The sequence below is a fragment of the Capnocytophaga canis genome, from assembly GCF_043187445.1.
In the GTDB taxonomy this organism is placed as follows: Bacteria; Bacteroidota; Bacteroidia; order Flavobacteriales; family Flavobacteriaceae; genus Capnocytophaga; species Capnocytophaga canis.
On the sequence record NZ_CP171121.1, the window covers coordinates 286,476 to 344,146 of the forward strand.

The following is a 57,671-nucleotide window of genomic DNA, read 5'->3' on the forward strand; positions in this document are numbered from 1 at the left end:
AGGAAATGTGTCTTACCGTATTTTTTTGATTCTATCCAGATTACGCTTATTGTCACGCTCTTTAATTGTTTCGCGTTTATCATATAGCTTTTTACCGCGAACCAAAGCAATCTCCACCTTTGCTAATCCTTTGTCATTGATAAACATACGCAAAGGAACAATGGTAAGACCTGTATTTCGAACTTCTTTGTTTAGTTTTTTTAATTCACGTTTTCGAAGAAGTAATTTGCGTTCACTCTTTGGTTTGTGGTTGTAATGTGTTCCGTAGGCATATTCTTCAATATTCATGTTGATGACAAAAAGTTCATTTTTGTCGTTAAATTCACAAAAACTTTCAGCAATGGACGCCTTGCCCAAACGAATGGATTTAATTTCGGTACCTACAAGCACTATTCCTGCTAGATATTTATCCAATATCTCGTATTCAAATTTGGCTCTTTTGTTAAGTATGTTGATGACTTTCTGCACAATTTCTATTTCTTTTGTTTTTTTCTTCGGTCGTATTCACGCTTAAGGAGCGTCAATTCGCGTCCTGTTTGTCCTGCGACTGAAGTATTTTCTTGAGCACGACGAATCAGATAAGGCATTACCTCACGTACAGGGCCAAATGGTAGGTATTTTGCTACGTTATATCCCATTTTAGCTGCATTGAAACTGATATGGTCGCTCATTCCGTAAAGTTGAGCCAACCAAATGCGTTTGTCATTATGTTTTAAGCCTTTTTCCTCTACCAAATCCATTACTAATCCCGTACTTTTCTCATTATGAGTTCCTGCAAACAGAGAAATTCGGTCAATATGCTCTAAAATGTAGACAATTGCAGAGTTGTAATTGTCGTCTGTTGCTTGTTTTGAAATACAGATGGGTGAAATATATCCTTTTTCTTGAGCTCTTGCATTTTCCTTTTCCATATAAGCACCACGAACCACTTTCACTCCGATGTAAAAACCATTTTCAATTGCACGTTGGTGTAGCCCTTTCAGGTAATCCAATCGGTCATGTCTGTACATTTGCAGAGTGTTGTAAACGATAGCCTCATCCTTATTGTATTTTTGCATCATTTGTTCAATGAGCTGATCGGCAGCATCTTGCATCCAACTTTCTTCAGCATCAATCATTATTGGTAGTTTGTAGCTGGCTGCTTTTCCACAGGCTTGGTCAAAACGCTCTACGATACGCTCCCATGCTTGTTGCTCTTCATCTGTAAGTTGTTGTTTTTCGGATATTTTTTGATATATATCAATTTTTCCAAATCCTGTTGGTTTGAATACAGCGAATGGAGTTCCTTGTTTTCTGTTTTCGTGTACAAAATCAATGATTTCCATTGTTTTCTTAAATGTAGCTTCGAACGAAGCCTCGTCTTCTTTACCTTCAACAGAATAGTCTAAGATGGAACTAACTCCCTTTTCATACATTTTTTGAATAACGGGTTTGCAATTTTCTTCAGAAACACCTCCACAGAATTGGTTAAAGACTGTTTTTCGGATGAGCCACTCCACTGGAAGACGTAATTTTAAAGACAAATTAGTCATAGTTGTACCGATACCAATAAGGCTATTATTCCCAATAAAACGAAAAAGCCAATAAGCTCTTCCTAATTCAAAATTATCTTTCAGTGCGAATGCAGTTTGAGTGTCGCTAAAACGTGTAGCCATTTTTTCTTTAAAGTATTTTAAATAGTTGATTTTTAATAAATAGATGAAAGGTTTAATGATTTTAGATCATTTTTTCCACTGAGGGCAAAGGTATGATTTTTTTTTTGTCTTTTACTCATTTTTAGTCGTGTTTTTTTTATTTATAGTAAAGTTTGTTTTACTTAAATTTTAAGAGTATATTTGTCCTCTTCATACAAAGTTAATGTATCAAAAACGAGAAATGAATATACAATCACAAGGTTATTCTGTTTATTTTAGCGAAAGTAGTTTTTATTTTCTGAATAAACTTTTGCAAGAGAAAAAATATTCTAAAATTTTTATTTTAGTAGATAGTAATACCAACACTTATTGTTTGCCGTTGTTTTTAGCGGATATGGCAACAGAAACACCGATTGAAATCATTGAGATTGAGGCGGGTGAGGAGTTTAAAAACATAGATACTTGTTCTCAAGTGTGGTTTGCACTGTCGGAATTGGAAGCTGATCGCAAAAGTTTACTCATCAATTTAGGCGGAGGTGTTGTTACGGATTTAGGCGGTTTTGTAGCATCGACCTATATGAGGGGAATTGATTTTGTGAATGTTCCAACGAGTTTATTAGCGATGGTAGATGCTTCCGTAGGCGGAAAAACAGGAGTGGATTTAGGAGCTTTAAAAAATCAAATAGGAGTGATTAACAATCCGAAGGGAGTGATGATTGATACCCGATTTTTGGCAACGCTTCCCGCTGATCAGTTGCGTAGTGGCATGGCTGAAATGTTTAAACATGGCCTTATTCAGTCCGAAACGTATTGGAAAAAAATGCTTAAACTGGATGAATTAACGATAGAGGATTTAGAGCAACTCATCTACGAATCAGTCGAAATTAAAAATAATATTGTCAAGCAAGATCCAACTGAAAAAGGTTTGCGAAAAACTCTCAATTTTGGACATACATTAGGACATGCTATCGAATCGTATTGTTTGCAAAATTCGTCTCGACAAGCACTTTTGCATGGAGAAGCAATCGCTATTGGTATGATTTTAGCCACATATCTATCCTCCGAGTTGTTGTGTTTTCCAAAGGAAAAGGCTCTAGAAATCAAAAATGTATTCAATCAATATTTTGAAAAACATACGTTTAAAAAAGAAGAAATAGATCAAATAATAGATTTGTTAAAATTTGATAAAAAGAATTCATATGGCAATATTAATTTCGTGCTGTTAGAACAAATTTCACAACCAAAATTGGATTGTAAGGTAAGTAATGAATTGATTTACAAAGCATTTGAATACTATCGTTCATGAAAATTGCGGTGAGAAATATAATCTATATGTTCTTTATCTTGTTCTTTGGTAGTCTTAATGCACAAAGCTATTGGCAACCCAATAATACCACAGGAAAACAGGAACAAAAAGAAGGGAAATTTTATTATAGTCTTGATAAAGAGGCTTTTGCAAAAGCTCTTTTAAAAAATGTAAGACAAACCAGTAAATCAATAGCGGAGGTTTATATACCCAATGGAGAGGGAGATATTGAATCTTTTCGTTTGCAGGAAACACAGGTACTTTCGTCCGTTTTACAGGAAAAATATCCTCATATAAAAACTTTTGCGGGGGTTTCAATAACTAATCCTTTGAGGAGCATCCGAATTACTTGGTCGCCTCGTGGGTTAAATGCAATCATGGAAGAAAATTTTCATTACTCTTTCATCGAATCTACTGACGATGAAGGTTTTCTTTATGAAGTATATCACCGTGACATGACCGAGAAAAATCCCATAAAATGTACTACTCAAGCATTTGCCTCAGAAAAAAAACTTACAAAAAGAGCTACGTATAGCACTGAAAATAAGGTACGTACCTTTCGGATTGCCATAGCAGCGACACATGAGTACACACAATATTTTGGAGGAAAATCCAATGCTTTGATTCAAGTGGTAAACACCATCAATCGGGTTAATCAAGTTTATGGTTCGCAAATGTCAATTCAGTTTCAATTGGTTTCCGACCAAAATATTCTGTTTGATACAGAAGCTGCGGATCCTTTAAAAAATATCAATTATGACCAATGGTTGAATGAACAGGGCAATCTAAAAGAAGCTAAGATTCTACAAGAATTATTTGATAATCAGGTGGGTTCTGTGAATTATGACGTAGGACATCTGTTTCATCATGAAGATGTAGGTGGAAATGCAGGTTGTATAGGTTGTGTGTGTGAAAGTGGTAAAAAAGGAGCAGGCTTTTCGGCGATTAATTTTTCTAAAGTTTCTCCAGATTATTTCGAAATAGATCTTTTTTGTCATGAATTGGGACATCAAATGGGAGCATACCATACCTTTTCGTATGATAATGAAGGTACAGATTCACAAGTTGAGCCAGGGAGTGGTTCAACAATTATGGGATATGCAGGGGTGTTGATGAGCCAAAATTTACAACAACGGTCAGATGCCTATTTTCATCATCGGAGTATTTATGACATCATGCAAAACGTCAAAGAAAAACGATGTGCTATTATTACAGATTCTGGAAATACTGTTCCTGAAATTCACGATATTTTGAGTTATACAATCCCCAAAGGAACAGCTTATTTGTTAGAAGGAACAGCTTCTGATGCTGATGAAGATACTTTGCTTTACAGATGGGAACAAGCCGATAGTCGAACAAATTCGTATAGTTTTTCGCCTAATGCAAAGACCGGTGCAATAGCACGTTCGCTACCTCCTTCAATAAATTCAAAACGCTATATTCCGCGATTGAGTCGCATCGTTTCGGGAGAGCTAACTCAAACGCACCCTGCCCAAAATAGTGCTTGGGAAACTGTTACTAATGTGGGACGTACCTTGAACTGGTCATTTGTGGTTTCCGATAGGAATACTTCGGCAACCACTGTTGGGAATACAACTTATAAAACGATACAAGTAGTGGTGAATGACAAAGCTGGGCCTTTTTCGGTACTTTCTCATACTACTCCATCAAATTGGTACGTAGGGCAAACCGAAACTATCCGTTGGGACGTGGCCAATACTGATAGTGATAACATCAACGTAAAAACAATATCAGTTCTGTTTTCCGAAGATGGAGGAGCTACTTTTTCTCATACTTTAGCTACAGGTATTCCTAATAATGGAACTGCAAAAATTACAATTCCGAATATTCCGATAACAAATCAAGGGAAATTTATGATTAAAGCCGAAGGGAATATATTTTTGGCTGTTAATAAAAGTACGATTACCATCAAGGAAAACGATGATGTTGATGGAGATGGCATTATGTCAAATGCAGATAATTGCCCTGAATTGGCAAATCCGAATCAAGAAGACTTGGACAGAGATGGAATAGGAGATGCTTGTGATGATGATTGGGATGGAGATGGGGTTCATAACGATAATGATAACTGTCCACGACAATCCAACTCCAATCAATTGGATTTGGATAGAGACGGTATTGGTGATGTTTGTGATGATGATTTGGATGGAGATGGTGTACCGAACGACAGTGATAATTGTCCAGAAATCTACAATCCGAATCAAGCAGATCTGGATAACGATGGCATAGGGGATCTGTGCGACAATGACATAGATGGTGATGGCATAGCTAATGATATTGACACGTCTTTGGATTATGTTTTGATTTCCAATGCTTTTTCGCCTAATAATGATGGTATACACGACTATTTTTCGATTCTCAGGGCAGAGGAATATCCGAATAGTACCCTACGCATATACAATCAATTAGGACAATTGGTTTATGAAACTAAAGGTTATAAAAATCAATGGAGTGGCATGGGAAGCAACGGAAAGAAAGTACCTCAGGGGTCTTATTTTTACATTTTTACATTAGATAATACAGAAATGTATACCCGCAAAGGTTGGATATTTATAAATTACTAAATACGATGAAAAAACAAATATATTACATAATACTAATTGGATTTATATCGGTGATAAACATATATGCACAAAATCCTACACACATATTTTATAATCAACATAAAAACTTGGTAAATCCTGCGGCTACAGGCCAAGAGAAAGGACATACCATTTCAGTGGACATACGCAATCAGTGGCAAGGAGATACTGAAGCGCCTCAAAGTCAGACTCTTTTGACCACACACCGAATCAATGAGCGTGTAAGTGTCGGTTTTTCAATTCAAAATAATAAAGTTTTTATCCAAAAACAAGCAGGATTATATGCCGATTTTGCATATGCCATACCCATAAGTGAATACAGCAAATTGTACGGAGGATTAAAATTTGGAGGTGATTTTTTTAATATAGACGGAAGTCGGATCAGAACTTATACCTCTCCTCATAACACCTACTACGATCCTTATTTACAGACTATATCAGGGAAATTCCAAATAAATATAGGGACAGGAGTTTACTATGAGCATCGTGATTTTTATGTTGGATTATCTGTTCCCAATCTATTGGCATCGGAAGAAGTTAAAGTAAAAGAAGACGTAATGACTTCAGTAGCCCAACGTTTTCATATCTATGGTTTGGCAGGATATTTTTGGAAACTCTCTCCAGAATTTACTCTAAAACCAATGTTGCAGACTCGTTTTGTGAAAGATGTCAGTCCGTCATTTGATCTGACTTTAGCAGGAGTTTACCTGAAAAACAGTGAATTAGGATTGACCTACAGAACGGATAAAGCGTTTAATGCCTATATTATGTTCCACATACCAAAGTATTATGTAGTTGTGGGATATGGCTACGAAAACAATTCACAGCCACAGCTGAACATCTATGCACGAAGCTCTCATGAATTTTTGGTACAATTCAAATGGTAAATCAATAAAATTAGAAAAGTAGTCTGACTATCAGCATATAGCCTTGAAAAGCTATCTTCGATATGTCACACAAAAAAAGAGTTATGTTCGAAAAAGGGTCTCTAGACAGGAGCAAATAATGAAAAAACACACTAAAAACCTTTGTAAAACGAATAAAAAGATTTACATTTGCACGTTCAAATTTTTGAGATGATTCAAAGAGTACAAACAATTTATATGCTACTTGTCTTCATAATTGGAGGCATTCTGCCGTTTATATTTTCGTTATATGTGCAAAATCAGCAGTCTGTTTATGCATACTTAGACGATGTTTTGAGTGGTATCTTTTTTGGAATATCAGCTGTTTTAGCTGTATATACCATATTTAAATATAAAACAAGGCAACTTCAGTTTGTTTTGAATAGACTGAATATCCTTATAAGTCTTACTTTACTAGGAATATTTGTATATCGAGTGCTAAGTTCATCCGGAGAAAGTGGAATTTCTGAGAAGGGTGTTGGGATTTTCTTACCCGTCCTTTCTATCGTTTTTTTGTTTTTAGCTAATAAAGCTATCCGACGGGACGAAGATCTGGTAAAATCAGCAGATCGATTGCGATAAAGCCTATAATCTTAGTAGTGTTAGTGCGTTAAGAGAACCTAAGTTTTTACTTAGGTTTTTTTATTGATAAAGTTTTTTAGAGGCTATTTCTAATTTTTCGCCTTTTTCTGAACAGAAAAAAGATAGAACATGTTTCATAATACAAAAATTAGCCTCAATTAAGGGTGTTTGAAATTATGACTGAACAGGCAATGTCATTTTTTCAATTTCTTTAATTTCAATCATAAACTCATCTCCTAATTGTAAGTTTTTTTTACACCAATATTTTGTTATATCTCCATTATTGGAGTGATTAGTTGCTAAAAAATCTAAATCAATTTCTGTTTTTTCTTCTTTATTCAACACAGTTACAATTAAATGAATACTTCCTTTTTCAACTACTGCCGATAGTTTCTCTTCTTTTAAAGTTAGTTCAACACCAATGTTCTTAGGATGCTCAAAAAAATGACTTTCAATTTCTGGAGCTCGTTGTATTATTGGAGAATTTACAGTGATTTCTTCTACCTTTACAGTAAATTTAGCCCCTAAAAATAATTTTTGAAGAAGCCAAAGTGGATAAGTTTCCGTTTGCATATCATATCCACCAAAATTTACGCTGACACAATTTCGTGTATCTCGTATCATTCTACTGATAATCAATCCAATAGAACCTTCTTTGAGAGAGGCAAAGAAAGTTTTATTATCTGTTGTTAATTTTAATCCTATCATATTTTTGTATTATTAGTAATCCAAATATCTTTGGGCTCTACAAAAATGTAGAAAATCATCGTATTTTTTATATTTCAAAGTTATTTTTTCTTCAGGAATCTATACGTTCTTCGCATCTTCGTATGATTTTAAAAGAGTCATAATATCCAACAACAATTCTTCTATAATGTCCGAGACAGCTTTTTCTGAGTGGGTTAGCTCTGCAATAGCTATTGCCTAAATTGTTCCTAATCAAGTCTGGTTATTACATCAACTTCATCAGTTACTACCATTTTCCGAATTTTCATCTTTATCAATTTACCATAATAAATCTTTTTCTAAACGAGCAAGTGTAAGTCTATTTCCAACTCCTTTTGGTCTTCATATAATTAGCTCTTCTTTTACCTTCTCATTTATTTCTCTTAATGCCATTAGTATAAAACAGAAGTAATATACAATAAATCGTTTTGTTCGGACTTAATAAGGGTTAAAATTTCTTTATTGATTTCGGTTGTTTTACAACACGCCTTTTTGGCTTTTAATTTTTCTTTTTTGAGTACTCTTTTGAAGTAGTTTTTTTAACAACTTTCTTTTTTGTTATTTTTTTTCGTTTGGCAGGTTCACCCTTGTAATAATACATGCTCTTTTCAATATACAAATCACCTTGATTACGGAGCATTCCCGCTGTATTATCATCATACCAAATTTCAGCTAAACTTGCTTTCAGATATTTGGATATATCATCTCTATTTTTTTTGAAGTCAATAAATATTTTTCGTTTAGACAGAAATTTAGAGAATGCATTCAGCATTTCTTTGGAGATTTTGTAATCCTTAATAAAGCTGCTCTTCTCGGGTTTTACGTTAACTTTCGGATAAGTATCCAAATACTCAAATAAAAAGAAATTTGTCAATCCTGAATTAAGTAATTCATTGACCAAATAGGTTTCAGGCTTGATGTCAGAATGCAGATACACATCTGGATATATCCCTCCTCCTCCGTAAACTACCTTACCTTTAGGCGTAGTAAACTTCAGTGAATCAGGCATTTTAGAGCTATTTAGTTGGAAATTACGAATTTGTTTTTTGCTGTAAGGCTTTTGAATAGACCTTCCTGTTGGAGTGTAGTAACGAGCTGTGGTCAATCGTATGGCAGACCCGTCAGGTAGAGGCATTTCACTCTGTACTAACCCTTTACCAAAAGTGCGTCGTCCGATAATTACACCGCGATCGTTATCCTGCAAAGCTCCTGAAACAATCTCACTTGCCGAGGCTGTTTGCTCATTTACCAATACAAAAACAGGCTGTTCTTCAAACATACCTCCACCAGTTGCATAGGTTTCATCAATTTCCTGACGATTGTTTTTAGTGAAAACAATCATCTTATCTTCTTTTAAAAATTCATCACTAATATCGATTCCTACATTCAGTAGTCCTCCGGTATTATTTCTTAAATCTAAAATTAAGCTGTTAATTCCTTTATCTATAAGTGTTTGTAAAGCAGACCTAAACTCTTGATGAGTAGTTTCAGCAAAGCGATTCATACGAATATACCCCAAGGTATCGTTCACTTTATAAAAGCAATCTACACTTTTAATAGGAATATGTTTTCGAACTATTGGGAGCGTAAAAATACTATCATTGGATTTACGATAGATGGTTAAAAGTACTTCTGAATCCTTTTCTCCCTTGAACGTATTGCGAACCATCTCTGAAGTTAATTTTTTACCAAAAAGAGTGTCATTGTCAGCTTTTAAGATACGATCGCCTAATTGAATGTTTTTACTGAAAGCGTCACTCTCCTCGATAGGTTTCATTACCGCAATAGTGTCTTTATACATATAAAAACTAATGCCTACACCTACAAATTTACCACTGATGTTTTCTGAAATTTCTTGAATGTTTCTCTTTGAGATATAACTTGAATGTGGATCCAATTTTGATAAAATCCCATTAACAGTCAACTCAACAATACTGTCAGGATTTATTTTATCTACATAATCATTTTCTATGTAATCAATCAGTGTCCCAAGTTTTTTTTTACTTGGACTTTCAACAATAGAGTCAATATCTACCACAGGAGTTGGTGTGGGAAGAGGTTCTTGGATATAAAAATCGGACAGAACACGCCCAAGAAAAATGCCTATTCCCAAAATGACACTTATGATAATGGGCAATATGTATGTTTTTATTCTCATATACTAAAAGAGGTTGTCTGAAAAGTGGTTCTTACATCATTTTGGGATTCCATCGCACGAAAAAGGAACTCCTACACACGATTTCTCAGAATTTTAAATACGAAGGAAAACTAACAGGCAAAGTCATGATGCCAAACTCAACTTCTCGGACAACCCTTTATCTATATACAAATTTCATTGTTCCGAGTGGCTATTTGAAAGCCCCCACTCCTTTCGTTAACCATTGATGAAACTCATCAACATCAGGCGTGTAGCCAATCGGATCAATAAGGTTACTTTCATCGTGGTTCATCAGCACGTAAAAAGGTTGTGAATTAGCTTTATAACGAACTGTTTGAAACTCACTCCATTTTTGACCTATGTATTTAATTTGCTTACCTGGTTTTAACTTTGATTCAACTATTTGATTTTCAGGAAGTGGTCGTTTATCATCCACGTAAAGGGAGATTAACACCACATCGTTTTTCAATATGTCAAGTATATGCGGTTTAGCCCATACGTTTTGTTCCATTTTACGGCAATTTACGCATGTCCAACCTGTGAAGTCTAACAAAATAGGTTTATTCACTTTTTTTGCATATGCTATTCCTGTTTCATAATCGTCAAAAGCTAAAATATTGTGAGGTTCCAACAGATGAGCTCCTTCGGGTAGCCTGTCCTCTTGACTTGATACGATGCCTCCTGTTTTAGTATATCCTACTCCATAGGGCGACTCACTATAGTGTTGTGGTGGAGGAAATGCACTAATTAAGTTCAGTGGAGCTCCCCAAAGTCCAGGTATCATATAAATCGTGAAAGTTAAGGATAATAGACCCAAACTCAAACGTCCTACCGAAATTTTGTCTACGGGAGAATCGTGAGGTAATCTGATTTTTCCGAATAAATACAAGGCTAATGTTCCAAAAACAGCTATCCAAATCGCTATAAACACCTCTCTCTCAAGCCAATGATATTGATAAGCTAAATCTGCGTTCGACAAAAATTTGAAAGCTAAAGCTAATTCTAAAAATCCTAAAACGACTTTTACAGTATTCAACCATCCGCCTGATTTTGGCAATGAATTCAACCATCCTGGGAAAGCTGCGAAAATAGCAAATGGCAATGCAATGGCTAATGAGAAACCAAGCATACCAATAATAGGAGCTATACCACCCTTAGAAGCTGCTTCTACCAATAATGTACCTACGATAGGCCCTGTACAAGAGAATGAAACAATAGCCAATGCCAAAGCCATAAAGAAGATACCCACCAAACCACTACGGTCGGCTTGCGCATCCACTTTTGTACTCCACGAACTGGGTAAGGTTAATTCAAACGCTCCTAAAAAAGAAGCTGCAAAGAAGATCAATATCAAGAAAAATATAATATTAAACCAGAAATTACTCGCCAAAGCGTTCAAAGCATCTGCACCGAAAATTGCAGTTACTACTGACCCCAACACAACGTAAATTACGATAATTGATAGTCCGTAGAAAATAGCATTTCTGATACCTTTGATTTTCGATTTACTTTGCTTTGTAAAATAACTTACAGTCATTGGAATCATCGGAAATACACACGGAGTGAGCAAAGCAGCGAACCCAGAAAGGAACGAAATAAAGAAAATACTCCAAAGTCCCTTGTTTGCAACATTTTTATTGTCATTTTCTTCCACTTTTTGTGTTTCCTCCTTAACTGTTTTGTCGTTTGGAGTTTTATCATCTCCTTCTAAAGAAAAAATGCCTGCGTTGGAATTGTCCACAGATTGCGTTTGGTTAGCCTCGGTTGAACCTGTGTTTTCACTAAAGATAAACATCAAATCAACCGTATCAGGAGGCAAACAGTTAGCATCATCACATACCATAAACTCCACACCAGCTTTAATGGAAGATAAAGGTTTTAAGATTTTTATACGCTGTTTGAAAGTTGCATTTTTATAGAAAAAGCCGATTTCCATATCAAAAACAGCATCGTGCTTCACTACCGAACCCGTTTCAACTGTTTTACCAACCAATTCAAAAGTACCATCGTTGATGTATTCAAAAGTTGTAGGAACAGGACCATTTGGTGGAATTGTTTGTGAATAAAGTTTCCATCCTTGGTCGATTGTAGCAGTAGTTACCAAGTCATATTCTTGGTCATTAATTTTTTCTACTTTGGTATCCCATTTGACAGGATCAAAAATTTGAGCATTTACCAAAATAAAACTAACTGATAATAAGAAAGTTAATATTTTTTTCATCGTATCACAAAAGTTTTTTTAATAACAAACGACAAAATTAGTTTTTTTGTGGAAAAAAACAAAAATATTCTTTATTTTATTGAAGTGGCTACCACTTAACAAAATAAAGTTTTGATTTGTTTCGAAAAATTTTTACATTTGCTCCAATGAATAGTTTCTTTTTGAAAGAATTAATTAGATTCTATGGATAATCAAACTCACAAAAATTGCGTATTTAACGAATAGTCATATAATTACTGTCGTAAAACTTTTTTTACGGCAGTTTTGATTTTATATTATGAAAAAGAATATTTTTATACTTTTTTGTTTAGTTTTTTTCTCTTGCCAACAGAGTAAAAAAGGAACAGTTGTAGTCTGGAATAACGAAGGGGCAGAAACGTTTGTAATAGATGCTGTGAATAAAAAAAGTAATCAAACGACTAATTTGAATGATTACATTGAAAGTTGTAGAGTTGTTCCCTTAGAAACAAGGAGAGATGCTTTGGTAAATAAAATTGAGAAAGTAATTGTAGCCAACAATAAGGTTTATCTACATTGTGATAGAGATAAGATATTGATATTTGAAGCAAATACAGGGAAGTTTATAAACAAGATTCATGCCGTTGGTCAAGGTCCAGAAGAATATACAGAGATTACTGATTTTGCAATAGAAAAAAGAACAAACAATATTTGTACATACGATGAACGCAAGCACAAAGTGATTAAATATACAGCAGACGGACGGTTTATCAATGCAGTTAGGACAAAATTTCATGGGTTGAACATTTATAGCGTTAATGATTCCATCTATGCGGTATATGATGATATTAATATTTTGACATCTGAGAAGAGTGACTTGCTGTTGGTAAATAATGATTTTTCAAAACTTGAAGAACTATATTTTCCACATCAAGAAAGATTTTACAACAGAGCTCCTGAAAAATCTAATTATTCAAAACATCACTACTTTAACACGTATGATGATAGAACTTACATAACCCCTTCTATTTATCATTATACGTACGAAATCATTGGAACAAAATTGAAACCTAAATATAATTTTGATTTTGGAGATAAAAATATAGAGCCTACTGACGATATATTTTTCACAGAGGATTTGGTTGACTCAGGAAAGGTTTTTGGTGTTAACTATTACGAAAATAGTCGTACTCTTTTTGTTGAATATGGTCTAAATATGACCAGGCATTTTCTATATATTGATAAAGAAACAAAAAATCAAGTCTTTATGTTGGGTAAAGATTGGAAAAATATGCCTTTGCTGTACTACATTTTTACAGGCAAAATAGTAAGAGCTGTAAATGAAGATGAGGATACATTTATGACTTTAACTTGGTTTGGGGAAGATGATTTTATAAAAAATAACGAACATTTTCTAAATGCAACAGACAGTCTGTACCTACCCGAAATTGATAAATTGAGAAAAGTTAAAAGTGACGATAATCCTGTATTGATTTTTTTTAGAATGAAAAAGTTTTAACATTATGAAAAGTCACGAACACATGTTTTTATCGTTATATCAATCTATTTTCAGAAATCCAAAAAAAATGAAGAAAATAATACTATCTACCATCGGTTTAATTTTTTTATTATCTTGTAAAACAGATACTACGAACGCAAAAGAAGAAAACGTACAGCAGTTGCTTCCCGAATCGCCTACAGAAGTAACCGTTATGCCATTACAATCTAAGCCATTTACGCACGAACTTGTTAGCAACGGTAAAATACACGCCTCACAAATGGTAGGTCTCAAATTCAAAGCTAACGAAAAGATTGCTCGTATTTTGGTTAAGAATGGTGATAACGTAGCCCAAGGTCAGATAATCGCTACTTTGGATGGATTTTCTTTTGAAAACAAATTACAACAAGCCCAAGACGATGTAAGTCGTGCCCGTTTGGAGTTGCAAGATATGCTTATCGGTCAAGGGTTTAAGCTGAAAGATTCCGCAAATGTCCCTCCGCAAACAATGGAACTTCTAAAAGTAAAAAGCGGTTACAACAAAGCATTAAGCCACTACAAAATGGCTAAAAACGAACTTCAAGGTGTTACTTTGTACGCACCCATCAGCGGAACAATCGCCAACCTGAATAGTAAGCCCAACACATATCCTGATATGTCAAAAGACTTCTGTAATATCGTGAATCTACACAGTATGGAAGTCAGCTTTCCTATTATGGAAAGTGAATTAGGGTTTGTACAAAAAGGCGGCGAGGTGGAAGTGATACCTTTTTCAATCCCTGATGTAAAAATCAAAGGAAAAATCACCGAAATCAATCCGTGGATTGACCAAAACGGAATGGTACAACTGAAAGCCTCTGTGGCATATCATCCGAAAATGGTGGAAGGAATGAGCGTTCGTGTAAGTATTTTCCGAGCATTGGAAAAACAGTGGGTAGTTCCCAAATCAGCAGTCGTTCTGCGTACCAACCGAAAAGTTCTTTTCACATTGAAAGACGGAAAAGCCTTTTGGAACTACGTTCAAACAGGTTTGGAAAATGCTACCGAGTACACCATAACAGGCGAAACCCTCAAAGAAGGCGACCCGATTATCGTTTCTGGAAATATTAATTTGGCTCACGAATCGCCTGTGGTGGTGAAAGAGTAAGTTGAGATATTGACATTTTTAAAGGGAAGTGTTGTAAAAAGTATGATATCTTTAATAAAGTGGATATTTCTGTCAGGCTGAGCGTAGTCGAAGCCCTGTAATTACGAGGCTTCGACTACGCTCAGCCTGACAATCAGAACTACCATCATACTTTTTATGACACTACCTTTTAAAGTATAACTTTAAAAATGTCTGAAAATTAAATGCAAGAATCTTGTATACATTTGTGGAATATATTATTTTTGGACAAAATTAAAGTGGCACTTTAAAAATGTCGAATATTAATATACATATAAGGAGAGAATTATCAACTGAGCTCATAAGATTGAGTGATTTTTACTCAGTTTTGGTAGTTACAGGGCCCAGGCAGTCGGGAAAAACAACCCTTTGTAAGGTGAATTTTCCTTCCTATCACTATGTGAATATGGAAGATATTGCTTTACGAGAACAAATTATGCTCAATCCGAAAGCATTTTTGAAACAATTTCCAAAAGGGTTAATCATTGATGAGGTTCAAAATGTTCCTGAATTGCTTTCGTATATTCAAGTAGTTGTAGATGAGGATAATTCACGAAAATTTGTTCTCACGGGGAGCAACAATTTTTCATTGATGCAAGGTATCACACAATCTTTGGCAGGTAGAGTTTCCGTTTTTACGCTGTTGCCTCTTTCGCTACAAGAATTAGGAGATATTCCATATAGAACAGACACTAACACATTGATTATCAATGGTGGGTATCCAGCTGTTTGGGCGAAGAAAATCCCTGTCCAAGACGTTAGCCGAAATTATTACAACACTTACATAGAGCGAGATGTGAGGCAATTGATGAAAGTCAAAAACTTATCTAACTTTCAAACTTTTATGAAGTTATGCGCTGGACGCGTAGGGACAGAATTGAACATAAATGCTTTATCGAACGAAATAGGGATTTCATCGCCTACACTTAAAGAATGGTTTAGCATTTTGGAAGCATCGTACATTGTTTTCCGTTTGCCTCCATTCTTCAAAAATATAGGGAAAAGATTGGTAAAATCACCTAAAATATATTTTTACGATACAGGATTGGCGTGTTTTCTTTTGGGAATAGAAACACCACAACAATTGGCGGTGCATCCGTTACGGGGAGTATTGTTTGAAAATATGGTAGTTTTAGAGTTTTTTAAAAATAAGTTTAATAAAGGGGTTTTACCAAACTATTATTTCTATCGGGATAAAAACCAAAAAGAAGTGGATTTGATAGAAGAAAAAGCCAATGAAATCAAGGCTTATGAAATAAAATCAGCACAGCTTTTCAATAAGAATTTTATAAAGAATTTAGACTATATCAAGAATCTATTAGGAGAAGAAGTGATTTCTACCCAAGTGATTTACGATGGAGAATTAACAGTCCATTCATCTGAAAACGGAATGGTTAATTTTAGAAATATTCATTTTTGAAAATAGGATAAAAACCAATAAATTACAGAAACATGACAAAAAGAATTTTACCAATGTTGTTGTTTGCAATCGGATTGTTTTCTTGTAAAGACAAAGAGCAAGATCAAACAAATGGAATACGTATTTTAAAAATTCAAGATTCTGAAAAACAAGAAGTTATTGATAAAATAACGTATCTTCCTATTCAAGAAGATGAACAATTTTTGTTTTCTGAATTATCGAAGGTAATCATTAAAAACGATTGTATTTATATCTTGGATTTACATCAATCCAACTCGCTTCTATGTTTCTCAAAATCAGGGAATTTTATAAGAAAAATAGGCAATCAAGGACAAGCATCGGATGAGTATATTCGTTTACAAGATTTTGATGTAGATGATTCGCATGTATATTTATACGATAGAAGACAAAAGAAAATGTTGACTTATGATTTGGAGGGAAATTTTATCGAAAGTAAAAAAACTCCTTTTGTAGGTAAAAATTTTAAGGTATTGCCAAATCAACAATTTCTTTTTGCTTTGGCGAAAGGGGATGGAAAAGAGCCTTTACTTGTGCAGACATCCGCTGATTTTGCAGATCAGAAAAATATACTAAATTTCCAAAAAGAATACGTTGACGACAACGGAACGCCTACCGTTTTTCAGCCTTCACAAGAGCATATTTTATTTAACAGAGCGGTCAATGACTCTGTATTTGTGTTGAATAAAACTGGCGCGATAGCTTCTACTTATGTCTTTGATTTTGGAACTAAAAAAGTACCTAATGACTTAAAAAACAGCTATGAGACCTTGGTGGAAGTTAGAAAAGAAAATGATTTTGCTTATCTGATAGGTGCACCATTGCTGATTCATAATAGATATTTGGTAAGTGAAATTTTTTATGAGGGTAGTAAAGCTACTTTACTATATGATTTGAACGAAGATAAATGTGAAATAACTCAATGGTTGCCTGAAAAAATGTATTCAACAGACATCATTCTACCAACAGCTGCTTTTGATAATGGGGTTGTTGGCTGGATGGATATCGATGTTTACGATGTTTTGAAAGAAAAACCAACACTTTCTGGTGATTTGATGAAGCATTTAGAAGAAGGGGGCAAAATACTTACGTTTTACCATTTTAAAAAATAAATAGGAATAATCTGTCATAAAAAATAACATGATAAAATTCTTACTTACACGCCCGATAGCGGTACTGATGAGTTTTTTGGCACTTATCATCGTAGGTGCCATTACATTCGGTACATTGCCCGTTTCTTTGTTGCCTGACATTCCCATTCCCGAAATTACGGTACAAGTTACGGGCGAAAACACATCAGCACGTGAGTTAGAAAACACAGTCGTTACTCCCATTCGTCAGCAACTGCTACAAGTGGGTAAATTGCGTGATATTACAAGCGAAACCCGTGACGGAAACGCCATTATTCGTCTGAAATTTGATTATGGCACGAATACCGATTTGGCTTTTATTGAAGTCAACGAAAAAATTGACGGCTCTATGAGTCGTTTGCCACGCAATACCAAGCGTCCGCAAGTGGTGAAAGCGAGTGCTACCGATATTCCCGTTTTTTACCTAAACCTTTCTCTTAAAGACGATAAAAGCTATTCCGAACCCGATGAACAGCGTTTTTTGGAACTGTCGGAATTTTCTCAAAACATAGTAAAACGCCGTGTTGAGCAACTTCCTGAGGTGGCAATGGCGGACATCACGGGATATATGCAACAACATATCCGTATCACCCCCAATATGGATTTTTTGGAAACCATTGGATTGCAACTTTCGGATATTGAGAATACATTACAAGCCAACAACGTAGAACCTGGTAGTATGGTGGTTCGTGATGGCTATTACGAATATAATATCAAATTTTCATCGGTGCTTCGCACCATAGAAGATGTTAAAAACATTTATTTCAGAAAGGGTGACCGACTTTTGCAACTCAAAGATTTTGCCCAAGTAGAATTATCCAAAAAAGGGGAAACGGGTCTTTCGGTTACAGATGGTAAACGCAGTGTAACATTGGCAATCATCAAACAGTCCGATGAGACAATGCAAAATCTCAAAGAAAGCCTGTACCAAACCCTTGACAATCTTGAAAAATCATATCCCGATGTTCAGTTTTCCATCAATCGAAATCAAACAGAATTACTTGACTACACTATCAGTAATCTGAATCAAAACTTGTTTTTAGGCTTTGTTTTGGTGTTTTTGGTGGCCATCTTCTTTTTAGGAGATGCCAAATCGCCTATGATCATCGGGCTGAGTATGTTTTCGGCTTTGATTATTTCATTTGTCTTTTTCTATTTGTTTGACAAATCGCTAAATATCATATCTTTATCAGGAATGATATTAGCTTTGGGAATGATGATTGACAGTGCCATTATCGTTACGGATATCATCACCCAACATCGGGAAAAAGGCGAAACTTTGTTTGACGCTTGTGTAAAAGGTACTAATGAGGTGATTACGCCCATTTTGAGTTCTACTTTTACCACTATCGCCGTTTTTTTACCTCTGATTTTTTTAAGTGGGATTTCGGGAGCCATCTTTTTAGACCAAGCCTTTGCCGTAAGTGTAGGGCTGTTGGTTTCGTATTTTACGGGAATTATTCTGCTTCCGATTTTGTATCATACCTTTTATCACAAAAAATGGCTTTCCAAAACTACTATTTTTCGAAAAACACAACAAAAAATTGATAAAATATTATTTTCAAGCTATGATAAAGGCTTCTATTTTACATTTTTACACAAGAAACCATTGTTTTTAGCAATTATTTTGATGATTCCGCTATGTTTTTTATTGTTTAGGGTGGTTCCGAAGTCCAATATGCCTGATTTAGACCATATTGAACTCATTGCCAAAGTGGAATGGAATGAAAATATCCATATTGACGAAAACAAAAAACGAACCGATGCACTGTTTCAATCTGTGGATGAATGGACAGTAGAAAGTGCAGGATATGTGGGCAACAAACAATATCTATTGGAAAAAGAAAACAACCTATCCGTTACGGAAGCCGAAGTATATTTCAAAGGTAATTCTCCCAAAAGAATAGCAAAAATCAAAGAAAATCTAAACCGATGGATACACGAAAACTATCCGCAGGCAGTGCTGACGTTTGCTCCTCCAAAAAATATTTTTGAAAAGATTTTCGATACCAATGAAGCTGACATAATAGCTCAGTTGTACTCAAAAAATCGACAAAAAACTCCTTCCATTGCCGATATTAAGCAAGTACAGACACGCATCGAACAGAGTTCGGGTGTCTCTTCAGTAGATATAGCCTTTGAAGAGCAATTTGTCATTACCGTAGATAAAGAAAAACTGCTACGTTACAAAGTGGATTACAGCGAGGTACATCGTGAGCTTAAAACAGCCTTTAAGAACAACGAAATAGCCACCCTGCGTTCATACCAACAATATTTACCCATAACCCTTTCAGGAAACTTACAAACCATCAATCAGGTACTTCAAAACACAATGGTTCGCACCAACTTACGGGATGAAAAGGAACAATTTATAAAAATCCCGTTGCAGTCTTTGCTTGGCATTTCGAAAGGACAAGATTTAAAAACAATCGTTTCGGGTAAAAACGGGGAGTATATTCCGCTTGTATATCCAAGTCTGGAAAATGCCGAAGACTTTATACAAGCCACTGAAAACGAACTTAAAAGCGATTCACAGTGGGAAGTACAATTTGCAGGTGGGTTCTTTTCGAGCCAAAAAATGCTCGGTGAATTAGTCGTTGTGCTTATTATTTCCGTACTGCTGATGTACTTTATATTGGCAGCTCAATTTGAGAGTTTTACTCAACCTCTTATAGTGCTTATTGAATTGCCTATTGATATTGCTTTTGCGTTGTTACTTCTGTGGGGTACAGGACATACACTCAATCTGATGAGTGCCATTGGGATTGTAGTTTCTTGCGGAATAATCATCAACGATAGTATTTTAAAAATTGATATGATTAACGAGCTTCGCAAAGCCAATGCACCTTTGATGGAAGCCATACACACCGCCGGACAAAGGCGTTTACGTTCCATTATGATGACTTCTTTAACCACAATTTTGGCAATGACACCACTTTTATTTTCGTTTGATATGGGTTCAGAATTGCAAAAGCCTCTTGCTGTCGCAATGATAGGTACAATGATGATGGGAACATTGGTAAGTTTATTTATTATTCCGCTAATTTATTGGTTGATTTATAGAGATAAAAACAAATAGTTCACTCAGTCCGAAAATTAAAGACAATGTGGTAAAAAATGGTGCTTAAAAACCTTGTAAAGTATTGTTTTTTTTAAGAGTTATAATGAAATCACTTCGATTATAACTCCTGCAAATATATAAAAATAAGTAACTATGATTTTTAAAAGACTTTTTTACCACATTGCCAAAAATAAAAGAAGCTGTCTAAAAAACATAGAACAGCTTCTTTATTATAAATTAATTTCCCTATAAATTACAAACTAACGCGTTTGAATGTAGTGATTTCAACTCCTTTTGAAGCCACATACTGAGACACTTTCTTAGTTTCATCAGATATATATACTTGATCTAATAAAGCCTTCTCTTGGTCTAATGAAGTGTTATCACTAATGAAGCGTTGCAATTTTCCAGGAAGGATTTTGTCCCAAATTTGCTCTGGTTTTCCTTCTGCTTTCAATTCAGCTTTCGCATCTTCTTCCGCTTGTTTCAACACTTCGTCCGTAAGTTGAGCATACGATACATATTTAGGAACATTTTTCAAAGGTTTCCCTAAACGCACTAATTCCTCATTCTCTTTTTCAATAACAGCGATACGAGCCTCTGTTTCTTTCGCAATATAGTCAGCAGAAAAATCTTTGTAAGACAATGTTTCGGCACCCATAGCAGCGATTTGCATAGCCAAGTTTTTAGAAACATCATTAGCGTCAGCGACATTAGCTGACAAACCTACCAAAGCAGCAATCTTATTACCGTGGTGTATATACGCACCTACAAAAGGAGCCTCTATTTTTTCGAAAGCCCCTACTTCGATTTTCTCACCAATAACTCCTGTTTGTTCAGTCAATTTTTCAGCAACTGTTATTCCCTTATAGTCAGCTGCCAACAATTCCTCTTTTGAATTCACAGAAAGAGCCATCTCAGCCAAATCTTTTGCCAAAGCAACAAAGGATTCATTTTTAGCTACGAAATCCGTCTCACAATTCAATGAAACGATAGCTCCTTTAGTGTTATCTCCGTTTACTTTTGCAATAACAGCTCCCTCGCTTGAATCACGGTCAGCTCTTTTTGCAGCAACTTTTTGTCCCTTTTTACGTAGGATTTCAATAGCTTTGTCGAAATCTCCTTCTGCTTCAATCAAAGCACCTTTACAATCCATCATACCAGCTCCTGTGGCTTGTCTCAATTTGTTTACATCTGCGGCTGTAATATTTGCCATAATTTTGTGTTGTATTTTATATTAATAAATTCGTTAAAAAAGAAGAAGTAATTACGTTTTGAAAGGCATATTTCGCAAACATAATTACTTCGTTATCTGATTTTAGAGAGTATCTGAAATATTAAAACTTGAAAAACTCTGTCATTGTTTCCCTATTTGGTCAGGATGGCGTTGAACGAGAGAAAAGAATCTTTGACAAATAAAAAAATCAAATTCTCAATGACTCCGTTACACTACACTCTGAATGACATTCAAACAATCTCTCAAATAGTGTAATAATTATTCAGCAGTTTCTGCCTCTTTATTGTCTGACGTTTTTCCTGCAAGACCTTCGTTAATAGCCTCTGTCACGTACGAGAGAATTTTTTCGATAGATTTTGAAGCATCGTCATTTGCTGGGATAACATAGTCCACCTCACGAGGGTCTGAATTGGTATCCACCATAGCAAAAATAGGAATGTTTAATTTTTGAGCTTCTTTAACTGCAATATGCTCACGCATTGTGTCCACAACAAACAACGCTCCTGGAAGGCGAGACATGTCAGCGATAGAACCTAAGTTCTTCTCTAATTTTTCTCTTAAACGTTCGATTTGTAGTTTTTCTCTCTTTGAAAGGGTTTCAAAAGTGCCATCTTTTTTCATTTTATCAATTGAAGACATCTTTTTAACCGCTTTGCGAATAGTAACAAAGTTAGTTAACATACCTCCTGGCCATCTTTCAGTGATGTAAGGCATCTTAACTGATGCTGCTTTTTCTGCAACAACATCTTTTGCTTGCTTTTTAGTTGCAACAAAAAGAATTTTTTTACCTGATGCTGCAATTTTCTTCAAAGCCTCATTAGCTTCTTCAATTTTAGCTGCAGTTTTGTATAAATTAATTACGTGGATTCCGTTACGCTCCATATAGATATATGGTGCCATATTAGGGTTCCATTTTCTAGTCAAATGCCCAAAGTGAACACCTGCATCTAGTAAATCTTTAATTTCTATGTTATTTGCCATTTTTTTAATAGTTTACGTTCCGTTGAAATTTAGCAATACTGAAGTGGAAACCATAACGTTTGCCAACAATATTTGGATGCTAAACTAAATTCCTTCTGAAAAGGAACAACGACAACAATGTTTTTAAATTCTTTAATAAGTCTAACGTATTAACGTTTAGAGAATTGGAATCTCTTACGAGCTTTTTTCTGACCGAACTTCTTACGTTCCACCATACGAGGGTCTCTCGTTAATAGCCCTTCCGGTTTCAATGTAGCTCTATTTTCAACATCAACTTCGCATAAAGCTCTTGATATTGCCAAACGGATAGCCTCAGCTTGTCCTGTTACTCCACCTCCGTAAACATTCACTTTCACATCATAAGTATCCTCTGTTCCTGTTAAAGCGAAAGGTTGTCTTACTTTGTACTGAAGTGTTGAGGTTGTAAAGTAATCATTTAATTCTCTTTTATTTACACTAATTGCACCATTACCTGGTTTCAAATAAACACGTGCAACCGCTGTTTTTCTTCTTCCAATTTTGTGAATTACTTCCATTATTTCAAATCGTTTAAGTTAACGGCTGTAGGTTGTTGTGCTTCGTGTTTGTGCTCTGTACCTACATACACTTTTAAATTACGTAAAATCGCCACACCCAATTTATTTTTTGGCAACATACCTTTAACTGCTTTTTCAATTAAACGCTCAGGGTGTTTCGCTAAGACGTCCTTAGCTGTTTGCACTCTCTGCCCTCCTGGATAACCTGTGTAACGAAGATATTCTTTATCGTTCCATTTGTTACCAGTTAAGTTGATTTTTTCAGCATTGATAACAATCACGTTATCTCCGCAATCAACGTGTGGTGTAAACTCAGGCTTGTACTTACCTCGTAGCAATTTTGCCACTTTTGAAGCAAGACGACCCAATGTCTGTCCTTCAGCATCTACCAAAACCCACTTTTTGTTAGCAGTGTTTTTGTTTACTGAAATTGTTTTGTAGCTTAATGTGTCCACATTTCTAATTTTAAATTAAACATTCCTTTTCCTTATCAAAATACATACGTATCTGAAATTGGGGTGCAAAGTTACAATTATTTACGTAATATGCAAATTTATTGATGCTTTTTTATTTCAGGAAATCATTTCTACTAACACTTTGTAATAGCAAAACTAAATTTAAGGAAGAAAGACTTTCTAACGTAACACACTAAACACTTCCTTAACAAAGAAAGTTATCTATTTTGCTAAAAATCAACTCTCATAGGCAAACATTTTTTTTCGGTATTCACTCCTAAAAACTTAGGGAATAAGCAACGTCTTTGTGCAGTAGTAAGAAAAACTCAAAAGTAATTCAAAATACTATCGCTATGATGGGATATCATACTTTGATTAACATAGATTTTAGAATGTTTCTAAAAACAAAAAAAACTCTTCGAAAAAACTATATATTTTTGAGAGTAATTATGGTTGTCATATTCAAATTGACTCAAGATTTGCTTGCCACTAAACCTGATACATTTGAGTAATATTTTTGAGCACTAAAGTCTAGCTTTAATTGTTTTTTTACTGAAAAAGTGAAGTCCTAAACTTTTAACTATATACTACCAATTACCACGCAGCATTTGATCTGTTTTGATTACTTACACATTCTTTTTATTTGGTGTGGATTTTCACGACCTTTAAATTATTCAATGGTACCGCCTTAGAAGAAAAATCTTTTGGAATGCAATTTGTGTTTTATCTCCTCTAATATTGAAAAAAAAATAGAAGGTTGTTTAAAAAGAGTTTTTCTATATATTACTCTGAGTGTAGAAATGTTTTTTAATAACTCATTGTTAGATTTTGCTTCTTATCTACAAAAGATAAGGATTATAGATTAAATCTTTTTAAACAACCTTATTGTATTCTGCTTAAGAGTTATGACTCTTTTTCTTATCCGTTCCTGATTTTCCGTTGTTATCTCTTGGTGGACGAGGTAATAAAGCCTTACGAGACACACGTGTCTTTTTTGTTTTAGGATCAACGCCTAAGTATTTCACTTCGATGATATCACCCTCTTTCAATGCATCAGAAACTTTTTCAATGCGTTCCCAAGCGATTTCAGAAATGTGGATAAAAGAATCCTTACCTGGCATAAATTCAACAATCGCACCAATTTCCAACAATCGGATTACTTTCACTTTGTAAGTTTCTCCTTCTACGGGTTCGAACGAAACAGCATGAACAGCATTAATTACTTCTTCAATACCTTCAGAATCAGTCCCTAATATTTCAACTATGCCCAATTCCCCCACTTCCTCAATAACGATGGTGGTGTTAGTACGAGATTGTAGGTCTTGGATATTTTTTCCTCCCGAACCGATGAACGCACCGATATATTCTTTCGGCATTTCCATTTTAACAATTTTCGGAGCATGAGCTTTAACTTCCGACTTAGGTTCGGCAATCGTATCAGTAATTTTGTTTAAAATATGCATACGTCCCTCACGAGCTTGTTCCAAGGCTTTCTCTAAAATTTCATAGGTCAAACCTTTTATTTTGATATCCATTTGACAAGCAGTAATTCCATCTTTGGTTCCTGTAACTTTAAAGTCCATGTCTCCCAAGTGGTCTTCATCACCTAAAATATCCGAAAGTACAGCATATTTATCCCCTTCGGTAATCAATCCCATTGCAATACCCGAAACAGGTTTAATCATCTGAACTCCTGCGTCCATTAACGCCAAAGTACCAGCACAAACAGTCGCCATTGACGATGAACCATTCGATTCTAAAATTTCGGAAACTACCCGAACAGTGTAAGGACAATCAGCTGGAATCATACGCTTCAAAGCACGTTGAGCTAAGTTTCCATGTCCAATTTCTCTTCGTGAAGTCCCTCTAAGTGGACGAGCCTCACCAGTAGAGAACGGTGGGAAGTTATAATGTAGGTAAAAACGTTCTTCACCTTGTTCTGTTGGAAGGTCAATAACGTTTGCTTCACGTGATGTTCCCAAAGTAACCGTTGTCAATGACTGAGTTTCACCACGAGTAAAAATAGATGATCCGTGAGCAGATGGTAGATAATCAATTTCGCACCAGATTGGACGAATTTGAGTTGTATTTCTTCCATCCAAACGGATATTTTCATTTAAAATAAGGTTTCTAACAGCTTCTTTATGAGCCTTTCCAAAATATTTGCTGATTAAAACAGCATATTCTTCCTGCTCTTCTTCCGTAAACAGAGCCATACATTCCTCTTTTACAGCAGCAAATTTGTCGCTACGCTCATGCTTTCCTGTATCTTCTTTAGCAATGGCGTAGCATTTTGGGTAAGCATAGTTATATACTTTATCCTTAATTTCCTCATTTTCAGCTTCAGGTTCGTAACTACGTTTTTCAGTTTTTCCAACTTTTTCTGCCAAACGAATTTGAGCATCAATTTGTACTTTGATAGCTTCGTGAGCAAATTTGATGGCTTCGGTCATTTCTTTTTCAGAAACTTCGTCCATCTCTCCTTCCACCATAGCAACGAAATCTTTGGAAGCTCCTACCATAATGTCTATATCCGACTGAGCCAATTGCTCTTTGTTCGGATTTATGATGAATTTTCCATCAACACGACCTACCCGCACTTCGGAAATTGGCCCATCGAACGGAATGTCGGATACAGCAATACAAGCAGATGCTGCTAAACCCGCTAAAGCGTCAGGCATTACACTTTCATCGTGTGACATTAATTGAATCATTACCTGAGTTTCAGCATGATAGTCTTTTGGGAATAAAGGACGTAACACACGGTCAACCAATCGCATGGTTAATACCTCTTGGTCGCTTGGACGTGCCTCACGTTTGAAAAAACCACCGGGGAAACGTCCTGCAGCGGCAAATTTTTCACGATAATCCACCGTTAAAGGTAAAAAATCCGTATCTGGGTTAATTTCTTTGGCAGAAACTACTGTTGCAAGCAACATCGCATTGCCCATCCTAACAACAACAGAACCATCTGCTTGTTTAGCTAATTTTCCCGTTTCGATGGATATTTCTCTACCATCTTCAAGGGTAATAATTTCCTTTTTTACTTCTGGAATCATAAATTCTTTTTTTAATTAAACAATGGGTTGTGTTGTTGTTTATGTTATAATCCCAATGGCCAGTTATGCACCGACAGGCTTAAAAAGATTAATAGAATCTATAGTTGTATGTGTATTTTTCTGTTTTTCTTAGTTTTAAAAAATCTGTCCATGGAAAGACAAAAACACAAAAAGTAAAACACAAAAATATTTTGTCATTTTAAAGGAGAATATAAAAAACGTTTAAAAAAAAAGAGGCAAAAAGCCCCTTTTTGATTATTTTCTAATACCAAGTTCTTTGATTATATTACGATATCTTTCGATGTCGTTGTTTTTCAAGTAGTCAAGCAAACTTCTTCTTTTACCTACCAATTTAACCAACGCACGCTCTGTGTTATAATCTTTACGATTTGCTTTTAAGTGTTGCGTTAAGTGGTTGATTCTGTGTGTAAAAAGAGCTATTTGCCCTTCTGATGAACCTGTGTTCGTTTCTGAACCTGCGTACTTTTTGAAAATTTCCGCTTTAATTTCCTTTGTTAAATACATTCCAATATTGTTTTAAATGATTATTATGTACTGATTTTTAGGTGGCAAAGATACATAAAAATATGTAACCTCCAAATTTTTTATAATTTATTTTTCATCGTTCTGAATTGTAGGAGAAGCCATGCATAACAGTTCCACTACGTCTAAAATTTCGATAACATCCTCTTTTTTCTTACTTTTTATACCGTCTGTGAGCATTGTGTTACAAAAGGGACAAGCTGTAGCAATTACCTCTGGTTGTACTTCCAGAGCTTGTTCTGTGCGTAAAGCGTAGATCTCTTTATCGCCTCTTTCGGATTCTTTGAACATTTGGGCTCCACCCGCACCACAGCACATTGAGCGACTTTTACTTTTTTTCATTTCAACTAATTCGACACCCAATTTTTTTAACAAGTTGCGTGGAGCATCATAAACATTATTGCCTCTCCCTAAATAACAAGGATCGTGAAATGTCACACGTTTACCTTTAAAAAAATCTTTGTCAATATGTAGTTGATTCGATTTGATGAGCTTCTCAATATATTCTGTATGATGCCAAACCTCATAAACACCCCCCAATGCAGGATATTCATTTTTGAGAGTATTAAACACATGTGGACATGTAGTTACGATTTTTTTGACGTTATAAGCTTCCAAAAGCTGAATATTACTCATAGCTTGGATTTGGAAAAGAAACTCATTTCCAGCTCGTTTAGCAGGGTCTCCAGTATCACTTTCTTCAGCTCCGAGTACTGCAAAATCTACGTTAGCTTGATTTAATAGCTGAACAAACGCCCGAACGATTCGTTTAGCTCGGTCATCGTAACTGCCTGCACTTCCTACCCAAAATAAAATTTCAGGAGATTTACCTTGTGCCATAAGTTCGGCCATCGTAGGTACGTAAAGCGTATTTCTGGTCATAGTCATATGCCGTTAGTAATCTTCAAAGACTTCAATAGAACGTTGTTTCGTCTAATCAGAAAAATATGGTGTACTTTTATTTTTAATCGTTTTATTATTAGGTTTTTAACTGTTTTGTAAAAATGTTTTTTTTTGAGACTTGAAATTGTAATTTTTCTACCTTTATCTAGCTCACCCCCTTTAGCTTACGCAACTTAAAAATGATTCTTTTTCCTACAGCTTTTAAACCCAAGATGTTTTTATACTTTCTAGAATTAAGATTCATTCACCCAATTCAGGCGGTCAGCTTGGCTATATGCCCATGGAGCTCCGTTATTTTCGATGTTGGTCATCATTGTATTTAACTCGGCAGGAGCTGCCGATTCTTCCATTACTAGGTATTGACGCATATCCATAATTATTGACAAAGGGTTGATACTAACCGGACACGCTTCCACACATGCATTACAGGATGTACACGCCCAAAGTTCTTCGGGAGTGATGTAATCATTCAACAGTTGTTTGTTATCATTCTGAAATTTACCTTTATTGGTATCAATATTTTTACTAACCTCCTCCAGTCGATCGCGTGTTTTCATCATTATGTTTCGTGGCGATAGTTTTTTCCCCGTTAAATTTGCAGGACATTCATCGGTGCATCGTCCACATTCGGTACAGGTGTATGCATTCATGAGTTGTACCCATGTTAGGTCAAAAATGTCCGAAGCACCAAATTTTTCAGGAGGTGTAGCGCTTTCAACAGGTACAGCAAAAGGATCAGCCGTAGGGTCGAGCATTAGTTTTACTTCCTCCAAAACCCGTTGGTTAACTTTTAATGCTCCTTGCGGACGCGTTGAAGCAAAATACGTATTGGGGAATGCTAAAACTATATGTAAATGTTTCGAATAGTACAGATAATTCAAAAAGAATAGTACTCCAATAATGTGTAACCACCAGCAACAACGCTCAATGGCTATTAGTGTTACAGCTGAAAAATTGGTAAAAAGTTTTGATATCCAACTGCTTATAGGGAAACTCCCTGCCTGGATATAGCCTTCAACTCCTAAATCCTGTAGTCGTAGATCCGCAGCATTCATTGTTAGGAAAAGAAGCATTAAAATGGTTTCGATGTAAAGAATATTATTACCGTCTTTTTTAGCCCAATTTTGAAGCTCTTCTTTTTTGAATCGACTTATATTCAACAGATTACGACGAATCCAAAAAACACCTACCGAAATGAGAACTAACAACGCTAACACTTCAAATGAAGCAATTAAAACATCATAAAAACTGCCTAAAAAAGCAAACACACGGTGCGTACCAAAGATGCCATCTATCACAATTTCAAGCATTTCGATATTTATGATAATAAATCCAAGGTATACCAGAATATGCAGAATTCCCGATATGGGACGAACGGTCATTTTTTGCTGTCCAAGTGCAATCCAAAGCATGTTTTTCCACCGCTGTGCTTTGTTGTCAGTCGTATTTTCGTCCTTTCCTAAACGGATATTCCGAACGAGTTTACGAACATTTTTTACAAAAAAAACGATAGCAATCGCAAATAGTAAACAGAATAGTATGTTAGGTAATATACTCATAATCATTTCTTTACTCTATAATAGAGTTCTATTCATTCGTGTAGGACTGGAAAACGCTAATAGAACTCTATCAAAACCAATCTTATATGTAACTTAGTAGAGATACCAATTTCATTTCTGAAAATTAGTAAAATCTGCGAAGAGTAGATTGATAGAAGCTAATTTTTAGGATTAGCTTATTCTTTTTCAGAAGATTTATTTTCTTGGTAAGGTTGCTGTTTTTTCCCAAAAACTGAAAAATGCATGTAGCGTTTTGGATTTAGCCGTAAATCTTCTAATAATAATTCCAATTGCTTACTGCTGTTGCTCAAATTGTTATACAAAATTTCGTCTTTCATCAGTTTCCCTAAACTACCATTACCTTTTTCCATATTAGCAAGTACCGCATTGAGATTTGCTATAGCTGATTGTGTTTCTTTAATAGTTTTATCTATGTCAGCGTTTGCTAAATTATTTGAGACTTTAGCTAAATCAGCGGTAATTTTATTAGTATTTTGTAGACTTGCGTTCAAATGCTCTTGATTGGTTGCTAACATTTTATTCAACATTATGGTTGATTTGTTCAAATGTTGCATTGTACTACTTAAATCCGAAATAGCTTTTTTTAAATCAGCTACTGTTTTTTCGTCTAATAGCGTATTTATGGAATTGATTGTTGCGTTAGAATCCGTGAGTAAACGGTTGATTTTCTCTTGTGTAGGGTCAATTTTTGAAGATAAGGATGTCATCATGTCTTCTTTAATTGAGCTTGTAAGTATTTCGCCCGATTCGGCAAGTGGAGCATCGTCAAATACAGGTACAATCTGCATTGAAGTTCCCCCTAAAAGACTGCTATAAATTTCAGCTTTACTATTTTTTGAGAAAAGAAAATCCTTTGAACAAGATAGAGTTACTTTAATTTTGGCCGTTTTTTCTTCCAAAGTTACAGCATCAACATTACCGATTTTAACCCCATTGACTGTTACAGGTGTTCCTGATTTTAATCCATTGGAATGATCAAAATAAGCATAGTAAGTATTAGTTCTGCTGAACATTGTTTTGGATTTCAAAAAGTTAAATCCAATGAAAAAACAAGCAATACCTGCAATGACGATGACAGCAGCTTTAAATTCTTTTGATAATTTCATTATGTACTTTTTACGATTTTATGTTTAGTTTCTAAATGTGCAAAGGTACGGATAAAAAAATGAAACTATCTTAAAAAAATATCAAAATCATTCATTTTTTTCAGCTACACTTAATTGTACGGGTTTTCCGTCCAAATATGCAATTATGTAAGCATCCTTGTATCCAACTTTTTTTGCATTGGCTAACAGTACGTTAGCCTCTGAGCGTTTGGAGGCTGCTCCATAGAGATAACAGTATAAGTTTCCACATTTTACGGATGAAATTGGAGACAATTTTTTGAAGTTGTAAGGTTTAGCCTCTATTTTTTTGGCACTGGATGACAACTGTATTTTATAGACAACCTTTGATTTTTTGATATTTCCTTTTTTCTGAGTGGTACTATTATTCTTTTTGGTTGTATTACTGCTTTTGGAGGTCGTTTTGGCTGTTTTTTTTATGTTATTTGTCTTTTTAGGGCTTGATGCTTTCTTTTCTGATGACTTAGCAGGTGTTTCTTCTATAAAATTTTCTGGAACAATATGCGAACTACGTGATTGTACCCATGTTTTATAAGACAGAATAGCATCGGCGATGTTTTCTGCAAAATCTGTTTGTCCCTTTTTAGAGGCTAAAAATTTCAATTCATCATTATTTGACAAAAAACCAGTTTCAACCAGTATACTAGGCATATAGGTTTGGTGTAACACAATAAACGGTGCTTGTTTTACCCCTCGATTGTTACGTTGCATCACATTTGTGAAATTATCCTGTACATATTTTGCCAACTGAATACTCTGCTCTAAAAACTCCTCCTGCATGATCGATAAACCGATGAACGATTCAGGTGAGTTTATGTTGTAGGCAGCATATTTGGTTTTGTAGTTATCTTCCAAATAGATTACGGCGTTCTCGGTTTTTGCGACTTCCATGTTTCGGTCGTTAGCACTCAAACCTAACACAAAGGTTTCAGAACCAGCGGCTTGTGTGTGATGGGCATTGCAATGTACCGAAACGAACAAATCGGCCTTAGCTCTATTAGCGATGGCTCCACGCTCATACAAATCGACAAAAACGTCTTTTTTTCGTGTGTAAATAACCTGAATATCAGAGTGTTGTTCTAGTATTTTTCCTACTTCTAAAACAATATTTAGTGCCACATCTTTTTCGTATATCTTTCCTTTCCCTATTTTCCCCGGGTCTTTACCACCATGCCCAGCGTCTAAAACAACGTTGAAAGTAGGAGTTTTTTGTGAAAAAATTAAATTCGACACTAAAAGTGCTAAAAATAATAAGATGTTTTTCATTTCTGTTATGATGTTTTTTTAGTAAGAGATTGTGATTGAATTTTTTATTTATGCTGATTAGTGTATTTAGACATTTTCGAAAATCTCGGGTATATTTTTTTGATATGATGAAATTCTAAAGGTAAAGTTTATTACAATTAGAAATCAATGCTTTTGAACGTCATTAGGTTACTCCTCTTTTTCGATTTCTTTCACGACAACAAATTGAGCCTTTGATCCTGTTGCCAAATTCCACTGATTCTGAGCAATTATCTTTCCTTTGTCGTCTAATACTTTGAAATCGGCTGTATTGGGTCCAGATTCTCCTTGGTTGAGTGCTAAAAATTCGATTTTATTAAATCCTGGTTTAAGTTGAATTTGAAATCCTTTGTAATCTCCTACTAAAAGAATATCGTGAATTTCGACTTTGTCATTGACCAAAATACTTACTCTGTCTCCGTCAATTGCTTGAAAGTCACGGCAGTATACGTTTACATGTCCTCCATTACTCAAAAAATCACCAAAAAATTGATTACCTTTTGGAGCATCATACTCTTCTTTTTGTTGGTAATTATTCAAATAAGAACGATTTTCCGTGAATTTTTTGTGTACTAAGTTACTTTTTCGCGTGAAATCAATCTGTTTTTCAGGCGTTTTCATAAATGGATTTTCTTTTGTTTCCACTCCCATCGGTAGGGTGTAAGTATCACTCGGAAGTTCCAAAGTAGGAGCTTTCTCCAATGGAATCACCACAGGTAATTCCCTCTTTTTGTTTTCAAAAGGCTGTGCATTTGCAAAGAAAACAAATCCAAAAAGAGATATTATTAAATAGTGTACTTTCATAGTCGTAAAATTTTAAAGATAAGTCAAGAGCAATAAAAAGGCTATTTTTCGTTACACAAATAGTATGCCTTACATAAAAACTTACTCAAAAATTTTAGAGAATCTACTGAAATATATTTTTTTACAGATAAATTATCATCGTATGAATTCATAAATTTTTTCTTCAGGTCGCCCGATGATGGCTTTATTACCTTGCACTACAATAGGACGCTCAATGAGTTGAGGATGTGTAACTAATAAATCTATTATTTCGTTATCTGTCAATGCTTTATTTTGATAGTTTTCCTTCCATATGCCTTCGTTTTTACGAACCAACTCCATGGGAGGAATCCCTAATTTTTCAAGTAGAGTGATAATTTCTTTTTTCGTCAGCGGATTTTTCAAATATTCCACCACCTCAAATTGTTTTTCTGAATTTTTGAGTATGTCCAGACCACATCTTGATTTGGAACATCTTGGATTGTGATAAATCGTAATCATTTAATCATGTTTTTGATTTGTTATAACTATATAATAAGTCCAGAAAGATGCTGTTTTTCCTATAATGGATTCGTAGTCTTGATTTATGTCTATCAACTTATATTATTTGCGAATAACAAATCCATAAAAGAGATGACATCCTTTGTAAATCAATTCATTGTGTTTTTTGAACTATTCGTTTCATAAGTCTGAGTTTGTGGGTATAATTTCGTAGTTCGGAATTGAAAATACCGATATGGTCTAACCTATCAATACGTACTTTGCCGTATGAATGGATGATATGATTATCACCCAACAGAATTCCAACATGAATTATATTTCCCTCTTCATCGTCGAAAAAAGCCAAATCGCCTGGTATAGTTTCCTCAATGAAATCGACCAAAATCCCTTGAGAGGCTTGTTTTTCAGGAGTTCGTAAAAGCTTGATTCCATTAAGTTTATAAACAATTTGAGTGAATCCAGCAGCATCAATCCCAAACGGAGTGCGTCCACCAGCCAAAAAGGGAACGTTTAGATAGTCTAACGCAAGAGCAACAATACCTTTTTCAGTAGGTTTTTGTGTTGATTGAGAGGTGTTTATAAGGTGATTGTGTGAAAAAGTAGCTCCACGAGGAATTTGTAAAAACACGTTATTTGCATTTTTTACTCGCAGTTTTGTTATCCAACGGTGGGCGTATTTTTCCTTTTTTTTCAAGCATTTACGATATTCTTTGTCGGAAATCAGCTGAATTTGATTTGCTAAAATCCAACCTTCACTGCCGTCATATAGGACAAGTATTTGATACCAATCTTCTTGTTTATCAATTACTTGCAATAATTCACCAAATAGCAACTGTGTTACCATTCCTGCTTCTTCACACGGATGTAGACGAACAGGCACCACACTCAAATGGCATATCCCATAAGGCATATTTATAATTTTCATATATAACTACTTGCAGCGTACGTATTTAAGCTACAAAAATAGCAACTATTTTTTAGTAAATCACAAAAAAAGTTATGTTTATTTTGAAAATAATCGGATTAACAGGATAATTATTTTTTATTTCACTGATTATCAGTAGTTTATTTATTCATAAGTTTTGTTATATAGTTTCACAGAAATCTTTATTATATCAGTCTGTAACATAAAGATTTTACTCATGAATCATTATTTTAAGTCGTATTATTTCCTTTTTAGAGCCATTTTATTAGGTTGGGTGATATGCTTTAAAGCTCTCTAATACAGTTTTTTAGAATATGGAATACAAACAAAATCCGACTTAATAGAAATCAAGTCGGATTTATTTATGTTTCTAATATACAGAGTATTAAATTAGAATTTTACGTTTAAAACGGCTGAAAATCTGATAATAGGTTCATCAGAACTTATGTTTGAATTCCAAGATGTTGCAATGCCTGTTTCAATATTATTGAAGCAGTACAGGAAATCAACTGCGATTTCTGGCTGAACAATACCTAAGAAAATCCCACTCGTTTTTTTGTTATCGATAATATATACTACTTCCTCTCTTTTATTTTCTCTCTCATAGGCAGCTGTAATACTTTGATTTTTAATTTCATACAAAGGAATGTACATACCTGCTCTGATTTTAAAATATTCACGATCTAACAGAGAATAAAATATGCTACCTCTAAACAGTTTAACATCCGTGTGAGAAGAAAAATCTTTTCTGACTAATCCGATGCGTTGTAAAGATAAACTGTAAGGATTAATCTTATTAAACGCATTAAATCCATAGAAATCAACTCCTAATAAGAAACGAGAGCTTATTTTTCTTTGATAAGAAATATTATAATCCGAGTATGTTTCGTTAAATAGATGTGATGTTGGTTTTGATTGGTCAAAAATAGAGCTATCACCATCTTCGAGCAACAGGGTATTCAAAACACCTTTTTTAAAACTGATAAAATTTTTACTTTCCGTGTCTTGTGAGTAAAGCTGATGGGTCATTCCTATCACCAAAAGTAGCGATAAAACTTTGATTTTTTTCATGTTATTCTAATAAATTGATTAAACGGCGCTAATGTATTTTTTTTTTTTGAATATCAAAATAATTTGTTTTTTTATTGAATTCGTTTCTTAATAGTTACATTTTTAAAGGCTCTACTTCGGCATGAGGTTGAAAGACATAAACCTTTTTGGTATTTATTTCAATACATTCAAAACATTTAACACGTTTGCGTCCTTTTTGAAACACACGTCCGTCTGCGATACGAAAAATGCTGCCTAACGGTAGCTCAAAAATAAAACATATATCCTGATTTTCATCATATTTTTTAAGAGTAACCGCTAATAGAGAATCAATATCACTGCTGGATTTTGGGTTTCTGAAATGATTGGCAACCACTTTTAGCAAATCCGTAGGAAAGATAGAGGGAGAAATGAATGGAATCATCAGTTGTTGGAAAGTGTATTTCCATTCGTTCCCGTGAGGTTTTATGTTTCTACCAAATTTTTCAAACGCCACTAAATGAGCAATTTCGTGGATAAGTGTGATTAAAAAGCGGTATTTATTTTCACCAGCATTTACTGTGATAAGATGTTGTCCATCAAGCAGTTGCCTGTAATCCCCATGTCTTGTTTTTCGTTCATTGACAATTTTAAGATGAACATTATTCCGTTTGATAAGTTCAAAACAGGGCATGACAGCATTTTCAGGTATGTATTTTGCGAGTATGCGTTCCATTCGGCAAATATAAGAAATTTATTTTCTCCTAAAATAGTTTAATTGTCCATGTTTATTGTTGTGAATAACTTTAATTTTAATAAAAGTTTAACATTTTTAAAGGGATATTATTCTCTTTATTTTCCGTACTTTTGTCGAGAAATAACCAATACAGATTTTTGCATATGATTAAGGATTATCGAGACATCGAATTGACAGTTGAAAGACCCACTCCTATTGATAAAGAAGTGGTTTGGGATAAATCAAAAGTTATTATAAGTGAGACAGATGTGTACGGTCGTATTACCAACGTGAACGACATTTTCTGTACGGTTGCGGGATATACTCCAGCTGAGATGATTGGTCAGCCACACAGCATCATCCGTCACCCAGATATGCCAAAGGTAACATTCAAAATGCTTTGGGACAACTTGAAAATGGGGAATAATTTTGCAGGTGTCGTTAAAAACTTAGCAAAATCAGGCGAATATTATTGGGTTATTACCGATTTTGAGATGCGTCGTGACGCTTTGGGGAATATCACACACTACATCGCACGTAGAAAATCTGTACCAAAAGGAGTGATTGATAATTACGTAGCCCCCTTGTACGAAACAATGGTGAAACTTGAAAAAATTGGTGGTATGGATTTGAGTGCTCGTTTTTTCAAAAATTATTTGGACAAACAAGGAAAAGACTACATTGATTTTATCATTGATGTAATGGCTGAAAATAGAGAAAATGTAGCGTTCCAAGACATTCCAGTGACATCTATTGATACCAATAAAATGGTTTCCGATGACATCTATACTGTGAGTGATGAGATGAACGAAAAACGTAAAAGTTTCTTTGGTAGATTATTTTCTTAATTAATTTTTACAATATTAATGAAATAATTATTACCTTTGCATTTTAATAACCTAAAATAGAAAGAACTATGTCTGATTTTAAAAGAGTGGAGCCTACAATTCAAAGACCGACTCCGATTGATAGAGAAGTAGTTTGGGACAAATCAAAAGTCCTAATCAGTGAGACAGATAGTTTTGGAACTATCACTAACGTAAATACCGTGTTTTCAGAAGTTTCTGGATACTCGATGGCGGAGCTTATTGGGCAACCTCATAATTTGATTAGACACCCCGATATGCCAAAATTGATTTTCAAAATGCTATGGGAGAATTTGAAAAAAGGAAACAACTTCGTTGGAGTTGTTAAAAACTTAGCAAAATCAGGAGAATACTATTGGGTGGTTACAGATTTTGAAATGCGTCGTGATGCAATGGGTAATATTACACATTATATCGGTAGAAGAAAGGCTGTACCTCAAAAAGCTATAGATAATTACTTAGCTCCGTTTTACGAAACACTGCTGAAGTTAGAAAAAATTGGAGGAACTGAGTTAAGTAGTCGCTATTTCAAAAACTACTTAGCAATGCAAGGTAAAGATTATATCGACTTTGTTATTAGCGTTATGTCAGAAGGAGAAAACAAAACATTTTCAGGACAGGCTGCAGGTGCTATGGATAACAATACTGTGGTTTCTGATGACATTTATGACGTAAGTAATGCTATGAACGAAAAACGTAGAAACTTCTTCGAGAGATTGTTCTCATAGTACAAAAAAGCAAATACAATAAAAAAGACTATCCAAAAAAAGAGGATTTTGTGTATTTTAGACACCGTTACCATTTATTAATGACGAACCTCTCTATTCGGATAGTCTTTTTATTTTCTCTTTTCAGGACAATGTGGTAAAAAATGGTGCTTAGATGAAAAGAACCAAAAGTGCGAGCCGCACGGGCATTAAAAAATAAAGCAGTCGGCTTCCGACAAATTTTCCAAACTTGCTTCCTGCGGTCACTTCGAACAGTGGAAAAAATTCCACATACTAAGCTCCAAGTTTTCGCTTACTTTGCTTTATTCGTTGATTTTCTTAAAGCCAAACCTCCAATGCCGATGAAAAGCGGTCAAAATACTGAAAAATCTATGTTGAACCATTAAAAAGTATATTCAATTAAGTACTGAACTCAAAAAAAAATAAATATGAGACTCAAAAATTAAGGAATACCCTTAATAATTTTGGCATTAGTAAAATTTTTGTGATGACCTTTCAAAAAAATAGTCCTTATAATTTTAGTGATTTTAGTTTATTGAAAGCATATTTGTGAAAATTTGTGTGTATTTGTGGTTTGAATTTGACCACAAATGTACAGAATGAACACAAATTTTTAAAAATCAAAAAATACAGATTTAATAATCTTCACAAAAATTTTAGTATAGCCATAATTTTCTATGCTAACCAAAAGCCAAAAGTACTACCTGAAATAAAACTGTCTGAAGAGTTTTACTTAATCACTACCTCTTTAATAAAATAAGCACTTATTATCTTGCAGATATTATTTTACTAACCAAAACAGTGCGATCATGATTTTTATATTTAAACTCTTCAGACATTATTTGAGTTTTTACACTCCGAAAGCCTCTTTAATTTTATCGACAAAATCCAACTTTTCCCAAGTAAACAACTCAACCTCAACGGTTTTAGTAGCATTATAAGGAGAAGAAAACTCTTTTGTAACAATCTGTGGCATTCGTCCCATATGCCCGTAAGCAGCTGTTTCACTATAGATTGGATTTCTCAATTTCAATCGCTGCTCAATATCGTATGGACGAAGGCTAAAAATTTGCTGTATTTTTTTTGCAATCTCTCCATCAGTTAGGTTTACTTTTGACGTACCATAGGTGTTGACATACACCCCAGTTGGTTCTGCCACTCCAATAGCATAACTTACTTGAACCAAAATTTCATCTGCTATACCTGCAGCTACCATGTTTTTTGCAATATGTCGCATAGCATACGCTGCACTTCTGTCCACTTTACTTGGATCTTTACCTGAGAAAGCTCCTCCTCCATGAGCTCCTTTACCTCCATAAGTGTCAACAATGATTTTTCGTCCCGTCAGCCCTGTATCGCCATGAGGCCCTCCAATAACAAAAATTCCTGTTGGATTGATGTGATAAATAATATTATCATCAAAAAATGGGGCGTACTGCGGATATTTTTTTATTACCCTCGGAATTAGAATAGTAATAATATCGTGTTTAATTTTTTGTAGCATTTCAGTCTCTGAAGCAAAATCATCATGTTGAGTCGAAATCACGATAGTATTGATTCGTACAGGCTTGTTATCATCACTATACTCCAATGTAACTTGACTTTTTGCATCAGGTCGTAGATAGGTAATTTCCTTATTTTCACGTCTTAAATCAGCCAATTCTCTCAAAAGCGTATGTGATAAATCCAATGCTAACGGCATGTAATTTTCCGTTTCGTTTACCGCATATCCGAACATCATCCCTTGGTCACCTGCTCCTTGCTCTTCGGGTTTTGCTCGTTCTACACCTTGATTAATATCAGGTGATTGCTCGTGAATTGCTGAAAGAATACCACACGAATTCGCCTCAAACATATATTCACTTTTGGTGTAGCCTATTTTCTTGATAACATTGCGTGTAATTTGTTGAACATCAATATAAATATCCGACTTCACTTCCCCTGCCAATACCACTTGTCCAGTAGTTACTAAGGTTTCACACGCCACTTTTGAACTTGGATCAAAAGCTAAAAAATTGTCAATTAGAGCATCACTGATTTGATCAGCGACTTTGTCAGGATGTCCTTCTGACACGGACTCCGATGTAAATAAATACCCCATTTCTTAATAGAATTTAGAAAGGATAACTTTGGAAATTGCCTTGTTTTTGGATAGAATATCCTTATGTAAGATAGTACAAGTCACTGTTTTAGCATTTTTTCGGAAGTTCCAAAAAGAGGTTGCAATCAGTCCAAATTTTTCCTCTTGTTAATGATGGTGCAAAGGTAGAATTTATTTATATAATGACAAATTTTTAATGCAAAAAGTTTTTATATCCCGTTTGCTTAAAGTACAATTACCGGTACATGGGTACTTGACAATCAGGATCAGCTTTAATCATCAAGTTCATATTAGATGGAGATAAATAAGGGATCCCCAACCCCAATCCTCGTAAAATAAACAATGCTCCGATAAGGATAATAAAAAAAGGTATAATCTTTTGGATGTAGATTTTCGTTTTTGTTTTAAAAAAATTACCTAAATAAATGGTTGCCGTTAGTAAAGGAACTGTTCCCAATCCAAAAAAAAGCATATACATTGCAGAATTTGTTATGCCAGTTTCAGCTAAAGCACCAAACAATGCCATATACACCAATCCGCATGGAAGAAAACCATTAAAAAAACCAATGAGAAAAACGGAAAAAGCTGTTTTATAACGAAGTTGCTGTCCTAAAGCTCGTTTGACAAATCCTATTAAAAAATAAATAGGCTTCGTAAATACGTTTAAGCGAATTTTTACCAAAGAAAGCACAACCACAACTATCATCAGTACTCCTATAATAATAGATAATTGTTGTTGATACTCTCTAACGAATAAACCTTTACCTAAAACTCCGAAAAGCACTCCCAATAGCACGTAAGTCAATGTTTTACCTATGTGATAGGTAGCTACTTGAAAAGCCTTTTTGAAAGGATTATCATGTCTCAAAGGCAGTAGTAAGGTCAAAGGCCCACACATTCCTACACAGTGAAAACTTCCTAAAAGTCCTAAAATAAGTGCTGTATAAAGCATTTCTATTTGATGTCTATTTTTTCTGTAGATATATAATCCTGACTATCAAACTGATAGTTAACTTCTACTACCCAACGCCCCTTTGAAAGCACATTCATAGGTACAAGCATTTGATTATCTTTAATTTGCAATGGTATTCTGAAATCTCTTTTTTGATCCGAAGGTCTGTAAAAATATACAGTTCCAACAATAGCATCAGTAGTTTTTTGTGGAAATGTCAATGTAACACCTGCCTCTGAACTCTGAATACCTACTCCCATTTGCTCTGAAGCAGTTTTTTTTGCTTTTTCCATCATATTCTGGAAAGCTAATTCTTTTTTGTAGTAATCCTCAGTAACAAAATCGTGATCATATTTTTTGTTTATAGACATATTGAGAACAAAGTACATGATAAACGTAATAAAAAATGCAAACGCAATAACAATACCTGTCCCCCACCCTATTTTAAATTTCTTCTTTTCTGTAATCATTTTAGTGATAATTTATATTCTGCAAAGATACGTAAATCGAAGCAAAGCACAAAAAAAGAGTCCGAAAATCGGACTCTTACTTAAATTTCTTTTATTGATTCGCCAATTTGAAGTTGATAGGATATTGGTACACTACCGCTGCTGGTCTTCCACGTTGTTTACCTGGAATTAACTTAGGTAGTTTTTCAATGATTCTACGAGCTTCAGCTTCCAACGATTTATCAGGACCTCGGGTTCCCACAACAGATACAGTACCATCTTTGTTGATACGGAACGTTACCGTTACTTTCCCTTGAATGTTCATCTCCTGTGCTGATTGAGGGTATTGGAAGTTTCGTTTTACGTGTTTATCCAACGATGACTTGAAGCAATCTTCTTGTTCCTTTTTAGTTTTCAACTTCTCACACCCTTCAAACATAGGCTTGTCTTCAATGATGGTAAACGGTACATCAACCTCCTCCTCAGGTTCCTCAACTACTTCAATTTCTTCTACTTTCGCAACCACTTCTTCCTTGGTTGTTTCAGTTGAACTAATAATAGTTTCTTCAATCTGTTCTTCATTCTCAACCACTTTTACGTCTTCCACAACTGGTGGTGGCGGTGGTGGTGGTGGCGGAGGCGTAAACTCCTCCATTGCGAATTCTTCCTGATCTTCATCAAGATTTGAATTGTCTAAGTCAGACAAACGACTTTCGTGTTCTTTTCTGTCATACGATTTCATTTCAAATCCTGCATAGGACAACGCAGAAATTAAAGCAAAACCAATAGCAAAAAACAATCCACTACTTTTAGTCAAGTCTGCTTTTGGATTCTTTTTTGGTTGCATAACTTAAATCTTTTTAAAAGGTAATTAAACATTTATTTAACATTAATTAAAAGCTTTTTATTAATGTACTTCATACCGATTAGAGCAACAACTGTGCCAAAAGTATTGAATAAAACATCAAATAAATCTCCACTTCTGTCTTGTGTTATAGTATTTTGCAACCATTCGATACAAATTCCTAACGAAAAAGCAACAACAAATGATAAAATGTAAATATTAGCTACTTTTTTAACATTTTCTTTATTATTTTGAAATGTCAAAAAAAACAGTATTGTAAATATAAAATAAAATACGAAATGAGCAACTTTATCCAAATGAGGAATTTTCGGTAATTCATCTACATTCTTTGGAGGCATTAGACTCAAAACCAGAATAACAATCACCCAAATTAGCAACAAAATGCCAAACGTCTTTTTATTAAGCACCTATCAACTCTTTATAATCGTCAGCAGACATAAGTTCATCTAATTCAGAAGCATCGCTGAACTTCACCTTAATCATCCAACCTTCTCCGTAAGGGTCTGTGTTTACTTTCTCTGGTGATTGTTCCAAAACTTCGTTAAAAGAAACGATTTCACCACTGACTGGTAAAAACAAATCAGATACTGTTTTTACAGCTTCAACAGTTCCAAAAACTTCCTCTTTATCAAGAGTTTCGCCTTCTGTTTCAACTTCTACGTAAACGATGTCGCCCAACTCTTTTTGAGCAAAATCTGTAATACCTACAACGGCTAAATCACCTTCAACACGAACCCACTCATGGTCTTTAGTGTACTTTAATTCTGATGGAATATTCATAATGTTTTAATATTTTATTAACAGACTTCAAAGGTACTATATTTTTTTTGAAATAACAAACGTTTTTAAGATAGAAATTTTAATATTTCTTTTAGATTTTTATCTACATCCCCTATTTTATTTTGTAAACACCTTTTTTACAAGATATTAACTTCCCAACTTCGCTCTGGATCATACCCTAAAAATCCGCTCGAAACAAAGAGAGGAGATGATATATTATTGGTATATAACGCTCCTGTACCCAACCCCTGTGGCATTTCAGTATTTAAAGTATATGTCCATTGAGCAATAGCATTAAGCCCAATATTACTTTCCAAAGCACTGGTAATCCACCAGCCTACTTTACATTCATTGGAAAGACGAATCCATTCCTCAGATGATTTATAACCTCCAACTAATGAAGGTTTTAAGATAATATATTGTGGATTAATCTGCTCCAAAAGCTGCTTTCTTGATTCATATCCAAAAACTCCAATAAGTTCTTCATCCAAAGCAATGGGCAGAGGAGTTTGTTCACATAATTTCGCCATTATCTCGCTCTGTTTTGCTTTGATAGGCTGTTCAATGGAATGCAATTCTAAATCCGCTAATTGCTTTAATTTTTCGAGAGCATCTTGAGGAGAAAAAGCTCCATTAGCATCAACTCGAATTTCAATATCTTCAACTGGAAATTCAGTACGCAATCTCTTCAATATCTGATATTCTTGCTCAAAATCAATTGCACCAATTTTCATTTTTATACACCTAAACCCTTGTTGAATCTTTTCTCTGATTTGGGATTTCATAAAATCAGCAGTTCCCATCCATATCAAACCATTAATCGGTATAAGATCCCTCCCTATCGTAAACTCAGAGGGATATAATTGATACCAATTCTTTGATTCTACAGATAGAAACGCCTGTTCCACTCCAAATTGAATAGAGGGGAATTCTATTAATTGCGTGAGTAGTTGCTCCTTTCCTAAATGAATGTTTTCACATACCCACTGTAATTTCTGTTCATAGTCAGGACGATCGTCAACGCTAAGACCTTTGAGTAAGCCACATTCTCCTACTCCTTTTTTTTCTCCATTAGAGATAAAGAGAAAATAGGTTTCTTTTTGGGTAAGAATTCCTCTTGAAGTTCCTGAAGGACGTTTAAACTGTAAAGTATATTTTTTATAAGATGCTTTTAACATTTATGGTAAATTTTCTTGATTTTTTTTCAGAAACGCAAATCGAATGCGAAGCTCTGTTTATTGCATATAAAAGGAAAAACCGCCCTCATCGGACGGTTTTTTTACAATTGTGCCTACGACTGGATTCGAACCAGCACGCCTTGCAGCACCACCCCCTCAAGATGGCGAGTCTACCAATTTCTCCACGTAGGCAAGGTAACATACAAAAAAAGTTAAGCCTAAACTTAACTTTTTTCTGTGACCTGGCTGGGGCTCGAACCCAGGACCCCAACATTAAAAGTGTTGTGCTCTACCAACTGAGCTACCAAGTCCTCAAAATCAAAAAAAATAAATTGTATAACCCTTGTGACCTGGCTGGGGCTCGAACCCAGGACCCCAACATTAAAAGTGTTGTGCTCTACCAACTGAGCTACCAAGTCTCCTTTAACTATTTCTTCAATGCGGGTGCAAATATATAACATTTTTTTTAGATTGCAAGAAAAAATAAAGTAAATTTGCAGACAAAAATAAACTTTTTTCACAACTATCTGAAAATAAAAGATTTAAAAATGAAAATAATTTTACTTGGATACATGGGTAGTGGTAAATCTACACTTGGAAAAATTCTGGCTGAAAGAAGAAATCTTCCATTCATTGATTTAGACTCTTATATCGAATCAAAAGAAAATAAAGAAATCAAAGAAATATTTAAAGAAAAAGGTGAGATTTACTTCCGAAAATTAGAACATGACTACCTAAAAAATTTACTACAATCAGAAAATGACTTCGTATTGGCTTTGGGAGGAGGAACGCCTTGCTTTGGAAATAATATGAATTTAATTTTGGAACATTCGCCTTATGTGTTTTACCTTCGATATAGTCCTAAAAAGTTAGCAGAACGTTTAAAATACGAAAAAAGAAATCGTCCTTTGATAGCTGATATCGATGATGAGAATTTGGAAGATTTTATACGAAAACATATTTTTGAGCGAAATATGTTTTACAATCAAGCTCATTTCATTATCGCTTCGGATAACTTTTCAATAGATGAAAGTTTAGCTCAGATTGAAATGAATATCATTGGAAAGAGTCAATAAGTCGTATTTAATAAGCTTAACGTATAAAATAATACTTTGAACTATTATAATTTGAACTACATAGAAACAACGGGTAACTTTATGTTTTTTTACCAACTTTCAAGATGAAAAAGTGATTCAAATAAACGGATTAAAAGTTTATAATTTTCATGGCTTGACCTAACTTCATAAAGAATTGATACTTTTATGAAATATTTTTATTGAGTTCATTATTTATTTTCATACACAGTCCTTTTCCTTAGGTGACGGAGAACCAAAAGTGCGAGCCGCACGGGCATTAAAAAATAAGCAGTCGGCTTCCGACAAATTTTCCAAACTTACTTCCTGTGGTCGATTCGAACAATGGAAAATTTTCACGCTTTATTCGTTGATTTTCTTAACTCCAAATCTCCAATACCGATGAAAAGAGGTCAAAATGCTGAAAATCAGTGTTGAACCATTGAAAAATATATGCAATTAAGTACTCAACTCAATTCATTTTTTCAATTTATAAACGACTATCACAGGATTCTCATCATCGTCTAACGAATTGACAAGTTGCTCTAATTTTTTTTGTTTTTCAGGATATTTTACCTCGATACGTTCTTTATTTTCTAAAAACCGAGCTTTTAATTCATCGGGTGGAACAATTCTAATAAAATAACCATCAGAATTAGATTTCAAATACGTAACCGAATAACCTCCGTCAACATCATTTACCCAGCCACCACCTTTTAAAAATCCGTATTTATTGATGCTGTCAGGCTTCACGCTCCATACCGAAGTTTCCCCCGATTGTTTGCTGTGGACTCCGTACCAATTTTTTTTGTCGTATATGAATGTTATCAGTATCTTGTCAAACATTTCTGAAAAGGAAAGATGTCGAATAAATTTTCTTCCTTTCTCGCTTTTTTCTGATGGACTCGAGTGCATATCAGAAAAAAATTCTTGACTTACTTTGTATTTTCCAAAATTAACAACATAAGTGGGTAAAATTTCGTCCTTTGAAACGGAATATACAGTGTCATTTATACAACTCAATACACGAACCATATCATTATACTTCCATATACTTTGTTGTAAGGTTTGTCCTTTTGAATAATACGGTTTTGATTTTTTCAATTGAATGGTATCTCCTTTGCTGTCAATGATTCCTACGATACAAAGATTAGGATCATCTATTGGAGTTGTGTGTGGAAAGTGATGTATTACAATTCTATCATTATTTAAAACATCAATATTTAAAATTCCATCTGCAACGGGGGTCTCTTTTAGGTATTCACCATCAGTGTTATACCACAAAATCTTTCGTGTCCAATTGCTATGAATGGCAACAAGGCTGTCGTGTAGTGAAGAAGCCCGAATTCCTAAGTATTCTTTGGGTCCTTGTCCATTTTTACCTATTTCTCGTAGAAATTTTCCATCTCGGGAATAACATAAAAGTCGTTCTCGAACTTGTAGTAAGAGATAATTTTCATTCAGTGCTACATCAAAAATCATATCTACCAGCGAAGCGGGATATTCCGGACGAATATATTCTATATCCTCTACAAAATCACTTAAATTCAGTGGCTCTATAGGGTTTTCAATGGCTTTTTCTAAGTCAATTATTTTTTCTAAGGAAGAAGCACTTTTTGTACCTTGATTGGATTGTGTTTTACTTTCGGAACACGCTATCAACAACATAACCATTCCGATTAAAATTTGTGTTGTTTTCATATGATTCGTTTTTAAAATCCTATTTTCCCCTATAAATCAACCAATAAATTAACAGAATAATAAACAAACTTACCAATGTTCCCATCATCATTGTACCTATCATTGCAACCACAAGAGACCCTTGCAATTCTGAACCCAAGTTTCTTCTGAGAACAAAATAATGGTCGTGTTATAAAAATTATGATGATATAAAAAATTGACAATCAAGGAAATGTAGTAATTTTATTGAACACAAATAAGAATTATACTGTATTGTCCCGATTGTTAAAGTACAAAGATAGTAAAAAACGGAAAAATTTCTTAAGGAAAGCAAAATTATCTTTGCAAGGGTTGTCATCGCCAATTCATCGCCGACCATAATTTGACCTATAAAGATTGTTTATCAATAATTTACTAAAAGATTTTGGGTCGTGTTTTAAAAAGTATGATGATGTAAAAATTTGACAATCAGGGAATAAAGTTGTATTTTTGTTGAATGCTAATAACAATTACACTCCATTGCCCCAATTGTCAATGCACAAAGATAGTCAAAAATGGGAATAAAAAGAACAAAAAACAAAACTATCTTTGCAAAACCTGTAAACGCCAATTTATCGGCGATCATAATCTGACCTACAAAGGTTGGGCTTCGCATATTGCTGCGAAAATTCTCTTGCTTTTGGCAAGAAATGTAGGTATTCGTGATATTGCTGAAATTGAAAAAGTTAGCATCAAAAAAGTACTTTCGGTTTTGGTAAATTTCAATCGAGAAATCAAACCCAAACAAAACAAATACAAATCATTACAAGTTGATGAACTTTGGACTTTTGTGGGAAAAAAGAAGAATAAAAAGTGGTTGATTTATGCTTATTCTGCTGAAACAAAGGAAATTGTAGCGTGGGTATGGGGCAAACGAAACATAAAAACAGCCCAAAAACTTCGTGAGAAATTGAAGAAATTGGGTGTTAGTTTTGATGAGATTTGTACAGATAATTGGGAAGCTTTTGCATCTGTTTTTCAAGAATATACACATAAAGTAGGTAAAAAATACACTACTGATATTGAAGGAAACAACACACTTTTGAGACATCGGATACGCCGAGCGGTGAGGAAAACTTGTTGTTTTTCAAAAAAGTTTGAAAACCATATAAAAGCCTTTGAAATTGTGTTTTTCTACATCAATTTTGGGTGGATTTGAGTATCATACTTTGGGAAACACTACCAGATTTTGATTCCTTTGGTAAGAAAAGCAGGTATACGAGATATTGCTGAAATCGAATAAGTTAGCATTAAAAAGGAAATTGTAGTATGTCAATAGGTAATCGAAACAAGAAAACAGTTCGAAAACTTCGTAAAAAATTGAAAAGATTAGGCATAAGTTTTGGACAAATTTGCACCGATAATTGGGAGGCTTTTATTTCTGTTTTTGAAGAAGATAATCATAAAATTGGTAAAAACACACTACTCATATTGGAGAAAATAACAGGAATTTAAAGTACAGAATTTGTAGAACTGTCAGAAAAACTTGTTTTTCAAAGAGACTTGAAAATCATTTAAAGCCTTTGAAATTACCCTTTTTTTACATCAATTTTGGGTATAGCTAATCAATACTTTGGAAAATACGACCGAAAAATGATAGCTAAAAGTACAAATCTGCTGTATTTTACTTTAAAAATTTAAGAAATGGGCTATCAGTAACTATATTTCACTCCTATATAAAATGTTCGTCCTGGACTGATAGATGAATAAAATCCAACGGTGTTAGCTTTGTAATTTAAAAGATTATTAACACCTGCATTTAGCACAAAACCCAAAGGCAGTTTCATTGAAGTTTGCAATCGCCAAATCCAATAAGGCTCATAAACCGAATAATACTCTTCAAAAGTATTTCTTTCTTCACTAGAAAAAAGAGTAGTTGAACTCACATATTTTCCGCTGATTATCAGGCTAGGAATGTATTTCAGACTGTCAGAGGGCGAATATTCTCCTTTGAGGGTAAATGTATGTGGTCGATGGTCGGAAAGACGTTTTTCGATATCATAAAAAGCATAGGAACTCTTCAATCGAAAGAATTTGTTCAATCGATACGCTACCGAAAACTCTGAACTTATAATTCGTGTAGCACCTTTGAAATTGGTATAGTCAATTGAGTTATGTGAATCTGACCATACGAAATTGATTTTATCTGTCACTACGGAATATTGAGTTATAGCTGTGATATTCAGTTTTTTAGTACTGTAATCTACTGAAAAATTGAAATTATCGCTTAATTCTGGTTTAAGGGTTTCGTTCCCTTTAATTTGAAATCCTCCACCCCAAGGATGGAACCAATTGGTATAGAGCTCTTTAATCGTAGGAGAGCGAAATCCACTGGAATATCCACCTCGTAAAGTAAATTCATCTATAGTGTACATTCCCGACAAACGGAACGTGAAATGTTCCTGAAATAGAGAATGATAGTCCATCCGAACTCCTGCCACGAGAGTGAAGCGATCAGACAAAATCCAATCTTGTTGAGCAAAAAGTGTATAGTTTTTGCTGTCTTTACTAGCTTCCGTACCTTTCTCGTTAAAACGCAGACTAATCAATTCATCCACAAGAACTTCAGCTCCTGCAACAAGCGTATGTTTTCCAGAAATTAGATTGTTATATTGCGTAGAGACACGTTTTAGAGTGTTTTCATAGTTTTTTTCCTGCTCATTTAAAAGGCGATAGTAGTTGAATTTACTATAACGATCAAAACTTCCTGTAAGTTTAATCGATTCATTTTGAGATAGTTCATAGGTGGATTTGAGTGATAAAGCATAGTTGTAATAACGTTCAAGTACTTTTTTAGCATTTTCAGTCCCATCATTTCGTTCACTAAAATAATAGGCAGGTTTGAGTTCTAAGTCCCACTTTGGAGAAATTTGAAAGTTTAACTTTGGATTTATTCCATAGTTTGTAAATCCAGCAATATGCAAGTAGTCATGAGGCAACTCTTTAACTCTCCCGTCAGTATAAAAAATTTTTCGTTGTTCGGTATCTTTCAGCAAGTACGGTTCTCGCATTTTGTAGAATGACCCTATTTGAAGACTTCCCCATTTTTGTTTACTTCCTATGGAAAGATTGGCTCTGTGGTCAATATTGGTATCATATAGATAACTTGAACTAACATCGAATGATTTCCGAGCATTTTTTGTAATAATGTTGATAACTCCACCAATAGCGTTGGAGCCATAAAGCGAAGATGAAGCACCTTTGATAATTTCAATTCGCTCAATGTTGTCTAAGTCAATTCGTTCGTAATCAATGTTTTCAAAAGTTTCTCCTGCAACACGTTCGCCGTCAATCAAAAAGAGGACATACTTTCCACTAAAACCCATCATATTGATGTTCGGGCGACCGCCATCATACGTGAAATTGATTCCTGAAAATTCGTTTTCTAAAAAACTTTGAAAGTCAGTAGATTGTGATTTATAAATATCTTCCTTCGTCAGTAGTTGAACTACAATAGGAACGTTTTTTAGCTTTTTTTCACTTCGTGTTGCTATAACCGTAACTTCCTCAAGTTCAATAGCTTTTTCTTCTTTCTTAGAACTATCATTCTGGCCGAAGGCATTAGCCACCAGCATTAAGAAAATCAAAGAGAAAAAAACTCGAAACATGGTTTTATGGTATATAAATAATACAGAATTGCTACACTGTTATTGGTGTAGCAATTCATGCGCATCGTCTTTAATTGTTAAAATTTCCCTTCTTTATTACTTACTTGGTATTTAAAAGAAATATAATAAGGGGCATTTTTATCGTTTGTATAGCTTGTAATTTGAATTTTCGCATATTTTCCTGTAGCAGTTTTCACTACATAAACCCAATTATTGGGAGTAAAAACAGGCACTCCTGCACCATATCCAAAGGTAAAAGGTCCATTATCATGGATTAACTTTGTTTTCACTGTTTCACGAATAGCCTCTGGAATCTTAGCTACAATACCTTTACTTTCGATAAATCTCCAAAATCCATCTGAATACCCTAAAGATAAAACTGGTGAACTAACATTTTGATCAACAGATCTTTCAACAAAGGTAGTACGTTGAATGTCAGGTATATACCCTGTAGCAGGAGCCTCTTTAACTTCTTCAAAAACCTTTTGTTCTGTTTTTAAAGTTCCTCGTGTTTTAACATCATATTGATTAAAAGCAATGTCCCATTCGTTATTAGTCTCAGGGTCCTTTACTATCACCTCTTTATTTTTGTCAAACGAAAAATACACAAAAGAAGTAGCATTTGTTTCTGTTACATTTAGATTAGTAACTGTTTTAACTTCTCCTACAGGCTCTGTTTTTTCAATCTCAGGTTCTGTTTTTTCGTTGTCTTTTTTACAAGCCGTAAATAGAACTGTTCCTGCTAAAATAATTGATAAAAAATTTCTTTTCATTATAGTATAATTAATATGTTATTTTAGGTGCAAATATACAATTTTATTTAGAATAAAGATAAATTATTTCTTTTTTTTTATGTATTCTTGCAGAGTAAAAAGGTAAATCACGCTACTCTAACTTTTCTTGTATTTTCATCAATCCATTCAAAGGATAAAACAGCGTGTTTATCGGGAATATAGGAACTTACACGCTCCGCCCACTCAATAAAACACCAATTCCCCGAGTACAGATACTCCTCAAAACCAATGTCAAAAGCCTCTTCTTGATGTTCAATTCGGTAAAAATCGAAGTGAAAAACCACATTTTCTGAGCCTTCGTAATGGTTTACCAAACCAAATGTAGGACTTGCTGTGATGTTATCAATTCCTAAGTTTTTTACCAAGGCTTTGATAAAAGTTGTCTTTCCCATTCCCATACTCCCTTGAAAAACAACTATTTTAGAAGTTAATAGAGGTAGTATTTTTTTCGCTGTTTCGTCTATTTCTGATAATGAATACGTAAATTCCATTTTCTAAGTATTATTTATTCCAAATTTCCCAAGCTTTTTCAGCTTGTAACTCCAACATTCTCAACCCATTAATTATGGTAGCGTTTTTATTTTCTCCTTCCTGTAGAAAGGCTGTTTTTGATGGATTATATATTAAATCGTACAACAAATGTTCCGATGTGATAAAGTGATAAGGAATAGGAGGGCTGTCGTTCACATTCGGAAAAGTTCCTAAAGGTGTACAATTGACGATGATTTTGTATTCTGATAAAATATCTGCTCCAAGATCGGCATATGTATACTGTCCCATTTTTGGACTTCTTGACACAAACTTGAATGAAATTCCCAACATCTTGAATGCATGTGCTATTGCACTTGATGCTCCACCTGTGCCTAAAATTAAGGCTTTTTGGTGGTGTTCTTTCAATAAGGGGCGTATGGATTCCATAAAACCCACATAATCTGTATTATATCCGATGATGTCACTATCTGTGAATTTGATTGTATTTACCGCACCAATAGTTTCGGCAGTTTCGTCCAATTTGGTGAGTAGCGATATTATTTCTTTTTTGTAAGGAATGGTAACATTTAATCCCTTAATATTCGGATTTTCAGCCAACTTTTGCGGTAATTCTGCAATGGTTTGTATGTCAAAGTTTACATACTGAGCATCTGAGATATGTTCTTTATGGAATTTTTCATTGAAATATTTTCGTGAAAATGAGTAGGATATGTTTCTTCCTACCAAACCGAATAGCCTTTTTTGCATTTTGAAAGTTTTGATTTTTGTGGTACGTCTGCCTCTGTCAAAAGAAAACCATCCCAAAAGTTGAACTAATTTTTTCCCTGAATCTGCAAAAGATACTCTAAATTATAGACTTTAAAAAGTCAGAATTACCATTGTGGGTTGCCGGTTAGTAAAAACAACTTTTGGGACAGCTTTCTTCAAAGTATTTTAGCTATTTTGGAGGATATTTCTCTAAAATTTTATCTACAAATCTAGTGATAGCTTTCTCTTTAGCATTCATATTTCGAGGAATATATCCTAAACCTTTCCCTTGCCAAATCAGTTCTTTTTTCTTAGCATCAATGATTTCAATAAAAAGAGTTCCTTCAGCATTGGTACTTACGCTGTAATTTGAATGTCCCCAAAAAGGGCCATATCCCACTCCCCATCCCCAATAGTAGGGATTGTTGTTATACACATTAATATTTTCACGTTCTTGCGTAAAAATATTGACAAGCACATCGGGGTTTTCAGAAGTTTGCATCCCTTTTGTAGTCAAATTGTGTTCAATAGCTCGTAAAATGCGACGTTTGTCCAAATCAGAAATCGGAACTTTGTCAATACCTTCTTTGAAAAAACCGAAAGTCTTATACTCCGAAAAGTTGGCTTGTCGATCATAATCAGTCGCAACCTGAACCATTGCACACGAACTGAGCAATAGGGCAACAAACAATACAATAATAGTTGATAATTTTTTCATACTCTATAATTTTTAGTGAAACACTATTATTAAATTCATAGAACATACTACAAATTTCATACCGAATTTATAGTTCTGTCGCCCAATAATTCGTAGATATGTCCGACTCATCTATTCCAAAAAATCGTCCAAGACCTCTCGGAGTTGATACATTTGTGGAACTCCTTTGGTTCGGCTGATTCGTGCGAAAATATATAGAAAAAACCATAATGCGACCATTAACGCCATCATTATCAAATCAAAACTAAAACTATCTTTGAGAATATGATGAGAGTAGGCCAATACTAAAAAAATGACAAAAGTAGTGGCGATAGCGAAATGTAGAAACATAAAAAACGTCCAAAGGGTAGGTTCTGGGCCAAAAAGAGCTCGAATGCGTGTGCCTCCCTCTTCTTTAGGTTGAAATTCAACTTGCAGGTGCGGAGAGTAATATTTTCGCTGATTTTTATGAATATGTATCCATACCTGCCGGTCAGAAATCACCAATAGATACTTTTCTTTGAATATTTCTTTACATTCTCTGACACGATGCAATAGCTCATCAACCGGCTTCTCACTCTCGACAATAAAGCGTGGACGCAATGGAATACTTTTATTTAGATTCTTCATAATTGTTGGGTTAGTTTATAAAAATTATGAATCGAGATTTGAAAATATTAGTAAACCTGAAATTCAACAATTTATTTTTTTTTACTTCCGTATAAAAAACCATAAACCCCTCCTACGAAGATAGCTCCTCCGACAATATTTCCAAGCGTTGCAGGGATTAAATTATCTACGAAAAAAGCTGTCCAAGTTACATTTGCACCGTGAAAAATTCCTGTGGGAATATAAAACATATTGGCGATGGAATGTTCAAATCCCATAACAACGAATGCCATCACAGGCCACCATAAACCTGCTAAACGTCCAAGCATTGTTTGAGATGAAAGTCCAAGCCAAACCGCCAAACAAACTAACCAATTGGCTCCTATTCCTCGTATAAACACCTGATGCCAAGGTAAATGTGTTTTGTATTCAGCCAACTTAGTGATGTAACTTGCATAAGGTTCAGACTGCATAATTCCTGAATGATACACAAAAATGTAATCAAAAATAATTAATCCGATGAAATTCGATATAAAAATGATTATCCAATTTTTAAGGAAATAAGTTTTTGGAATTTCGCCTTGTATTGTAGCTGGAATTAGGTTGGCATTATTTCCTGTGAAAAGTTCGCCTCCAACTAAAATGATGAGCATCAACCCCAAAGGGAATGTAGCTCCACTGATAAGTTTTGGCAGTATGGGATTTGTTTCGGCTATTCCTCCAATACCCGCTCCTGCTAATGAGGAAAGTACGCCTCCCATTCCAATGTAAAAACCTGCAAGGATGCCTAAAATGACTAATTTTCCAAAGGTGGTGTTATATTTTTTTAGAGCCATTCCTTTGGTTATTTCAATAACTTCGTGTGGTGTGTTTATCATAATTTTAATTGAACATTTTCGGTTGTATCGCCCACAAAGGTACTAAATGTAGAGGAATATAGCAAGTCAGAATCTCTGAAATTGTTTGTAGCACATTTAGTCATCAAAATCAAATTTTTGCTTAACAAAATTGGAAAGTAAATTCTTTTGACTTTTGAAAATTCAATTTGAATCAGAGAGGTTACATCGGTTGAACTAAATTTCAATAACAGTTTCTCATAATTTTAAAATATACAACTCAATGGTTAAAATTTATTTTCACTCAACGCGTAATTTGTACTAGAACAATAGTCGAAAAAAAGTTTATTTTCGTAAATTTGTCGGAGTTTAGTAATCCAAAATATAAATTAAAATGAATAAAACTGTACTATTATTGAGTTTTCTATGCTTAGCCTGTCAGCATCCTCAAGAAGAGAGACAGGTCAAAATTTCTGATTTTGTTTCTAAGAATCAGAATGTTGAAAATTATTCTCCTATTGTTGGAGCTTTGATAAACTCATTACAACAAACGGACAATACCCAACCGACAACCATTGTTTTAGATAAAAACATCTATCATTTTCGTGCTGAAGGTTCTTTTGAAAAAGAGTTGTATATCTCCAATCATGACCAAGACAACCCCAAAAAAGTAGCTTTTTACTTGGAAAATCTGAAAAATATTACCATCGACGGTAACGGTAGTGAGCTAATTTTTCATGGTACGATGATTCCCTTTGTGATGAAAAGTTGTGAAAACATTACCTTGAAAAACTTTTCAATAGATTTTGAATTACCACATTTGCGACAACTTCAAATTCTGGAAGTTGATGCTGAAAACAATATTTCTGTAGCTGAGATACATCCTGCAGGGAATTATAAAATTGAAAATGAAAAATTACTTCTTTTGGGTGAAGATTACCAATTACAACCTACTTGGGTAATGGCATTCGACCCTAATCGGCGATTGTCCTACAAACGAGCTGATGTTGATTTCAAAACAGAAAAAATCACTGAATTACGTCCGAATGTACTAAAAATTGAAGGCTGGAGTCAAAATCTTTTGACCAAAATAGGAGAGCGATTTGCTTTACGAACTTATAACCGACCTACCCCTGGAATTGTGATAGACTACTGCAAAAATACAAATGTAGAAAATGTCAAAGTTCACTATGCTTGGGGCATGGGTCTGCTCGCTCAAATGTCTGAAAACATTACTCTTAACAAATTTTCAGTATGTTTGAAAGGGGATAATGATCCTCGTTATTTTACTACTCAGGCAGATGCCACACATTTTTCAGCCTGTAAAGGAGTGATTCGTTCCGAAAATGGATTGTATGAAGGTATGGCTGACGATGCTATAAATGTACATGGAACGTATCTAAAAATCATTGATAGAGTAGATGATAAAACCATAAAAGCTAAATATATGCATCCACAAGCGTGGGGATTTTTATGGGGAGAAGTAGGGGACGATGTACAGTTTATTTCTTCTCAATCAATGGACTTAGTAGATGGAAAAACTTACAAAATAGCTTCCATTAAGGCTGTAGATAGACCAACGGAGTTTGGGGCAAAAATTTTTGAAATCTCTTTTACACAAGATATTCCTAAAGAACTCAATGGAGACCAACCCTTTGGAGTTGAGAATCTTACCTGGGTACCCGAAGTCGTTTTTAGTAACAATGTCATTCGTAATAATCGAGCCAGAGGAGCTTTGTTCAGTACTCCAAAAAAAGTGATATGTGAGAATAATTTATTTGATCATACTCACGGAACGGCAATTTTGTTATGCGGTGATTGTAACGGATGGTATGAAACAGGAGCTTGTCGTGATGTGATTATTCGTAACAATACGTTTATAAATTCTTTAACGGCTAATTACCAGTTTACAAATGCTGTAATATCTATTTACCCAGAGATACCAAATTTGGATCAGCAACAACAGTTTTTCCATTCAGGAATTGTGATTGAAAACAATGAATTCCAAACATTCGACGCACCTATTCTCTATGCAAAATCCGTTGATAATATGATATTTAAGAATAATACAATCAAGAAAAACAACGATTTTGAGCCTTTCCATTGGAACAGACATATGTTTTTGCTTGACCGAGTGAATAACGTAAAAATTAATGAGAATAACTTTGACATACCACTTTCTCAATCCGATGTCAAAATAAACCTTTCTGAAGGAAATTCAATTGAAATTCAAAGAGATAGCCTAAAAACACAAGGAAAGTAACATTTAATTCTGAAAGATTTTCATAGTTTCATTATAGCTACTTTCAAATGCCAATAGATTTAAACCTATTGGCATTTGTTGTTTTTGAAAATAAGAAATCAGTTTTTCAGTAGGCATATTTCCTACAAGCTCATCCTTAGCCATAGGGCAACCTCCGTATCCGCGAATAGCTCCATCGAAACGCATACATCCCGATCGATAAGCATTATCCACTTTTTCGTGCCAATCGTTAGGCGAAGTGTGAAAATGAGCTCCAAATTCAACGGTAGGATATTTAGGTATAAGATATGTAAATAATTTTTTAATAGTCTCACCCTCAGCACTTCCAATGGTGTCAGAGAGCGAAATAATACGGATATCTTTTTCTATAAGTTTTTCAACCCAATGTTCTACAATTTCTTCGTTCCAAGGGTCTCCATACGGATTTCCAAACCCCATGGATACATAAACAACCAGCTCTTTGCCACTTTTTTCCGTTTTATTTTTTACATAATCCAGCGTTGTAAGACTTTCCGCTATGGTCTTGTGAGTGTTTCGCATCTGAAAATTTTCTGAAATTGAAAACGGATAGCCTAAATAGTCAATTTGTGGATACTTGGTAGCGTCATCAGCTCCTCGTTCGTTAGCAATGATGGCAAGTAGTTTACTTTTAGTATCTGATAGGTCTAATTTTTCTAATACCTGAGCGGTGTCCGCCATTTGTGGAATAGCTTTTGGCGATACAAAACTACCAAAATCAATAGTATCAAACCCGATATTCAGTAAGGATTGGATATAATCCACTTTTTTTTCGGTAGCTATAAAATCTTTCAATCCTTGCATAGCATCGCGCGGACATTCAATGATTTTGATA

51 protein-coding genes and 3 tRNA genes (1 of these 54 only partly in view) are annotated in these 57,671 nt (G+C 34.6%); 15 read left to right on the plus strand and 39 right to left on the minus strand.

Annotated features, from left to right (window positions below):
* Positions 1-12 precede the first annotated feature (12 nt).
* Positions 13-468 (minus strand): SsrA-binding protein SmpB, encoded by a 456-nt coding sequence (smpB, locus tag ACF3OB_RS01350; RefSeq protein ID WP_392448044.1) that lies wholly within the window; start codon positions 466-468, stop codon positions 13-15.
* Positions 469-473: 5 nt separating this feature from the next.
* Positions 474-1,655: a proline dehydrogenase family protein gene (locus ACF3OB_RS01355; protein ID WP_172918098.1), complete on the minus strand. Its 1,182-nt coding sequence runs from the start codon at positions 1,653-1,655 to the stop codon at positions 474-476.
* Between the two features lie 220 nt (positions 1,656-1,875).
* On the opposite strand from ACF3OB_RS01355, the gene aroB reads away from it, so the two are divergent.
* From aroB to ACF3OB_RS01375, 4 genes are all read left to right on the plus strand, one after another.
* Positions 1,876-2,940: a 3-dehydroquinate synthase gene (gene aroB, locus ACF3OB_RS01360; RefSeq protein WP_172919500.1), complete on the plus strand. Its 1,065-nt coding sequence runs from the start codon at positions 1,876-1,878 to the stop codon at positions 2,938-2,940.
* A gap of 26 nt (positions 2,941-2,966) precedes the next feature.
* Positions 2,967-5,525, plus strand: a complete 2,559-nt coding sequence (locus tag ACF3OB_RS01365; RefSeq protein ID WP_392448045.1) for a reprolysin-like metallopeptidase — start codon at positions 2,967-2,969, stop codon at positions 5,523-5,525.
* 5 nt (positions 5,526-5,530) lie between these two features.
* Positions 5,531-6,430, plus strand: a complete 900-nt coding sequence (locus ACF3OB_RS01370; RefSeq protein WP_095894523.1) for a PorP/SprF family type IX secretion system membrane protein — start codon at positions 5,531-5,533, stop codon at positions 6,428-6,430.
* A 189-nt stretch (positions 6,431-6,619) separates the two neighbouring features.
* Positions 6,620-7,030 (plus strand): DUF4293 domain-containing protein, encoded by a 411-nt coding sequence (locus ACF3OB_RS01375; protein WP_172914584.1) that lies wholly within the window; start codon positions 6,620-6,622, stop codon positions 7,028-7,030.
* Between the two features lie 174 nt (positions 7,031-7,204).
* On the opposite strand, the gene ACF3OB_RS01380 is transcribed toward ACF3OB_RS01375, so the two are convergent.
* The 3 genes from ACF3OB_RS01380 to ACF3OB_RS01390 form a co-directional block, all read right to left on the minus strand.
* Positions 7,205-7,738, minus strand: a complete 534-nt coding sequence (locus tag ACF3OB_RS01380) for a hypothetical protein (RefSeq protein ID WP_095894363.1) — start codon at positions 7,736-7,738, stop codon at positions 7,205-7,207.
* A gap of 517 nt (positions 7,739-8,255) precedes the next feature.
* Complete coding sequence (locus ACF3OB_RS01385; RefSeq protein ID WP_392448046.1) at positions 8,256-9,914, minus strand: S41 family peptidase; 1,659 nt, start codon at positions 9,912-9,914, stop codon at positions 8,256-8,258.
* Positions 9,915-10,104: 190 nt separating this feature from the next.
* The gene (locus ACF3OB_RS01390) at positions 10,105-12,135 is read right to left on the minus strand and encodes a protein-disulfide reductase DsbD family protein (RefSeq protein WP_095894361.1); all 2,031 of its coding nucleotides are present in this window, start codon (positions 12,133-12,135) and stop codon (positions 10,105-10,107) included.
* 277 nt (positions 12,136-12,412) lie between these two features.
* Between ACF3OB_RS01390 and ACF3OB_RS01395 the strand changes: the two genes are divergently transcribed.
* The 5 genes from ACF3OB_RS01395 (at position 12,413) to ACF3OB_RS01415 (ending at position 20,403) form a co-directional block, all read left to right on the plus strand.
* Positions 12,413-13,612 carry a 6-bladed beta-propeller gene (locus ACF3OB_RS01395; RefSeq protein ID WP_392448049.1) on the plus strand — a complete coding sequence of 400 codons (1,200 nt, stop codon included), beginning with the start codon at positions 12,413-12,415 and terminating at the stop codon, positions 13,610-13,612.
* 67 nt (positions 13,613-13,679) lie between these two features.
* On the plus strand, positions 13,680-14,738 hold the full coding sequence (locus ACF3OB_RS01400) for an efflux RND transporter periplasmic adaptor subunit (protein ID WP_172914480.1): 1,059 nt from the start codon (positions 13,680-13,682) through the stop codon (positions 14,736-14,738).
* Positions 14,739-15,009: 271 nt separating this feature from the next.
* Positions 15,010-16,176 carry an ATP-binding protein gene (locus ACF3OB_RS01405; RefSeq protein ID WP_172919503.1) on the plus strand — a complete coding sequence of 389 codons (1,167 nt, stop codon included), beginning with the start codon at positions 15,010-15,012 and terminating at the stop codon, positions 16,174-16,176.
* 32 nt (positions 16,177-16,208) lie between these two features.
* Complete coding sequence (locus ACF3OB_RS01410; RefSeq protein ID WP_172918282.1) at positions 16,209-17,306, plus strand: BF3164 family lipoprotein; 1,098 nt, start codon at positions 16,209-16,211, stop codon at positions 17,304-17,306.
* A gap of 28 nt (positions 17,307-17,334) precedes the next feature.
* Positions 17,335-20,403 (plus strand): efflux RND transporter permease subunit, encoded by a 3,069-nt coding sequence (locus ACF3OB_RS01415; protein WP_392448052.1) that lies wholly within the window; start codon positions 17,335-17,337, stop codon positions 20,401-20,403.
* A gap of 235 nt (positions 20,404-20,638) precedes the next feature.
* Here the strand turns inward: ACF3OB_RS01415 and tsf are convergent, their stop codons facing one another.
* The 15 genes from tsf to ACF3OB_RS01490 form a co-directional block, all read right to left on the minus strand.
* Entirely contained in the window at positions 20,639-21,601 is a 963-nt protein-coding gene (gene tsf, locus ACF3OB_RS01420) for a translation elongation factor Ts (RefSeq protein WP_042344361.1), read from the minus strand.
* 279 nt (positions 21,602-21,880) lie between these two features.
* Positions 21,881-22,603 carry a 30S ribosomal protein S2 gene (rpsB, locus tag ACF3OB_RS01425; RefSeq protein ID WP_042006018.1) on the minus strand — a complete coding sequence of 241 codons (723 nt, stop codon included), beginning with the start codon at positions 22,601-22,603 and terminating at the stop codon, positions 21,881-21,883.
* A gap of 149 nt (positions 22,604-22,752) precedes the next feature.
* A complete protein-coding gene (gene rpsI, locus ACF3OB_RS01430; protein ID WP_042006020.1) occupies positions 22,753-23,139 on the minus strand; it encodes a 30S ribosomal protein S9 in 387 nt (128 codons plus the stop codon).
* Complete coding sequence (gene rplM / locus ACF3OB_RS01435; protein WP_042006021.1) at positions 23,139-23,594, minus strand: 50S ribosomal protein L13; 456 nt, start codon at positions 23,592-23,594, stop codon at positions 23,139-23,141. Before rplM ends, rpsI begins: the two co-directional genes overlap by 1 nt.
* Positions 23,595-24,490: 896 nt before the next feature.
* Entirely contained in the window at positions 24,491-26,653 is a 2,163-nt protein-coding gene (locus ACF3OB_RS01440) for a polyribonucleotide nucleotidyltransferase (RefSeq protein ID WP_119652614.1), read from the minus strand.
* A gap of 255 nt (positions 26,654-26,908) precedes the next feature.
* Positions 26,909-27,178 (minus strand): 30S ribosomal protein S15, encoded by a 270-nt coding sequence (gene rpsO, locus ACF3OB_RS01445; protein WP_042344363.1) that lies wholly within the window; start codon positions 27,176-27,178, stop codon positions 26,909-26,911.
* Positions 27,179-27,265: 87 nt separating this feature from the next.
* The gene (locus tag ACF3OB_RS01450) at positions 27,266-28,078 is read right to left on the minus strand and encodes a (Fe-S)-binding protein (RefSeq protein WP_042005584.1); all 813 of its coding nucleotides are present in this window, start codon (positions 28,076-28,078) and stop codon (positions 27,266-27,268) included.
* A 254-nt stretch (positions 28,079-28,332) separates the two neighbouring features.
* Positions 28,333-29,658 carry a (Fe-S)-binding protein gene (locus ACF3OB_RS01455; RefSeq protein ID WP_095894355.1) on the minus strand — a complete coding sequence of 442 codons (1,326 nt, stop codon included), beginning with the start codon at positions 29,656-29,658 and terminating at the stop codon, positions 28,333-28,335.
* A 176-nt stretch (positions 29,659-29,834) separates the two neighbouring features.
* Positions 29,835-30,785, minus strand: coding sequence for an MlaD family protein (locus ACF3OB_RS01460; protein WP_392448055.1), 951 nt, complete (start codon positions 30,783-30,785; stop codon positions 29,835-29,837).
* Positions 30,786-30,872: 87 nt separating this feature from the next.
* A complete protein-coding gene (locus ACF3OB_RS01465) occupies positions 30,873-32,069 on the minus strand; it encodes an N-acetylmuramoyl-L-alanine amidase (protein WP_042344367.1) in 1,197 nt (398 codons plus the stop codon).
* A 168-nt stretch (positions 32,070-32,237) separates the two neighbouring features.
* Positions 32,238-32,891 carry a hypothetical protein gene (locus ACF3OB_RS01470; RefSeq protein ID WP_042005591.1) on the minus strand — a complete coding sequence of 218 codons (654 nt, stop codon included), beginning with the start codon at positions 32,889-32,891 and terminating at the stop codon, positions 32,238-32,240.
* A 135-nt stretch (positions 32,892-33,026) separates the two neighbouring features.
* Positions 33,027-33,371 carry an arsenate reductase (glutaredoxin) gene (arsC, locus tag ACF3OB_RS01475; protein WP_042005593.1) on the minus strand — a complete coding sequence of 115 codons (345 nt, stop codon included), beginning with the start codon at positions 33,369-33,371 and terminating at the stop codon, positions 33,027-33,029.
* A gap of 154 nt (positions 33,372-33,525) precedes the next feature.
* Positions 33,526-34,296, minus strand: a complete 771-nt coding sequence (locus tag ACF3OB_RS01480; RefSeq protein ID WP_095894353.1) for a C40 family peptidase — start codon at positions 34,294-34,296, stop codon at positions 33,526-33,528.
* A gap of 390 nt (positions 34,297-34,686) precedes the next feature.
* Positions 34,687-35,367 carry a hypothetical protein gene (locus ACF3OB_RS01485; RefSeq protein ID WP_392448057.1) on the minus strand — a complete coding sequence of 227 codons (681 nt, stop codon included), beginning with the start codon at positions 35,365-35,367 and terminating at the stop codon, positions 34,687-34,689.
* Positions 35,368-35,461: 94 nt separating this feature from the next.
* Positions 35,462-36,061, minus strand: coding sequence for a SprT-like domain-containing protein (locus ACF3OB_RS01490; protein ID WP_042005597.1), 600 nt, complete (start codon positions 36,059-36,061; stop codon positions 35,462-35,464).
* A 164-nt stretch (positions 36,062-36,225) separates the two neighbouring features.
* Between ACF3OB_RS01490 and ACF3OB_RS01495 the strand changes: the two genes are divergently transcribed.
* Complete coding sequence (locus ACF3OB_RS01495) at positions 36,226-36,909, plus strand: PAS domain-containing protein (RefSeq protein WP_042005600.1); 684 nt, start codon at positions 36,226-36,228, stop codon at positions 36,907-36,909.
* Between the two features lie 68 nt (positions 36,910-36,977).
* Positions 36,978-37,655 carry a PAS domain-containing protein gene (locus ACF3OB_RS01500; RefSeq protein WP_042005602.1) on the plus strand — a complete coding sequence of 226 codons (678 nt, stop codon included), beginning with the start codon at positions 36,978-36,980 and terminating at the stop codon, positions 37,653-37,655.
* Between the two features lie 850 nt (positions 37,656-38,505).
* Here ACF3OB_RS01500 and metK read toward each other — a convergent pair.
* The 10 genes from metK to ACF3OB_RS01550 all read right to left on the minus strand — a co-directional run bounded on the left by metK (position 38,506) and on the right by ACF3OB_RS01550 (position 44,399).
* Positions 38,506-39,756, minus strand: coding sequence for a methionine adenosyltransferase (gene metK, locus ACF3OB_RS01505; protein ID WP_172919506.1), 1,251 nt, complete (start codon positions 39,754-39,756; stop codon positions 38,506-38,508).
* A gap of 235 nt (positions 39,757-39,991) precedes the next feature.
* Positions 39,992-40,708, minus strand: a complete 717-nt coding sequence (locus ACF3OB_RS01510) for a sulfite exporter TauE/SafE family protein (RefSeq protein ID WP_172914060.1) — start codon at positions 40,706-40,708, stop codon at positions 39,992-39,994.
* A gap of 2 nt (positions 40,709-40,710) precedes the next feature.
* Positions 40,711-41,178: a FixH family protein gene (locus tag ACF3OB_RS01515; protein ID WP_095894350.1), complete on the minus strand. Its 468-nt coding sequence runs from the start codon at positions 41,176-41,178 to the stop codon at positions 40,711-40,713.
* Between the two features lie 91 nt (positions 41,179-41,269).
* Positions 41,270-42,004, minus strand: a complete 735-nt coding sequence (locus ACF3OB_RS01520; RefSeq protein WP_392448059.1) for an energy transducer TonB — start codon at positions 42,002-42,004, stop codon at positions 41,270-41,272.
* 32 nt (positions 42,005-42,036) lie between these two features.
* The gene (locus ACF3OB_RS01525; protein ID WP_042005611.1) at positions 42,037-42,429 is read right to left on the minus strand and encodes a VanZ family protein; all 393 of its coding nucleotides are present in this window, start codon (positions 42,427-42,429) and stop codon (positions 42,037-42,039) included.
* The gene (gene gcvH, locus ACF3OB_RS01530) at positions 42,422-42,802 is read right to left on the minus strand and encodes a glycine cleavage system protein GcvH (RefSeq protein WP_392448061.1); all 381 of its coding nucleotides are present in this window, start codon (positions 42,800-42,802) and stop codon (positions 42,422-42,424) included. The genes ACF3OB_RS01525 and gcvH overlap by 8 nt, the downstream gene beginning before the upstream one ends.
* A gap of 137 nt (positions 42,803-42,939) precedes the next feature.
* Positions 42,940-43,980, minus strand: coding sequence for an o-succinylbenzoate synthase (locus ACF3OB_RS01535; protein ID WP_172919507.1), 1,041 nt, complete (start codon positions 43,978-43,980; stop codon positions 42,940-42,942).
* Positions 43,981-44,090: 110 nt separating this feature from the next.
* Positions 44,091-44,172, minus strand: a tRNA-Leu gene (locus tag ACF3OB_RS01540).
* Between the two features lie 46 nt (positions 44,173-44,218).
* Positions 44,219-44,291 (minus strand) — tRNA-Lys (locus ACF3OB_RS01545).
* Positions 44,292-44,326: 35 nt separating this feature from the next.
* Positions 44,327-44,399, minus strand: a tRNA-Lys gene (locus ACF3OB_RS01550).
* Positions 44,400-44,528: 129 nt separating this feature from the next.
* On the opposite strand from ACF3OB_RS01550, the gene ACF3OB_RS01555 reads away from it, so the two are divergent.
* Complete coding sequence (locus ACF3OB_RS01555; RefSeq protein ID WP_172914073.1) at positions 44,529-45,056, plus strand: shikimate kinase; 528 nt, start codon at positions 44,529-44,531, stop codon at positions 45,054-45,056.
* 474 nt (positions 45,057-45,530) lie between these two features.
* Here ACF3OB_RS01555 and ACF3OB_RS01560 read toward each other — a convergent pair whose 3' ends face one another.
* Positions 45,531-46,754, minus strand: coding sequence for a 6-bladed beta-propeller (locus tag ACF3OB_RS01560; RefSeq protein WP_392448064.1), 1,224 nt, complete (start codon positions 46,752-46,754; stop codon positions 45,531-45,533).
* A gap of 475 nt (positions 46,755-47,229) precedes the next feature.
* Between ACF3OB_RS01560 and ACF3OB_RS01565 the strand changes: the two genes are divergently transcribed.
* Both ACF3OB_RS01565 and ACF3OB_RS01570 read left to right on the plus strand, forming a co-directional pair.
* Positions 47,230-47,931: an IS1 family transposase gene (locus tag ACF3OB_RS01565; protein ID WP_392448066.1), complete on the plus strand. Its 702-nt coding sequence runs from the start codon at positions 47,230-47,232 to the stop codon at positions 47,929-47,931.
* Positions 47,932-48,041: 110 nt separating this feature from the next.
* Complete coding sequence (locus ACF3OB_RS01570) at positions 48,042-48,227, plus strand: hypothetical protein (RefSeq protein WP_052458158.1); 186 nt, start codon at positions 48,042-48,044, stop codon at positions 48,225-48,227.
* A gap of 197 nt (positions 48,228-48,424) precedes the next feature.
* On the opposite strand, the gene ACF3OB_RS01575 is transcribed toward ACF3OB_RS01570, so the two are convergent.
* The 7 genes from ACF3OB_RS01575 to ACF3OB_RS01605 all read right to left on the minus strand — a co-directional run bounded on the left by ACF3OB_RS01575 (position 48,425) and on the right by ACF3OB_RS01605 (position 54,597).
* Complete coding sequence (locus ACF3OB_RS01575) at positions 48,425-50,380, minus strand: TonB-dependent receptor plug domain-containing protein (protein WP_392448068.1); 1,956 nt, start codon at positions 50,378-50,380, stop codon at positions 48,425-48,427.
* Positions 50,381-50,457: 77 nt separating this feature from the next.
* Positions 50,458-51,153 (minus strand): HmuY family protein, encoded by a 696-nt coding sequence (locus ACF3OB_RS01580; RefSeq protein ID WP_392448070.1) that lies wholly within the window; start codon positions 51,151-51,153, stop codon positions 50,458-50,460.
* Positions 51,154-51,260: 107 nt separating this feature from the next.
* Positions 51,261-51,665, minus strand: a complete 405-nt coding sequence (gene tsaE / locus ACF3OB_RS01585; RefSeq protein WP_042005630.1) for a tRNA (adenosine(37)-N6)-threonylcarbamoyltransferase complex ATPase subunit type 1 TsaE — start codon at positions 51,663-51,665, stop codon at positions 51,261-51,263.
* Positions 51,666-51,675: 10 nt separating this feature from the next.
* Positions 51,676-52,413: a shikimate dehydrogenase family protein gene (locus tag ACF3OB_RS01590; protein ID WP_392448073.1), complete on the minus strand. Its 738-nt coding sequence runs from the start codon at positions 52,411-52,413 to the stop codon at positions 51,676-51,678.
* Between the two features lie 190 nt (positions 52,414-52,603).
* Positions 52,604-53,131: a DUF4136 domain-containing protein gene (locus tag ACF3OB_RS01595; RefSeq protein WP_119652624.1), complete on the minus strand. Its 528-nt coding sequence runs from the start codon at positions 53,129-53,131 to the stop codon at positions 52,604-52,606.
* 111 nt (positions 53,132-53,242) lie between these two features.
* A complete protein-coding gene (locus ACF3OB_RS01600) occupies positions 53,243-53,740 on the minus strand; it encodes a hypothetical protein (RefSeq protein WP_392448075.1) in 498 nt (165 codons plus the stop codon).
* 71 nt (positions 53,741-53,811) lie between these two features.
* Positions 53,812-54,597, minus strand: a complete 786-nt coding sequence (locus ACF3OB_RS01605; protein ID WP_095912589.1) for a formate/nitrite transporter family protein — start codon at positions 54,595-54,597, stop codon at positions 53,812-53,814.
* A gap of 352 nt (positions 54,598-54,949) precedes the next feature.
* Between ACF3OB_RS01605 and ACF3OB_RS01610 the strand changes: the two genes are divergently transcribed.
* Positions 54,950-56,818, plus strand: coding sequence for an alpha-1,3-galactosidase B (locus ACF3OB_RS01610; RefSeq protein ID WP_392448078.1), 1,869 nt, complete (start codon positions 54,950-54,952; stop codon positions 56,816-56,818).
* Between the two features lie 3 nt (positions 56,819-56,821).
* Here ACF3OB_RS01610 and ACF3OB_RS01615 read toward each other — a convergent pair whose 3' ends face one another.
* Positions 56,822-57,671: the 3' portion of a hydroxymethylglutaryl-CoA lyase gene (locus tag ACF3OB_RS01615; RefSeq protein ID WP_095912586.1), read on the minus strand. It continues 20 nt past the right edge of the window; the window shows 850 of its 870 coding nt (coding positions 21-870); its start codon lies off the right edge, out of view; the stop codon is at positions 56,822-56,824.

Bases quoted from the DNA above. Each gene is read 5' to 3' on its own strand.
- ACF3OB_RS01570 (WP_052458158.1), top strand. From the start codon at position 48,042: ATGTCAATAGGTAATCGAAACAAGAAAACAGTTCGAAAACTTCGTAAA.
- ACF3OB_RS01365 (WP_392448045.1), top strand. From the start codon at position 2,967: ATGTTCTTTATCTTGTTCTTTGGTAGTCTTAATGCACAAAGCTATTGG.
- ACF3OB_RS01460 (WP_392448055.1), bottom strand. From the start codon at position 30,785: ATGAAATTATCAAAAGAATTTAAAGCTGCTGTCATCGTCATTGCAGGT.
- ACF3OB_RS01535 (WP_172919507.1), bottom strand. From the start codon at position 43,980: ATGTTAAAAGCATCTTATAAAAAATATACTTTACAGTTTAAACGTCCT.
- ACF3OB_RS01380 (WP_095894363.1), bottom strand. From the start codon at position 7,738: ATGATAGGATTAAAATTAACAACAGATAATAAAACTTTCTTTGCCTCT.
- ACF3OB_RS01495 (WP_042005600.1), top strand. From the start codon at position 36,226: ATGATTAAGGATTATCGAGACATCGAATTGACAGTTGAAAGACCCACT.
- ACF3OB_RS01480 (WP_095894353.1), bottom strand. From the start codon at position 34,296: ATGAAAATTATAAATATGCCTTATGGGATATGCCATTTGAGTGTGGTG.
- arsC (WP_042005593.1), bottom strand. From the start codon at position 33,371: ATGATTACGATTTATCACAATCCAAGATGTTCCAAATCAAGATGTGGT.
- ACF3OB_RS01610 (WP_392448078.1), top strand. From the start codon at position 54,950: ATGAATAAAACTGTACTATTATTGAGTTTTCTATGCTTAGCCTGTCAG.
- rpsI (WP_042006020.1), bottom strand. From the start codon at position 23,139: ATGGAAGTAATTCACAAAATTGGAAGAAGAAAAACAGCGGTTGCACGT.
- ACF3OB_RS01580 (WP_392448070.1), bottom strand. From the start codon at position 51,153: ATGAAAAGAAATTTTTTATCAATTATTTTAGCAGGAACAGTTCTATTT.
- ACF3OB_RS01515 (WP_095894350.1), bottom strand. From the start codon at position 41,178: ATGATTACAGAAAAGAAGAAATTTAAAATAGGGTGGGGGACAGGTATT.
- ACF3OB_RS01520 (WP_392448059.1), bottom strand. From the start codon at position 42,004: ATGCAACCAAAAAAGAATCCAAAAGCAGACTTGACTAAAAGTAGTGGA.
- ACF3OB_RS01490 (WP_042005597.1), bottom strand. From the start codon at position 36,061: ATGGAACGCATACTCGCAAAATACATACCTGAAAATGCTGTCATGCCC.
- ACF3OB_RS01410 (WP_172918282.1), top strand. From the start codon at position 16,209: ATGACAAAAAGAATTTTACCAATGTTGTTGTTTGCAATCGGATTGTTT.
- tsf (WP_042344361.1), bottom strand. From the start codon at position 21,601: ATGGCAAATATTACAGCCGCAGATGTAAACAAATTGAGACAAGCCACA.
- rpsO (WP_042344363.1), bottom strand. From the start codon at position 27,178: ATGTATTTAACAAAGGAAATTAAAGCGGAAATTTTCAAAAAGTACGCA.
- ACF3OB_RS01595 (WP_119652624.1), bottom strand. From the start codon at position 53,131: ATGAAAAAATTATCAACTATTATTGTATTGTTTGTTGCCCTATTGCTC.
- ACF3OB_RS01385 (WP_392448046.1), bottom strand. From the start codon at position 9,914: ATGAGAATAAAAACATACATATTGCCCATTATCATAAGTGTCATTTTG.
- ACF3OB_RS01560 (WP_392448064.1), bottom strand. From the start codon at position 46,754: ATGAAAACAACACAAATTTTAATCGGAATGGTTATGTTGTTGATAGCG.
- ACF3OB_RS01605 (WP_095912589.1), bottom strand. From the start codon at position 54,597: ATGATAAACACACCACACGAAGTTATTGAAATAACCAAAGGAATGGCT.
- ACF3OB_RS01375 (WP_172914584.1), top strand. From the start codon at position 6,620: ATGATTCAAAGAGTACAAACAATTTATATGCTACTTGTCTTCATAATT.
- ACF3OB_RS01450 (WP_042005584.1), bottom strand. From the start codon at position 28,078: ATGACCAGAAATACGCTTTACGTACCTACGATGGCCGAACTTATGGCA.
- ACF3OB_RS01575 (WP_392448068.1), bottom strand. From the start codon at position 50,380: ATGTTTCGAGTTTTTTTCTCTTTGATTTTCTTAATGCTGGTGGCTAAT.
- ACF3OB_RS01440 (WP_119652614.1), bottom strand. From the start codon at position 26,653: ATGATTCCAGAAGTAAAAAAGGAAATTATTACCCTTGAAGATGGTAGA.
- ACF3OB_RS01470 (WP_042005591.1), bottom strand. From the start codon at position 32,891: ATGAAAGTACACTATTTAATAATATCTCTTTTTGGATTTGTTTTCTTT.
- ACF3OB_RS01555 (WP_172914073.1), top strand. From the start codon at position 44,529: ATGAAAATAATTTTACTTGGATACATGGGTAGTGGTAAATCTACACTT.
- ACF3OB_RS01590 (WP_392448073.1), bottom strand. From the start codon at position 52,413: ATGCAAAAAAGGCTATTCGGTTTGGTAGGAAGAAACATATCCTACTCA.
- aroB (WP_172919500.1), top strand. From the start codon at position 1,876: ATGAATATACAATCACAAGGTTATTCTGTTTATTTTAGCGAAAGTAGT.
- ACF3OB_RS01565 (WP_392448066.1), top strand. From the start codon at position 47,230: ATGCTAATAACAATTACACTCCATTGCCCCAATTGTCAATGCACAAAG.
- ACF3OB_RS01395 (WP_392448049.1), top strand. From the start codon at position 12,413: ATGAAAAAGAATATTTTTATACTTTTTTGTTTAGTTTTTTTCTCTTGC.
- ACF3OB_RS01500 (WP_042005602.1), top strand. From the start codon at position 36,978: ATGTCTGATTTTAAAAGAGTGGAGCCTACAATTCAAAGACCGACTCCG.
- ACF3OB_RS01405 (WP_172919503.1), top strand. From the start codon at position 15,010: ATGTCGAATATTAATATACATATAAGGAGAGAATTATCAACTGAGCTC.
- metK (WP_172919506.1), bottom strand. From the start codon at position 39,756: ATGGGGTATTTATTTACATCGGAGTCCGTGTCAGAAGGACATCCTGAC.
- ACF3OB_RS01455 (WP_095894355.1), bottom strand. From the start codon at position 29,658: ATGAGTATATTACCTAACATACTATTCTGTTTACTATTTGCGATTGCT.
- ACF3OB_RS01510 (WP_172914060.1), bottom strand. From the start codon at position 40,708: ATGCTTTATACAGCACTTATTTTAGGACTTTTAGGAAGTTTTCACTGT.
- ACF3OB_RS01600 (WP_392448075.1), bottom strand. From the start codon at position 53,740: ATGAAGAATCTAAATAAAAGTATTCCATTGCGTCCACGCTTTATTGTC.
- ACF3OB_RS01400 (WP_172914480.1), top strand. From the start codon at position 13,680: ATGAAGAAAATAATACTATCTACCATCGGTTTAATTTTTTTATTATCT.
- ACF3OB_RS01390 (WP_095894361.1), bottom strand. From the start codon at position 12,135: ATGAAAAAAATATTAACTTTCTTATTATCAGTTAGTTTTATTTTGGTA.
- ACF3OB_RS01465 (WP_042344367.1), bottom strand. From the start codon at position 32,069: ATGAAAAACATCTTATTATTTTTAGCACTTTTAGTGTCGAATTTAATT.
- gcvH (WP_392448061.1), bottom strand. From the start codon at position 42,802: ATGAATATTCCATCAGAATTAAAGTACACTAAAGACCATGAGTGGGTT.
- rpsB (WP_042006018.1), bottom strand. From the start codon at position 22,603: ATGGCAAATAACATAGAAATTAAAGATTTACTAGATGCAGGTGTTCAC.
- ACF3OB_RS01415 (WP_392448052.1), top strand. From the start codon at position 17,335: ATGATAAAATTCTTACTTACACGCCCGATAGCGGTACTGATGAGTTTT.
- tsaE (WP_042005630.1), bottom strand. From the start codon at position 51,665: ATGGAATTTACGTATTCATTATCAGAAATAGACGAAACAGCGAAAAAA.
- ACF3OB_RS01370 (WP_095894523.1), top strand. From the start codon at position 5,531: ATGAAAAAACAAATATATTACATAATACTAATTGGATTTATATCGGTG.
- ACF3OB_RS01485 (WP_392448057.1), bottom strand. From the start codon at position 35,367: ATGAAAAAAATCAAAGTTTTATCGCTACTTTTGGTGATAGGAATGACC.
- ACF3OB_RS01355 (WP_172918098.1), bottom strand. From the start codon at position 1,655: ATGGCTACACGTTTTAGCGACACTCAAACTGCATTCGCACTGAAAGAT.